Origin of the sequence: Maribacter sp. MAR_2009_72, from assembly GCF_007827235.1 — a bacterium.
Taxonomy (GTDB): domain Bacteria; phylum Bacteroidota; class Bacteroidia; order Flavobacteriales; family Flavobacteriaceae; genus Maribacter; species Maribacter sedimenticola.
This window is the reverse complement of the sequence record NZ_VISB01000001.1, coordinates 3,287,274-3,344,944: the sequence shown is the minus strand read 5'-3', so window position 1 is coordinate 3,344,944 and position 57,671 is coordinate 3,287,274. Positions and strand designations below refer to the sequence as shown.

General features: G+C 39.5%; 39 protein-coding genes and 1 tRNA gene (2 of these 40 cut by a window edge). 22 read left to right on the top strand and 18 right to left on the bottom strand.

The genetic code is table 11. The features are described 5' to 3' along the window. From JM81_RS14020 to JM81_RS14005, 4 genes are all read left to right on the top strand, one after another. A protein-coding gene (locus tag JM81_RS14020; RefSeq protein WP_144804361.1) for an FdhF/YdeP family oxidoreductase crosses the window boundary here: on the top strand, positions 1 to 1,365 show its 3' portion. It extends 933 nt beyond the left edge of the window; 1,365 of the gene's 2,298 nt are visible here — the last part of the coding sequence; the start codon falls outside the window, past its left edge; its stop codon occupies positions 1,363 to 1,365. A 239-nt stretch (positions 1,366 to 1,604) separates the two neighbouring features. After that, positions 1,605 to 2,468 carry a UDP-2,3-diacylglucosamine diphosphatase gene (locus JM81_RS14015; RefSeq protein WP_144804359.1) on the top strand — a complete coding sequence of 288 codons (864 nt, stop codon included), beginning with the start codon at positions 1,605 to 1,607 and terminating at the stop codon, positions 2,466 to 2,468. Continuing rightward, a complete protein-coding gene (locus JM81_RS14010; protein WP_144804357.1) occupies positions 2,465 to 3,463 on the top strand; it encodes a glycosyltransferase family protein in 999 nt (332 codons plus the stop codon). The genes JM81_RS14015 and JM81_RS14010 overlap by 4 nt, the downstream gene beginning before the upstream one ends. A gap of 23 nt (positions 3,464 to 3,486) precedes the next feature. Then, a complete protein-coding gene (locus JM81_RS14005) occupies positions 3,487 to 4,833 on the top strand; it encodes a GH1 family beta-glucosidase (RefSeq protein ID WP_144804355.1) in 1,347 nt (448 codons plus the stop codon). Between the two features lie 139 nt (positions 4,834 to 4,972). Here the strand turns inward: JM81_RS14005 and JM81_RS14000 are convergent, their stop codons facing one another. From JM81_RS14000 to JM81_RS13955, 10 genes are all read right to left on the bottom strand, one after another. After that, positions 4,973 to 6,151, bottom strand: coding sequence for an acyl-CoA dehydrogenase family protein (locus tag JM81_RS14000; protein WP_089259107.1), 1,179 nt, complete (start codon positions 6,149 to 6,151; stop codon positions 4,973 to 4,975). 55 nt (positions 6,152 to 6,206) lie between these two features. Then, on the bottom strand, positions 6,207 to 6,920 hold the full coding sequence (locus JM81_RS13995; protein ID WP_144804353.1) for a tRNA1(Val) (adenine(37)-N6)-methyltransferase: 714 nt from the start codon (positions 6,918 to 6,920) through the stop codon (positions 6,207 to 6,209). Beyond that, positions 6,917 to 8,347 carry a sulfatase gene (locus tag JM81_RS13990; RefSeq protein ID WP_144804350.1) on the bottom strand — a complete coding sequence of 477 codons (1,431 nt, stop codon included), beginning with the start codon at positions 8,345 to 8,347 and terminating at the stop codon, positions 6,917 to 6,919. Before JM81_RS13990 ends, JM81_RS13995 begins: the two co-directional genes overlap by 4 nt. A 74-nt stretch (positions 8,348 to 8,421) precedes the next feature. Then, positions 8,422 to 10,479, bottom strand: coding sequence for an FN3 associated domain-containing protein (locus JM81_RS13985; protein WP_144804348.1), 2,058 nt, complete (start codon positions 10,477 to 10,479; stop codon positions 8,422 to 8,424). 1 nt (position 10,480) lies between these two features. Beyond that, positions 10,481 to 11,281, bottom strand: a complete 801-nt coding sequence (locus tag JM81_RS13980) for a chitobiase/beta-hexosaminidase C-terminal domain-containing protein (RefSeq protein ID WP_144804346.1) — start codon at positions 11,279 to 11,281, stop codon at positions 10,481 to 10,483. 1 nt (position 11,282) lies between these two features. Then, a complete protein-coding gene (locus JM81_RS13975; protein ID WP_144804344.1) occupies positions 11,283 to 12,317 on the bottom strand; it encodes a 6-bladed beta-propeller in 1,035 nt (344 codons plus the stop codon). Beyond that, positions 12,317 to 13,810: a DUF1501 domain-containing protein gene (locus tag JM81_RS13970; protein ID WP_144804342.1), complete on the bottom strand. Its 1,494-nt coding sequence runs from the start codon at positions 13,808 to 13,810 to the stop codon at positions 12,317 to 12,319. The genes JM81_RS13975 and JM81_RS13970 overlap by 1 nt, the downstream gene beginning before the upstream one ends. A 2-nt stretch (positions 13,811 to 13,812) precedes the next feature. Next, on the bottom strand, positions 13,813 to 16,164 hold the full coding sequence (locus JM81_RS13965) for a PSD1 and planctomycete cytochrome C domain-containing protein (RefSeq protein ID WP_261375064.1): 2,352 nt from the start codon (positions 16,162 to 16,164) through the stop codon (positions 13,813 to 13,815). Between the two features lie 191 nt (positions 16,165 to 16,355). Further along, on the bottom strand, positions 16,356 to 16,883 hold the full coding sequence (gene rimM / locus JM81_RS13960; protein ID WP_144804340.1) for a ribosome maturation factor RimM: 528 nt from the start codon (positions 16,881 to 16,883) through the stop codon (positions 16,356 to 16,358). A gap of 13 nt (positions 16,884 to 16,896) precedes the next feature. Continuing rightward, on the bottom strand, positions 16,897 to 17,472 hold the full coding sequence (locus JM81_RS13955; RefSeq protein ID WP_089259091.1) for a 30S ribosomal protein S16: 576 nt from the start codon (positions 17,470 to 17,472) through the stop codon (positions 16,897 to 16,899). Positions 17,473 to 17,540: 68 nt separating this feature from the next. Between JM81_RS13955 and JM81_RS18630 the strand changes: the two genes are divergently transcribed. The 6 genes from JM81_RS18630 to JM81_RS13930 all read left to right on the top strand — a co-directional run bounded on the left by JM81_RS18630 (position 17,541) and on the right by JM81_RS13930 (position 24,917). Beyond that, complete coding sequence (locus JM81_RS18630) at positions 17,541 to 17,672, top strand: hypothetical protein (protein ID WP_261375063.1); 132 nt, start codon at positions 17,541 to 17,543, stop codon at positions 17,670 to 17,672. 139 nt (positions 17,673 to 17,811) lie between these two features. Next, on the top strand, positions 17,812 to 22,248 hold the full coding sequence (dnaE, locus tag JM81_RS13950) for a DNA polymerase III subunit alpha (protein WP_144804338.1): 4,437 nt from the start codon (positions 17,812 to 17,814) through the stop codon (positions 22,246 to 22,248). 179 nt (positions 22,249 to 22,427) lie between these two features. After that, a complete protein-coding gene (gene trxA / locus JM81_RS13945) occupies positions 22,428 to 22,745 on the top strand; it encodes a thioredoxin (RefSeq protein WP_089259085.1) in 318 nt (105 codons plus the stop codon). 123 nt (positions 22,746 to 22,868) lie between these two features. Beyond that, positions 22,869 to 23,798, top strand: a complete 930-nt coding sequence (locus JM81_RS13940) for a DUF58 domain-containing protein (protein ID WP_144804336.1) — start codon at positions 22,869 to 22,871, stop codon at positions 23,796 to 23,798. A 72-nt stretch (positions 23,799 to 23,870) separates the two neighbouring features. Beyond that, positions 23,871 to 23,944 (top strand) — tRNA-Asp (locus JM81_RS13935). A gap of 157 nt (positions 23,945 to 24,101) precedes the next feature. Then, the gene (locus JM81_RS13930) at positions 24,102 to 24,917 is read left to right on the top strand and encodes an endonuclease/exonuclease/phosphatase family protein (RefSeq protein WP_144804334.1); all 816 of its coding nucleotides are present in this window, start codon (positions 24,102 to 24,104) and stop codon (positions 24,915 to 24,917) included. Between the two features lie 28 nt (positions 24,918 to 24,945). Here the strand turns inward: JM81_RS13930 and JM81_RS13925 are convergent, their stop codons facing one another. The 3 genes from JM81_RS13925 to JM81_RS18465 all read right to left on the bottom strand — a co-directional run bounded on the left by JM81_RS13925 (position 24,946) and on the right by JM81_RS18465 (position 27,798). Beyond that, positions 24,946 to 25,614, bottom strand: a complete 669-nt coding sequence (locus JM81_RS13925) for a DNA-binding response regulator (protein WP_245838752.1) — start codon at positions 25,612 to 25,614, stop codon at positions 24,946 to 24,948. Between the two features lie 10 nt (positions 25,615 to 25,624). After that, positions 25,625 to 27,553, bottom strand: a complete 1,929-nt coding sequence (locus tag JM81_RS13920; protein ID WP_144804332.1) for an ATP-binding protein — start codon at positions 27,551 to 27,553, stop codon at positions 25,625 to 25,627. A 68-nt stretch (positions 27,554 to 27,621) separates the two neighbouring features. Next, positions 27,622 to 27,798 carry a hypothetical protein gene (locus JM81_RS18465; RefSeq protein ID WP_186435579.1) on the bottom strand — a complete coding sequence of 59 codons (177 nt, stop codon included), beginning with the start codon at positions 27,796 to 27,798 and terminating at the stop codon, positions 27,622 to 27,624. A 376-nt stretch (positions 27,799 to 28,174) separates the two neighbouring features. On the opposite strand from JM81_RS18465, the gene JM81_RS13915 reads away from it, so the two are divergent. Then, positions 28,175 to 28,903, top strand: coding sequence for a hypothetical protein (locus JM81_RS13915; RefSeq protein ID WP_144804331.1), 729 nt, complete (start codon positions 28,175 to 28,177; stop codon positions 28,901 to 28,903). A 59-nt stretch (positions 28,904 to 28,962) separates the two neighbouring features. On the opposite strand, the gene JM81_RS13910 is transcribed toward JM81_RS13915, so the two are convergent. Beyond that, the gene (locus JM81_RS13910; RefSeq protein ID WP_144804329.1) at positions 28,963 to 29,832 is read right to left on the bottom strand and encodes a DUF808 domain-containing protein; all 870 of its coding nucleotides are present in this window, start codon (positions 29,830 to 29,832) and stop codon (positions 28,963 to 28,965) included. 115 nt (positions 29,833 to 29,947) lie between these two features. On the opposite strand from JM81_RS13910, the gene JM81_RS13905 reads away from it, so the two are divergent. Continuing rightward, complete coding sequence (locus JM81_RS13905; protein ID WP_144804327.1) at positions 29,948 to 30,928, top strand: Gfo/Idh/MocA family protein; 981 nt, start codon at positions 29,948 to 29,950, stop codon at positions 30,926 to 30,928. Positions 30,929 to 30,969: 41 nt separating this feature from the next. Here the strand turns inward: JM81_RS13905 and JM81_RS13900 are convergent, their stop codons facing one another. The 4 genes from JM81_RS13900 to JM81_RS13885 form a co-directional block, all read right to left on the bottom strand. Then, positions 30,970 to 34,605: an alpha-L-rhamnosidase gene (locus tag JM81_RS13900; protein ID WP_144804325.1), complete on the bottom strand. Its 3,636-nt coding sequence runs from the start codon at positions 34,603 to 34,605 to the stop codon at positions 30,970 to 30,972. A 73-nt stretch (positions 34,606 to 34,678) separates the two neighbouring features. After that, positions 34,679 to 36,460, bottom strand: coding sequence for a prolyl oligopeptidase family serine peptidase (locus tag JM81_RS13895; protein ID WP_144804323.1), 1,782 nt, complete (start codon positions 36,458 to 36,460; stop codon positions 34,679 to 34,681). A 24-nt stretch (positions 36,461 to 36,484) separates the two neighbouring features. Next, entirely contained in the window at positions 36,485 to 37,609 is a 1,125-nt protein-coding gene (locus JM81_RS13890) for a glycoside hydrolase family 88 protein (RefSeq protein ID WP_144804321.1), read from the bottom strand. 10 nt (positions 37,610 to 37,619) lie between these two features. Continuing rightward, entirely contained in the window at positions 37,620 to 40,448 is a 2,829-nt protein-coding gene (locus JM81_RS13885) for a glycosyl hydrolase (RefSeq protein WP_261375062.1), read from the bottom strand. 107 nt (positions 40,449 to 40,555) lie between these two features. Here JM81_RS13885 and JM81_RS13880 point away from each other — a divergent pair, with 107 nt between their 5' ends. The 10 genes from JM81_RS13880 to JM81_RS13840 form a co-directional block, all read left to right on the top strand. Further along, positions 40,556 to 42,430 carry a TIM-barrel domain-containing protein gene (locus JM81_RS13880; RefSeq protein ID WP_222430308.1) on the top strand — a complete coding sequence of 625 codons (1,875 nt, stop codon included), beginning with the start codon at positions 40,556 to 40,558 and terminating at the stop codon, positions 42,428 to 42,430. Then, the gene (locus JM81_RS18530) at positions 42,427 to 42,978 is read left to right on the top strand and encodes a DUF5110 domain-containing protein (protein WP_222430307.1); all 552 of its coding nucleotides are present in this window, start codon (positions 42,427 to 42,429) and stop codon (positions 42,976 to 42,978) included. Before JM81_RS13880 ends, JM81_RS18530 begins: the two co-directional genes overlap by 4 nt. 256 nt (positions 42,979 to 43,234) lie before the next feature. Continuing rightward, positions 43,235 to 46,366, top strand: coding sequence for a SusC/RagA family TonB-linked outer membrane protein (locus tag JM81_RS13875; RefSeq protein ID WP_144804319.1), 3,132 nt, complete (start codon positions 43,235 to 43,237; stop codon positions 46,364 to 46,366). Positions 46,367 to 46,398: 32 nt separating this feature from the next. Next, positions 46,399 to 48,342, top strand: coding sequence for a RagB/SusD family nutrient uptake outer membrane protein (locus tag JM81_RS13870; RefSeq protein WP_144804317.1), 1,944 nt, complete (start codon positions 46,399 to 46,401; stop codon positions 48,340 to 48,342). A gap of 243 nt (positions 48,343 to 48,585) precedes the next feature. Then, positions 48,586 to 51,570, top strand: coding sequence for a SusC/RagA family TonB-linked outer membrane protein (locus tag JM81_RS13865; protein ID WP_144804315.1), 2,985 nt, complete (start codon positions 48,586 to 48,588; stop codon positions 51,568 to 51,570). A 32-nt stretch (positions 51,571 to 51,602) separates the two neighbouring features. After that, positions 51,603 to 53,180 carry a RagB/SusD family nutrient uptake outer membrane protein gene (locus tag JM81_RS13860; RefSeq protein ID WP_222430306.1) on the top strand — a complete coding sequence of 526 codons (1,578 nt, stop codon included), beginning with the start codon at positions 51,603 to 51,605 and terminating at the stop codon, positions 53,178 to 53,180. Between the two features lie 94 nt (positions 53,181 to 53,274). Then, a complete protein-coding gene (locus tag JM81_RS13855) occupies positions 53,275 to 54,534 on the top strand; it encodes a PD40 domain-containing protein (protein ID WP_144804311.1) in 1,260 nt (419 codons plus the stop codon). A gap of 12 nt (positions 54,535 to 54,546) precedes the next feature. Next, a complete protein-coding gene (locus JM81_RS13850) occupies positions 54,547 to 55,824 on the top strand; it encodes a DUF4861 domain-containing protein (protein WP_144804309.1) in 1,278 nt (425 codons plus the stop codon). A gap of 73 nt (positions 55,825 to 55,897) precedes the next feature. Next, positions 55,898 to 57,199 (top strand): glycoside hydrolase family 105 protein, encoded by a 1,302-nt coding sequence (locus JM81_RS13845; RefSeq protein ID WP_261375061.1) that lies wholly within the window; start codon positions 55,898 to 55,900, stop codon positions 57,197 to 57,199. A gap of 3 nt (positions 57,200 to 57,202) precedes the next feature. Further along, positions 57,203 to 57,671 carry the beginning of a sulfatase-like hydrolase/transferase gene (locus tag JM81_RS13840; protein WP_144804305.1) on the top strand. It continues 887 nt past the right edge of the window, so the window shows 469 of its 1,356 coding nt (coding positions 1–469); it begins with the start codon at positions 57,203 to 57,205; the stop codon falls past the right edge of the window.

Below are 57,671 nucleotides of genomic sequence, written 5' to 3'. Positions count from 1 at the left end.
ATTGCTTTTGACCAAATATCGGGCAATGTATTCGACCATGAATTTATAACAACCTATACCCAAGGTTATGATGCCTTACTTAAAGATTTGGCACGATACAAGGAAAAAGAGCTTCTTGACCAGACCGGTGTTTCTGAAGACAGTATAGATGAGACCGTAGCTTTATTGGCCAATAAATCCAAAATAATTGTCTGTTGGGCTATGGGTCTAACACAACATAAAAACGGTGTGGAAAATATACGAGAGTTCGTAAACTTATTGTTGCTCAAGGGCGCCATTGGCAAACCTAATACCGGTACCTGTCCAGTGCGCGGGCATAGCAATGTTCAAGGGGACCGTAGTGTGGGTATCCAACATTTTGTAGATAAAGGGCTTAACGAGCGTATTAAGAATTATTTGGGCTTTACTCCACCGGATCATGAGGGCGTAGATGTCGTTGGCTCAATGAAAGCCATGTATGATGGTAAGGCCAAAATTTTTATGTGCCTGGGCGGTAATTTTCTGATGGCTGCATCGGATACGGAATACACGGCAAAAGGTATTCAAAACTGTGACCTTACCGTACAAATTAGCACCAAATTGAACAGGACCCATTTGGTAACGGGCAAAACCGCCTTGATCCTCCCCACCATTGGCCGGTCAGAAAAAGATATGAAAGATGGTAAACCTCGCCATTTTACTGTGGAAAACAGCATGGGAAGGGTTAAGCAGAGTAAGGGAATTTTAAAACCGGCCTCTGATAAAGTGATGAGCGAACCAGAGATTATAGCCAATATAGGTAGGGCGTATTTTGGGGATAATCACCCTATGGACTGGAAAGCCTTGGGTGCGGATTATGAATTGATACGTTCGCAGATCGATCAGGTTGCAAAGGGGTTTGAAAATACCGAGGAGCGCTCCCAGGGTGCAGGTTATTACTTACCCAATAATGTCCGAAATCTGGATTTTAGCATGTTGCCCAACGGCAAGGCACAAATAACGATCAACAGCTTACCGGAACATACTTTGCAGAAAGATGAATACATGCTTATGACCATACGTTCACATGACCAGTTCAATACCACCATTTATGGATTGAACGATCGTTACCGTGGTGTATACAATGCACGTAGGGTCATTTTCATGAATCCGGAAGACATGAAGGCGGTTGGCCTTAAAAAATTGGACGTAGTGGATATTACAAGTACCTATGACCAAACCGTGCGAACGGCACACAAGTTTAAAATTATACCTTATACTATTCCTTCTGGCAATTTAGCTTCCTATTTTCCGGAGACCAACGTTTTGGTTCCATTTAATCATTTTGCATTAAGAAGCAAAACACCTATTAGCAAATCCATAAAAGTACGGTTGGTAAAGAAATAGTTAATCAATCCATCTTAACCAAGACTTTGTTTAACACTGCGGTAACTAAAATATAAGTTACGGGTAACGGCTGTATTGAATCAAATATTGAAACTTTACATTTATAAATTTCAGTATATGAAATCTATTAAACTAGTATTGTTTTCCATTGCCTTGCTAATTATGCACCTAGTGTTAAAAGGCTCTTCATTACACATAAAAAACAGGTTTTTCAGGAAAAGGGAAGCTGCATTACATCTATGAAAAAAAGACCTGTAGATATAGTGGTCCTATCGGATATTCATTTAGGAACCTATGGATGTCACGCCAAGGAACTATTAAAATATTTAAAATCCATTAAGCCCAAAGAAGTTATACTCAATGGCGATATCATAGATATCTGGCAATTTAGCAAACGCTATTGGCCAAAATCACATATGAAGGTCATTAAGGTAATTATGGAATGGATTGCCAAAGGAATACCTGTTCATTATGTAACCGGCAACCATGATGAACTATTACGCAAATTTGCCGGTAGTCATTTAGGTTCCTTAAGCATTAGCAATAAACTAGTACTACCCTTACACGGTAAAAAGGCCTGGATCTTCCATGGAGATGTCTTTGACGTAACCATGCAACATAGCAAGTGGTTGGCAAAATTGGGCGCTAAAGGGTATGATTTTCTAATTCTGTTGAACAGGGCCATAAATTTTATTGGAAAAAAAATAGGTAAAGGCCCTATTTCCATGTCTAAAAAAATTAAGAACGGGGTAAAGTCTGCCGTAAAATTCATTAATGATTTTGAACGTATTGCAGCAGATATTGCCATTGAAAATGGATATGATTTTGTGGTTTGCGGACATATACATCAACCGGAAATAAAAAATATTAAAACGGAAAAGGGTGAGGTTACTTATTTAAATTCTGGCGATTGGATAGAGAATTTAACCGCCCTTGAATATCACAAAGGAGTTTGGAGCCTATATTCCTATCTGGAGGATATAACTATGGACAATCAAAAAGATGAACCATTAGATGAAAACCATCTTTTGGAAAAAGGGGAGCTTTTTGAGCAATTACTAACAGAATTTAAGATAAATGGGTTGGCACAGTCCATAAAATGAAAGTATTATACGCAATACAAGGAACAGGAAACGGACATTTAAGCAGGGCCCGAGATGTCATACCCGCACTATTAAAACATGGGCTTACTCTAGATATATTGGTAAGTGGCATTCAAGCAGATGTTCCCTTACCTTATCCTATTTCTTATCAATTAAAGGGGCTAAGCTTTATTTTTGGCAAAAAAGGTGGTGTAGATATGTGGAAAACCTATTACAGGGCCAATTCACTACGATTACAAAAAGAAATAAAAAGTATACCGGTTGAAGACTATGATTTGGTCATAAACGATTTTGAACCGGTAACGGCATGGGCGTGCAAGATAAAACAATTACCGTGTTACAGCTTTAGCCATCAAGCAGCAGTACTATGTGCCAAGGCCCCAAAACCAAAGAAAAAAGACCCATTTGGAAAATGGATTCTACAAAATTACGCCCCTACAACCCGCCAATACGGGTTACATTTTCAATCATACGAACCAAATATATACACCCCAATTATAAGACAAGATGTGAGACAGGCCACTATAAGCAAAAAAGAACACTATACCGTATATCTACCATCTTATAGCGATGAAAAGCTACTGCAGTTCCTATCAAAATTCAAAGGTGTAAAATGGCAGGTTTTTTCCAAGCATAACAAAAAAGAACATATCAACGACCATATACATATTAGACCCATTACCAACACTGATTTTGTAGCGAGCATGGCCTCCAGTAAAGGAATTGTATGTGGTGCCGGTTTTGAGACTCCAGCAGAAAGTTTGTTCATGCAAAAAAAACTATTGGTCATACCAATGAAAGGACAATATGAACAACAATGTAATGCCGCCGCCCTTGCAAAAATGGGAGTATCCGTCATAAAATCCTTAAAGAACAAGCATCTAATTAAGTTGCAAAATTGGTTGGATACCGATGATATCGTTTCCGTTGACTATCCTGATATTACCGACCAGATGATTACGCAAATATTGGAAGCATCCTACAGATCATATTAAATTCAGGTACAAGTTTATAGCACATGGCAAAGTCAACATTGAGCGCTTCCCATTTTGGTAAAGACTTTGTTTGGGGGGTGTCCACTGCCGCATTTCAAATAGAGGGAGAAAGTTTGGGCCATGGAAAAGGACCCTCTATTTGGGACATCTTTACCAAAAAAGAAAATACTATACGTAATGGTGACCAAGCAGATATTGCCTGTGATTATTATCACCGGTATGAGGAAGATATCCTTTTGATGAAATCTATGAACATCAAAAATTTTAGGTTCTCAATTTCATGGACACGTATCTTACCTAATGGAATTGGCACGGTAAACGAACAAGGAATTGCATTCTATAAAAAGGTGATAGCATGTTGTTTAGAACATAGTATAGAACCTTGGGTAACCCTATATCATTGGGATTTGCCCCAAGCACTTGAGGATAAGGGCGGATGGGCCAATAGGAAAATAATAGATTGGTTTACGGAATTTACGACAGTATGTGCAATGGCCTTTGGCGATCAGGTAAAACATTGGATGGTCTTGAACGAACCAATGGTCTTTACCGGTGCGGGATATTTTTTAGGCGTACATGCTCCTGGAAAAAAAGGATTGAAAAATTTTCTTCCTGCAGTGCACCATGTCGTACTCTGCCAAGCAATGGGTGCTAAAATTTTAAAAAGGTTAGTGCCCAACGCCCTAATAGGCACCACTTTTTCCTGCTCACAAATATCAGCTTACAGAAATACTAAAAGAGACCGGCATGCCGCAGTCAAGGCCGATGCATTATTGAACCGATTATTCATAGAACCCGCATTGGGATTGGGCTATCCAATAAGTGATGCCCCGGTATTAAAACGTTTACGACCCTTCATACAACCTAACGACATGAACGATTGCAAGTTCAATTTTGACTTTATAGGATTACAGAACTATACCCGGGAAAAGGTAAAACATAGTTTTTTTGTTCCCTATCTACATGCCAAAATCGTAAAGGCCAGCAAACGGAACGTAAAAACTACATTAATGGATTGGGAGGTGTACCCGCCAAGTATTTTCCATATCATAGAAAAATTCAGTGCGTATTCCCAAATAAAAAAAATCTTTATTACAGAAAATGGCGCAGCGTTTAAGGATGTTGTAAAGAACGGAAATGTGGACGACCAACAACGACTGCAATTTTTACAGGACCATATCCTGCAAGTGCATAAAGCCCAACAAAGCGGGTTGAACGTGCATGGTTATTTTATTTGGACCTTGACCGATAATTTTGAATGGGCAGAAGGGTATCATGCAAGATTTGGCTTGGTTCATATTGATTTTAAAAGTTTAAGAAGAACCATTAAAACATCCGGCAAGTGGTTTGCTCAATTTTTAGAAAAATAACATACTTGTAATCAAAAGGGCCAATGTTTCCATTGGCCCTGAACTATTTCATCAACATGAACACATCTTAACTTGTGTTCATGCAAGGTATAAATGCCATTAAAAAATTAAGTTATGACAATGAAACCATAAAGTTATATTATTTAAAAGCGGGCATACCCGTAATATCTGCACCCGTAATCAATAAATGAATATCATGGGTACCTTCATAGGTAATGACACTTTCCAAGTTCATCATGTGGCGCATAATACTATATTCCCCTGTAATACCCATGCCTCCAAGGACCTGTCTTGCCTCACGGGCAATTTTTATTGCCATTTCCACATTGTTCCTTTTGGCCATTGAAATTTGTGCGGTAGTTGCCCTACCCTCATTTTTAAGTTGTCCTAAACGGAACGCCAATAATTGTGCTTTCGTAATTTCAGTAATCATTTCGGCCAATTTCTTTTGTTGCAATTGGGTTGCCGCTATTGGTTTTCCAAATTGAATACGCTCTTTGGCATAACGCAAAGCGGTATCATAACAATCCATTGCAGCACCAATGGCTCCCCATGCAATACCGAATCTGGCGGAATCCAAACAACCTAAAGGTGCGCCTAACCCTGTTTTATTGGGCAATAAGTTTTCTTTGGGTACTTTAACGTTATCAAATATCAGCTCTCCGGTCGCCGATGCCCTTAATGACCATTTGTTATGTGTTTCCGGGGTGGTAAAACCTTCCATGCCACGTTCCACGATCAAGCCATGGATCCTACCCTCCTCATTTTTTGCCCAGACGACAGCTATATCACAAAAAGGAGAATTGGAAATCCACAGTTTGGCACCGTTAAGAAGGTAGTGGTCACCCATATCCTTGAACTTGGTTTCCATACCACTTGGATTGGAACCATGGTTTGGCTCCGTTAACCCAAAAGACCCCATCCATTCACCGGCGGCCAATTTAGGTAGGTATTTTTTGCGTTGCGCCTCTGTTCCATACGTATAAATAGGGTACATGACCAAAGACGACTGAACGGAAGCCGTGGAGCGCACCCCACTATCTCCCCTTTCAATTTCCTGCATAATAAGTCCGTAACTGATCTGATCCAAACCGGCCCCACCATACTCTTCAGGAATATAAGGTCCAAATGCCCCAATTTCTGCCAAGCCACTAATTATCTGTTTAGGAAATTCCGCTTTTTGAGCATATTCTTCAATAATTGGAGAAACATCTCTTTTGACCCATTGGCGGGCGGCATCACGTACTAATAAATGTTCTTGGGAAAAAAGGTCGTCCAAATTGTAATAATCGGGCGCTTCAAACAAATCGGGTCTCATAACAAATCTTTTAATAAAGGTAAATCAAAAAATATAACATTACACAAGGATAAAGTTACATTTTTAAATAAAATGCTTGAGTGAGCGCTATGTAGTCTTCCGTATATCGATGCCGCTCCGTCTCAATAATGAGTTCTTGAATGGTACATTGGTGTTTCTGTTTTACAAATGCCAACAAGCTACGTTTGATCGGTGCATTGGCATTTCCTTTTACGTGTAGGCATTGTTTGGGATGTAATCCAAAAGTAGCCGCTAAACGCACAAACGCTTCTTCTTCCTTAAAGGGAATAATAGTGGTAAACGTACCATTATTGGCCAAAAGTGCCTGTACCCCTGCCAACAAAACATCAAAAGGAAGATATCCATTTTGCCTAGCTTGGTCTCTTTGAAGGTTTCCAGAGGTAACATTTTCAATATAAAAAGGAGGATTGCAGACGATAATTTCATATTCATCATCAATTTCATCCATGAACTCGTCTAATCCTGCATGGTAACAATAAAGACGATCGCCCCAAGGTGACCGTTCAAAATTATCAACACATTGTTCATACGCTTCTGGATCTATTTCTATGGCATCTATAACCTCTGCATTGCTACGTTGGGCCAACATCAATGCTATAATTCCGGTACCTGCGCCAATATCAAGAATAGATTCAGTTTGATGTTCAACTTTGGTCCAAGCCCCAAGTAAGACCCCGTCGGTTCCTATTTTCATGGCGGAACGGTCTTGATGTACCGTAAACTGTTTAAACTTAAATGGTTTGTTCATTTTACTTCTCCCGCTTTCCTTGTTTCGGTGCCTTCCATACCCAAAAGAGAATCTCCTAGCCTTGAACGCATATGATCTGCCAATTCCTTTATTTTGGTCACTACTTTGGGATATTCCGAGGCTACATTTTTTAGTTCAGACGCATCGGACTCCAGATCATACAGTTCAATTTCCTTCAAATCTACCATTTTGTACTCACCGGGCAAACCATCCTTACCCGCTTTTTGACCATTCATTGTCCTATAGGTATGCGGAAAGTATAATTTCCATTTTCCATATCTGATACCGAACAATTCATTGACCCGATAATAAAAGAAATACGCATTCTGCGGACTCTCATTGGTTATACCTGTTAGCAAAGGCCAAGCACTGCGACCATCAATAACGGTATTGGGCAAATCTGCTTGACAAATTTCCGCTAGTGTGGGCAATATATCAATGGCCATGACCGGAGCGTCAATAGTTGTACCGGCTTTAATGTGTCCAGGATATTTAATGATGAACGGTTCCCTTTGTCCACCTTCCCATGCGGTACCCTTACCTTCCCTAAAAGGAAATGCGCTTCCTGAATGATTTCCATAAGCCAACCAAGGACCGTTATCCGATGTAAAAATAATTAGGGTATTTTTAGTAAGTCCATTTTCTTCCACGGCCTTTAGAATTTCACCTACGGTCCAGTCAATTTCCATAATAACGTCACCGTACAATCCTCTTTTAGACTTCCCCTTAAACTTATCGGACACAAATAAAGGTACATGGGGCTGTGGGTGCGGCATGTAAAGGAAAAACGGATTGTCCGCATTACGGTGAATAAAATCTACACTGCGCTTCGTAATCTGGGTAGTTAGATCGGTCTGATCCGTCAATGTTTTCAATACGGTGGTATTTTCATATAACGGTAAGGGCCCAAAGTCAAAAATAGGTCCCTGTTGCGGGTGTAAAGGCCACATATCGTTAGAATAGGGTATACCAAAATATTCATCAAACCCGTGGTTATTGGGCATAAATTGTTGTTGGTCTCCCAAATGCCATTTTCCAAAAATAGCGGTTGCATATCCTTTGGCCTTGAACATTTCCGCCAAGGTAGTTTCCTGGGTGTTCAGTCCCTTTTTACTATTGGGCATAAAGGCATTGTGAATTCCTATTCTATTAGGATAACAACCCGTTAGTATTGCAGCTCTTGAAGCAGAACATACGGCCTGCGCTGCATAAAAACTGGTAAGCTTGGCACCATCCCTAGCCATTTGGTCCAAATGGGGAGTTGCAATGTCCGTAGCACCAAATATACCTACGTCGTTATAACCTTGGTCATCCGTAAAAATTAGGATGACATTGGGTACGTTACGTTGCTGTGCAACTTTTTGCCCATAAATATTCTGTGCAATGCATAGCATTAATAACACTGTATATTTTAAAATTATCTTCATTTTATAGGTTTTAAAGACTAATAATAACGACTAGTAATGGCAGACTTGTTCAAAAGCAACTATGGCAACAAGAATTAGTTCAAAACAATTTCATCTATAAAAATCCAGCTTTTGCCCCCTGGTTCCGTATGCCAACTAGGGTTTTTTAATGGGCTTTGAATTTCCAATTTAACGAATTTAGCCTCCACCGGTTCAAGTCCCAATTCAAAAAAAGTAAGTTTTACCTCTGCATTAGGGCTTTCCATACCCATATTTTTCTTTCCTACCTTTTTATAATTGACACCATCTTTAGATATGGAAATGGTGAATGCCGTTGGATAAAAAATCCAACTAGAAGGTGCGGACAATGCCCCGACCGAAACTTTTGAGATAGGTGATAATTCTTTCAATTCAATTATGGTTTTCAGGTGTTTGCCTTCAAACCCCAACCAATTACCATCTACAAAATTGATGGACCCCCGTTTTTGGTCCATTAAGGTAACACCTTTTTGTCCCGCATATTTCTCATTGGGTTGTGTGAGCAAGGAAACTTGTTCATACTCAATATTATTTTTAATGAACGTGCTTTCCGCTATTGAACTGGGTTTCCAATCTTCTTTGATTGCAATTGCCCTTATCTTGGCGGTATTGGACAACATTAAATAATCCTTGTATTTATGGGATTTTTCGGTGGGCAGGGAACCATCCAATGTATAATAAATACTGGCATCGTCAAAAAGACTTTCTATTGTAATAGCCAAACTATCCTTAAAAAAGTTTGATTCACCCTTAATAACCGGTGGAACTAACACGGTTGCCCTGAACAACTCATCATTAAGCAATTGAACATTTGTTTTGGGCTGTTTTGCCTGAAATTGGGCAATTCCCTCATTGGATACATTGGTTTTCCATAAATACACGTTTTTTAGGCTCTTAATATCCGTAAGATGTTGAAATACTTTATCGGTAACACCGGTACCATAGAGATTTAAGGATTCTAGTAATTCAAATTCCTTAAGGTCATCCCCAATGGCATCGGTAATATGGGTGCCCTGCAACTTCAACTTTATTAAATTCTTGAACGGCTTAATCTGGGCCATTAACCCATCATTAAAATTGGTAAAACCTAGGTCTAATTCAATAACGTTGGCCGCATATTGCTTTAAGGATTTTAAATGGTTTTTGGTAATTGTATCCAAACCGGACATTGACACTTGCAATAACGAATTGTGCGCTGAAAGAGTCTGAACGGAAATACCCATTCCCCTAATTTCCGTCAACCATTCCTTTGGTACTTTTTCTGCCTTACTAGAAAGTATGGCAACTGCGGATGTATCCTGTTCCAATGTGTTAAGAATGGACGCAATTCTTTCTTTGGCAGGTAATTGTTTCACCTGGCAATCAAAGCAATTACCATGTGCTATCCACCAAGCCAATATATCCTTTTCATTATCGGTCAACTGAACCTTGCCCTTGGGCGGCATATGTTCCTCGTTTTCCAGAGGCAAATGTATACGTTCAAAAAAAAGAGACGTGCCATTATTTGTATTCGTATCGAACAAAATACCATTATCTCCCCCTTTCAATAAATCTGCGGGTGAATCCATGATCAATCCTCCTTTTGCTTTTTTGGGGTTATGGCAACTTACACATTTACCGTCAAGAATTGGCTGTACAATATGTGCATAGACCTGGGCTTCTTGTATATTGGTAATTACAATTTCCTTATCCTCTTCTATAAATAAATAATCTTCCCCATGGGTCATATTACCGCCAAAATGCCCTGTTACTCCAATACATATCAACACGACAAAAAATAGGGGCAAATACAATTTTTGGAGCTTTAGATTAGTACTTCTTTTAACCAAGTACAACAGTATGGTTGCAACGGTAAATGAAACGGCCATCCACCTATGAAGAAAAAGTGCTTGCTCTTCATAACCTCCTTCCTCTCCCAACAACCATCCTGTTGCCAAGGATAGAAGTGCGGAAACCACGGCAACAAATAAGGTAAACTCAATACTTTCCCTAAAGGGTTTTTTAGGTTTGAACCTACTGTATATTTCCAATAAAAAGGCCAGTAAAATGATACCGATGGGTAAATGCACCAAAAGTGGATGAAGATGGCCAATTTGTATTTCCAAGAGCATCATGTTATTGAATTATAATTTCGTCCATAAAGAACCACGGCGTGGTACCCTTTCCTTGATGCCACTCCGGTATTTGGGGCAACCCATAAATTACCAAATTTAATTCGCGGTATGTTTCCTTTTTAACAGGAACATCTAAAAATGTAGTCCCTTCATTGCCCGGCAAATTACTTTTAGGAAAAAACATATTGCCTACAAGTTTATTTTTATGGTATACGGCCAGCCTGGCCGGAGCAAATATCCAACTAGCCTGGTCGGTTAGGGTACTTAGTACCAATACGGAAACCTCAATATTATCCTTAAATTTCATTGAAACCTTAATGCTATCTGTCTGAAAACCCATCCATTGCGAATCATTGGAGAAATGTCCGGAACCCTTTTTAAAATCTTTCAACCCCTTAACACCAGACCCAGGATATTTTTCATTAGGCTTAGGATCTAGATCAATTTGTTCAATTTTATTGTTCCTGTTTACCTTGACCACTTGCGAATGCACCTGATCGCTTTCCTGATAATCCTTATGGTAAACTTTGGCATTAATAGTGGTATTGTTCTTGATTTGCAAAGGTTCATCGTAAACTTTGGAATTCCTTTTCACCGGGTTACCGTCCAAGGAATATTTGATGATAGCGCCTGGAAAATCAAAATTTAAGCTGACCGTGGTAACCGAATCAAAAAGTACGTGGGTTGTTTGAATCTGTGGTGATGAAAGCACAAACTGATCAGTAGGGGCATGCGCATTATCCGGCGAAACACATGCATTATTAATTACTGCAAATAGTAATACCAATAGGGTTACGCGCATGCTATATTCTATTTAATTTAATGGGATAGGTTTTTCCTGAATTCCACTGTGCCACATAGATATTTTCATCGTCATCCACACATACATCATGGGGGTGGGTAAAGACCTTCACTGCTTGATACATAGGTCTTAACTGGCCATTTTCATAAACCGGAGCACATCCTCCCGGTGCAGAGATCAATTGATTGTCCCGGTTAAGAATTGAGATAAATCCTGTGCCATTAGAACCATCCCCAGACCATATTGTTGCCAAATAAATAGTATCCCCTTTTATAACCGGTCTGCAGATATATGCCCCTGGCAAAGGTATACTGGCTATAAACTCACCATCCATGGTAAACCGTTTTAACTTATTTTGCTTTCTGGCCGTAATCAAAAGTTCAGGTTCCTTTCCCTCTCTGGTATCGATACATATACCATGTGCATTTTGAAAAAGATGGTCCTCATCCCCCTTACCACCAAACGTTTGCAGCAATTCTCCCTTGGCATTGTACCGCATAATAAACTGTGCACCATATCCATCTGCAATATAGACATCCCCATTATCAGCAATAGCCGTTTCCGTGGGTATGTATTGATCCTTGGATTCATATTTTCCGGATTCTTTAGGATAGGTAAAAACCTGTACCACTTTACCATCAATGGTCGTTTTTACCACTTCGTGTCGCGTATTGTCCGCTATATAAAGAAAATCTTCCCCATTCTCTACATGCAGTGTCAAACCATGCGCACCGGGGTAATCCGTCCCCCACGTTTCCAACAATTTACCATTACGGTCATAAACAATAATGTTGTTTTTTATGTGATTGGTCAAAAGTAAAATGTGCCCCTTAGAATCTTGAACCATTTCATGGCAATCGTTCACAGGATAGTAACTGGGGTTTAGTGCGCCCCAATTAAGATCTATTTTATATTGATGCGTGCCATGACCGATTATGGCATCCTTATACGCCCACATATTAGCGGAAACATTACCGCAACCCAACAAACCTGCCGATGCTATAGCTGTATTTTTCACAAACGTTCTTCTTTTCATCAGGTTAAAATATCTTTTACCACAGTACCTTCCACATCTGTAAGTCTAAAACGACGTCCTTGGTATTTATAGGTGAATTTTTCATGATCAATACCCAGCTGATGCAACATGGTTGCCTGAAAATCATGGACATGCACGGGGTTTTTAATAATGTTATACCCAAACTCATCGGTTTCACCATAGACCATACCCGGTTTTATACCGCCACCGGCCATCCACATAGTAAAACATCTAGGATGATGATCCCGTCCATATGTGGTATCGGTCAAAAGACCTTGGGAATAATTGGTACGGCCAAATTCTCCTCCCCAAATTACCAAAGTATCTTCCAATAACCCACGTTGTTTAAGATCGGCAACCAATGCCGCAGATGCTTGATCAACGTCCTTGGCCTGTTTCTGTATGGCCCCGGGCAAATTATCATGTTGATCCCACCCCATATGGTATAATTGAATGAACCGTACATCTTTTTCCGCCAGTCTCCTTGCAAGTAGGCAATTTGCAGCATAGGTACCGGGAATTTTGGCATCCGACCCATACATTTTATAAATATAGTCCGGTTCCTTCCCTGTATCCATAACATCCGGTACCGAAGTCTGCATGCGATAAGCCATTTCATACTGAGCAATTCTACTTTGAATTTCCGGATCGTTAGATTCTTGATAATGTTGATCATTAAGTTCTGCCAATTGATCCAACATGGCCCTTTTGACCTCTGCTGTAGTGCCTTTGGGGTCGTTCAGGTACAGAACTGGGTCTTTTGCCGCCCTAAACTGTACACCTTGGTGCAAGGAGTGTAAAAATCCGTTACCCCATAAGCGGGTATATAAAGGCTGCCCATTAGGTCTCCCCGACCCCCTTGACAACAATACCGTAAACGCAGGAAGGTTTTCGTTCTCACTGCCAAGACCATAACTTAACCATGAACCCATACTTGGTCTGCCCGGCTGCTGGGAACCCGTTTGAAAAAAGGTAACCGCGGGGTCATGATTGATCGCCTCTGTATACATGGACTTGATAATACAGATATCATCGACCATTTTTGCCGTGTAGGGAAGAAGATCGCTTACCCACGTTCCGTTCTTACCATGCCTTTGAAAACCAAAATTTGAACCCACCAACGGAAAACTATCCTGACCGGAGGTCATGCCCGTTAAACGCTGACCATTTCTAATGGATTCCGGTAGATCTTCTCCCCTGCGTTTATTTAATAGCGGTTTGTAATCAAATAATTCCAATTGGGAAGGACCGCCGCTTTGAAACAGATAGATGACCCGTTTAATCTTTGCCGGATGATGCAGGGAATCCAAAATACCTTGTACACCCCCGGGACCGTTATCTGCGGTATACAAACCGTTTGACCCTTTTTTGAAAAGGTCGGTACCCAATATGGATGCCAGTCCAAGCCCTCCTACACCCATTGCAGCTTTTCCCAAAAATGAACGTCTATTTAAGATCAACGACCGTTCCTCAAGAATTTTCTTTTCGCTCATGCTTAACCTCTATTTATGGTTTCGTCCAAATTAAGAATAGTATGTGCCGTTAATGACATCGCTACCAGTGCATCTGCGTGCAGATCTTTTGGGTACTTACTTTTACCGATACCCAGATATTCCTGAGCATTGATTTCACCTTGCTCCACTTTTTGTAGCATCTGTTTGTAATATTCAAATAACGATGTCAATTCCGTTGCAGTAGGTATTCTGGATGTTGCCTTAAAGAACAAGGTCTTGATCTGTTCTTGTTCGTTATTGGGTTGAGCAATCATTTCTGTCACGGCAGCTGCCCTAGCCGCCTCTACCAATTGAGGATCGTTCAAAAGTACCAATGCCTGAAGTGGCGTATTGGTCTCCTGTCTTTTTACCGAGCAGTAATCCCTAGTGCTGCTATCAAAGGTCATCATGCTTGGTGGTGGTACCGTTCGTTTCCAAAAGGTATATAAACTTTTTCTATAGATATCCGTACCATCGCTAACCGTATAGGAAGCCGTGCTGCCTCCACCGCCACCGGTTGTCTCTTCCCAAATACCTTCTGGCTGATAAGGTTTTACACTGGGTCCACCCACTTCCTTACTCAAAAGACCGCTAAAGGCCAATGCTTGGTCACGGATAGCTTCAGAAGAAAGCCTTAATCTAGAGGCACGAGCAAGAAATTTGTTTTCAGGGTCGCTTTCCAGTTTTTCCTTGTTGACCTTGGTATCCTGCCGGTAAGTTGCGGACATTGCCATGTATTTCAACATTTTTTGGGTATCCCACCCTTCCGTTCGATATTTAATGGCCAAGAAATCCAATAATTCGGGATGGGTAGGCAAGGCACCCTGGTTACCAAAATCAAACGATGTGGATACAATTCCATTACCGAACATACGCTGCCATAATCTATTTACGGAAACCCTTGCCGTTAAGGGATGTTCCTTGTTGAACAACCATTGGGCCAGCCCCAGCCTGTTCTTTGGAAATTCATCAAAAGGAAGAATGGAGGAAGGAGTGTCAGGATAAACTTGTGTCGTATGTTGATCATAGATACCCCTGTCCAGTATATAGGAAGATCTAGGTTCATCCATTTCTTTCATGACCATAACCGGTACCTCTTTCATATCACTCTTTTCTAAATTGATAAATCCCAATACATCGTTGACCTCTTTTGGGGTGATGGTAATATAGGGTGTGGGGAGTTCATTGGCATTGGCCAACAGCCCTTGTTCAGGTATGGTATTGAAAAAACTATAAAACTGAAAATGTTCTTTTTGGCTTATAGGGTCATATTTATGGTCATGACATCGGGCACATTCAAGGGTAAGACCTAAGAACGCCGTACCCAGGGTAGTTGTCCTATCCTCTACATATTCTACCCTATATTCTTCAGGAATTACCCCGCCTTCCGCGGTTATCTTATGATTCCTATTAAATCCCGTTGCCAAAATTTGCTCCAAATTTGCATTGGGCAATAAATCCCCTGCCAACTGGTAGGTAACAAATTGATCATAAGGCATATTTTCTTTAAAAGCATGGATGACCCAGTCTCTCCAAGGCCACATGGTTCTTTCAAAATCATCTTGGTAACCATGTGTATCTGCATAACGGGCAATATCCATCCATTCAGCAGCCATGGTCTCCGCATAATCTACCGTATTCAATAAAGAATCTACAATTTGTTCATAATGACTTTCACTGGGGTCACTTACAAATGCCTTGATCTGAGCTAAGGTAGGTGGTAGCCCGGTAAGGTCAAACGTTACCCTACGCAATAATTTCTCATTACTGGCCCGTGGGTTGGGACTTAAACGGTGTTCATTTAATTTTTTTAGGATAAAGGCATCAATTTCATTTTCACCCCAATCATTTGATGTTTCTTTTTTGGGTATTTCCGGGGTAACAGGTGGCATGAACGCCCAATGTGTTTTGTATTCGGCTCCTTGTTCTATCCATTTTTTAAGAATTTTCTTTTCATATTCCTCCAGAACCAAATTGGATTCCGGGGGTGGCATGATCAAATTCTTGTCATCCGTAAAAATCCTGTGCACCAATTCACTTTTTGCGGCATCTTTGGAAACAATGGCAAAACGGTCGTTAAGTTTGCCTAAAGCTTTATAGGCCTCTTCTGCAGAATGCAAGGACAGATTACCTTCTACGGCATTTTTGTCCGGCCCATGGCATTTAAAACAACGATCGGAAAGGATAGGTTTAACATGAAAGGTGAAGTCAACATTATCTGGGATTTGCTTTTGACTACCACTTGCTTCCATGGCAATTTTAGGCCCACTATTGGTATTGCAACCCAAGATGAGCAGAGCACTTGCTAACATCAATAAAACAATACTAACAGGTTTCCTAAATTTTATACGCATTGGTGACCAATTTACAAAGCACCTTTGAACTTACTAAACTTAGGCAGTATTCACAATTAAAATTCGACCAATAACAATGGCTAGCGGTTAAATAATATTAAAATATAGCAAGTATAACCTCTAAAAATTATGATTTTCCTAAAGAACTGTATAAAACTCAATAAAAACCTAAGTGGGGTTAAAATTATACTTTAGGATAGGTATAGCTCTACCAAACCTTCCGGTGTAGTTACTTCTATGGTTTTATGCTCACGGTCTACGTTGGTAATAATATCATCGTTAACAGGAATCAATAATTGCTTATCATCCTTTAGCACTTCAAACAATGCCTGTGCCGTAGTATCGTTCACACTTTGGATAATGCCTATATCCCCATGAACCTTATCCATTACGGTAAACCCTATGACCTCATGGTAGTAAAATTTATTGCCGGTAAGCTTTGGCAATTGGGTCAACGGTAGATAAAGGCCGCATTTCATGATACGGTCCGCATCTGATTCTGATTTTACTTCTTCAAAATCAATACGGAGCAAGTTTGATTTATGAAGCCGACATCTTTTAATAAAAAATGGAACCAGATTGTTTCCTAAAGAAACGAATACTGATTCCATATTTTCGTAAATCTCGGGATCGTCAGTGTCCAGTTTTACCAGCACCTCCCCTTTGAAACTATATTTTGAAACGATATTACCTAGGTAGAAACAATCTTCCTTGCGCATCGTTTCTTAAAATTTATGCTTTATCCTCTTCCTCTGCAGGAGCTTCTGGAGTTTCAACAGCTTGCTCTGGCTCGCCGGCAGCTTCTACAGCTTCTACTTCTTCCTCTGCATTCTCACCTTCTGGTGTTTCTGGCAAAGCGGCAGCGGCAGCTTCTGCAGCACGCTTCTCGTTTACTTCTTTCTCAGCAGCCAATGCCTTAGCACGTTCTTCTTGCTTAGCTTTGTCCAAACCACCAACTTTATCGGCAATTGCTTGCTCCTTTTCAGTAACCCAAGCATTGAATTTTTCTTCTGCCTGCTCTTCGGTCAATGCCCCTTTACGAACACCGCCCAACAAATGGTTCTTTAAAAGTACACCTTTATAAGAAAGGATAGCCCTAGCCGTATCTGTAGGTTGTGCACCGTTTTGCAACCACTTAACAGAATTATCAACATTAAGCTCAATAGTTGCAGGATTAGTGTTAGGATTGTAGATTCCTAATTTTTCCAAAAATTTACCATCTCTTTTTGCTCTTGCATCTGCAGCAACTACCCAATAGAATGGTTTACCTTTTTTACCGTGTCTCTGTAATCTAATTTTTACTGGCATATCACATTAATTTGTAGGGTGCCCGACCCTTGATTATTAATTCTACTTTTTTAACTTGTTCGCCCTCAATGAGCAATGCCCATCTAAAAGCGGGTGCAAATATAATTGAATTTACGGAATTGGCAACAGTATATGCAGCTAATTTAATCATCTTGACACAAAACTTTTTAAATAATGCAGTACATAACCATCAATCTTAAAAAGCGTTGCCCTCCACATAAAATTGCAACCGTTAATAACTACTAGTAACTCAGCTTTTACCAACACCTCTTTTTTAGTAATTTTATAGGCTCTTTTTAGGTCTGCTGACCGACCTATTGAACATACAGAAAATTAGCTATGTACCTCATTTTTGACACTGAAACCACCGGTCTTCCCAAAAACTGGAATGCCCCTATTACCGATACTGACAATTGGCCGCGTTGTATACAGATAGCTTGGCAGTTGCATGACGACATGGGCAATTGCATTGAACATCAAGATTATTTGGTACGCCCGGACGGTTTCAATATTCCCTATGATGCGGAGCAAATACACGGTATTTCTACCGAGCTGGCGGAACAGCAAGGTGTCTCCTTGGCAGAAGTGTTGGAGAAGTTCAATATTGCCATGTCCAAAACAAAGTTTATCGTTGGACAAAATGTTGGCTTTGATGTAAATATTATGGGAGCGGAGTTTCACCGTATGGGGGTTGAAAACCCATTACAGGAGCTTCCGGTTTTGGACACCTGTACGGAGCACACTGCACAGCTTTGTCAGATTCCCGGCGGTCGTGGTGGTAAATTCAAATTACCAACGCTTACGGAACTGCACCAGTATTTGTTTGGCGAACCATTTGGCGAAGCGCATAATGCTACCGCCGATGTTGAAGCGACTACACGTTGCTTTTTGGAACTTATCCGAAAGCATCAATATACTGCCGAGCAACTAGATGTTCAGCCAGACTATTTCAAGAATTTCAACGAGGCCAATCCACAAGAAATACAACTTATAGGCCTTAAACACATCAATCTAAAAAAAGCATCAAAAAAAATAGCCGATGCACTTTGGGAAAAGGATACAGGTGGGGTTTCCCAAGAAGAAATCAAGGAAAATCTGGCAACATTAGAGTCGGCCAATTTTGCACACTTGCATAACCACACCCAATTTTCAATATTACAATCTACCACCAGTATTCCAGATTTGATCGCAAATACGGCAAAAGCAAAAATGCCTGCAGTGGCCATGACCGATCATGCCAATATGATGGGGGCGTTCCATTTTGTGAACGGTGTGATCAACCATAATAAAGGGGTGGTAACGAGAAACGAGGCTAATTTAAAAAGGTATGAAGCTACCCTAAACGGAACACTGGAAGAAGGTCAGGAACCCTTGAACGAATTACCGGAACCGGAACTGGAAATTACCCCGATCATAGGTTGTGAGTTTCAGGTGTGCGAAGACCATACCAACAAATCGCAAAAAGACAATGGCTACCAGATCGTCATGCTTGCCAAGAGCAAGAAGGGATATCTTAATTTGGCAAAAATGTCTTCCATTGCCTTTGTGGACGGTAAATATTACGTGCCACGAATCGACAAAAAAATAGTAGAACAATATAAGGAAGATGTAATTGTATTGACCGGCAACCTATACGGTGAGGTTCCCAGTAAAATTTTGAACGTTGGTGAAAACCAAGCGGAAGAAGCTTTACTTTGGTGGAAAGAAACATTTGGCGATGACCTTTATATAGAGATCATGCGCCACGGTCAGGAAGATGAAGATCGGGTTAATCAAGTGTTGATCCAATTTTCCAAGAAGCACAATGTAAAATTGGTTGCTACGAACAACACCTACTATGCCGCAAAGGAAAATGCGCATGCACATGATATTCTATTATGTGTAAAGGATGGTGAAAAACAGGCTACCCCAATAGGCCGCGGACGTGGCTACAGGTATGGCTTGCCCAATCAAGAATATTATTTCAAGTCTTCGGATGAAATGAAAGAGCTGTTCAAGGATATTCCTGAGGCTATCATCAATATCCAAGAAATTGTGGACAAGGTAGAGACCTTTACCCTGGCGCGGGATGTATTGTTGCCAGCTTTTGATATCCCAGAGGAATTTCAGTTCGAGGAGGATAAACTGGATGGCGGTAAACGTGGCGAAAACAAATACCTGCGCCACATTACTTATGAAGGGGCCAAAAAAAGGTATGGCGAAATTACTCCAGAGATTGACGAAAGACTTGATTTTGAGCTTAAGGTAATTGAAAAAACGGGGTACCCGGGTTACTTTTTGATCGTTGAGGATTTCATTAGGGCCGCACGTAGTATGGACGTATCTGTTGGTCCGGGTCGTGGATCGGCAGCAGGTTCCGCCGTTGCATATTGTTTATGGATTACGAATTTAGACCCCATTAAGTACGACCTACTTTTTGAGCGTTTCCTGAATCCGGATCGTGTAAGTATGCCCGATATTGATATAGACTTTGATGATGAGGGCCGTAGCCGCGTTATGGACTATGTTATTGAAAAATATGGCTCCAACCAGGTGGCACAGATTATCACCTACGGTACCATGGCCGCCAAATCCTCTATCAGGGATACGGCCAGGGCATTGGATTTACCTTTGGGCGATGCGGACCGTATGGCAAAGTTGATTCCCAACATGTCCAAATTAAAAAAGATCATTGGGGTCGATGAAAAAGTGTTACGGAGCAAGTTCAACAGTGAAGAACTTGAAAAGATAAACGAACTTCTTAACATTTCCGAAGGGGACGGATTAGAATCCGAAACCCTAAACCAGGCCTATATTCTAGAAGGTTCCGTACGTAATACCGGTATTCATGCATGCGGGGTGATTATTACGCCAGATGACATTACCAAGTTCGTACCTGTGGCACTTGCCAAGGATTCTGATATGTACTGTACCCAGTTCGATAACTCCGTTGTTGAGAGCGCAGGATTATTAAAGATGGATTTCTTGGGATTAAAGACCTTGACCTTGATCAAGGATACCGTTAAAATCGTAAAGGCGAAACATGGTATTGAGCTAGACCCGGAGAATTTTCCGTTGGACGACGAAAAAACGTACGAGCTCTTTCAACGAGGGGAAACGGTTGGGGTTTTCCAATATGAATCCCCCGGAATGCAAAAGCACATGCGTTCGTTAAAACCTACGGTCTTTGCCGATCTAATTGCCATGAACGCCCTGTACCGCCCAGGTCCAATGGAATATATACCCAGTTTCATTGCTCGTAAACACGGTACCGAAGAAATTGTGTACGATTTGGACGCCTGTGAGGAATATCTTGCGGAGACCTATGGAATTACGGTCTACCAAGAGCAAGTGATGCTCCTTTCGCAAAAATTGGCCGATTTTACCAAAGGTGAGGCCGATGTTCTGCGTAAGGCTATGGGTAAAAAGCAAAAGCACGTACTAGATAAGATGAAGCCCAAGTTCATTGAACAGGCTTCCGCTAAAGGACATGCCGTGGACAAACTGGAGAAAATTTGGAAAGACTGGGAAGCATTTGCCGCCTATGCCTTCAACAAATCGCACTCCACCTGTTATGCATGGATCGCCTACCAGACTGCCTATTGCAAGGCCCACTACCCTGCCGAATATATGGCCGCGGTATTGAGCAACAACATGAACGACATTAAGCAGGTAACGTTCTTTATGGAAGAATGTAAACGTATGGGCTTGGACGTACTTGGGCCGGATGTCAATGAATCCTATTACAAATTTGCGGTGAACGACGCCGGTGCAGTTCGTTTTGGTATGGGTGCCGTAAAAGGAGTTGGGCGTGGTGCGGTAGAGACCATTGTCAAGAACCGTGAAAAGGATGGGCCGTACAAGTCCGTATTTGACCTTACCAAGCGTATAGACCTCCGCGCCGCAAACAAAAAAGCATTTGAAAATTTAGCGGTCGCAGGTGGGTTCGATTCTTTTGGAACCACCCATAGGGCGCAATATTTTCATGATGATGGTGACGGTATTACCTTCTTGGAAAAGGTCATTAAATACGGTGCAAAATTTCAGGAAAACGAAAATTCCGCACAAGTAAGTTTATTTGGCGATGCTAGTGAAGTACAAATACCAGAACCTACCGTGCCACCATGCGAGGAATGGGGCACTATGGAAAAATTACGGAGGGAAAAAGAGGTAGTGGGTATTTATATATCCGGTCACCCGCTAGATGATTTCAAGACTGAAATAAAAGCATTCTGCAATGCCAATATTGCATGTGCCAGTGACCTGCCCTCCTATGTGAACAGGGAACTTACTTTTGCAGGGGTAATTACGGATGTACAGCACAGGGTATCCAAAAACGGTAAAGGATGGGCGGCGTTTACAATGGAAGATTATATGGATTCTTTTGAATTCAGGATTTTTGGCGAAGAGTACCTTAAATTCAGGCATTTTCTAATGATCAATTCTTTTGCCTACGTCAAATTGTTTGTGAGAGAAGGGTGGACCAACAAGGAAACCGGTAAAAAAGGCGATCCCAGAATGCAATTCAACAGTTTTATGATGTTACAGGAGGTCATGGAGACCTATGCCCGCAAACTTACCATTAAATTGAATATTGCAGAATTACAAGAAGAAAAGGTCCTGGAGCTAAAAGATACCTTGGTCAACCATAAAGGGGAGCATCCTATTAATTTCGTCGTGTATGAAATGGAAGAAAAAATCAAGGTCAATTTAATTAGCCGAAAACAAAAAGTGCAGATTTCAAGTGAGCTTCTGCATAGCTTGGACAGTAGCGGGGTGCATTATAAATTAAATTAAAATCATAAATAAAGGGTTCAATGCTCTTTAAATGTAAAAAACAAGAAAAAATAAAGGCCAAAATAGCGTAAAAGCCAAATAAATTAGCTTGATACCTTAATAGGTAAAACGAATTGTTCATCCGTAAGGAATCAGTTAAATAATTGACTAAATTTGCATAATCAATAAAAGCATATAACATGGCATTAGAAATAACAGATGCTACTTTTGACGAGGTAGTTTTAAAAAGCGATAAACCGGTAGTAGTGGATTTTTGGGCAGCATGGTGTGGTCCTTGTAGAATGGTAGGTCCTATTATTGACGAAGTTAGTAGTGAATATGAAGGAAAAGCTGTTGTAGGTAAGGTAGATGTAGATGCCAACCAAGAGTTTGCCGCAAAGTACGGTGTACGTAACATACCAACGGTATTGGTATTTAAAGGCGGTGAGATCGTTAGTAGACAAGTAGGCGTATCTCCAAAAAAAGTATATACAGATGCAATTGATGCACTTTTGTAGTCTTTAAACCTTATAGATCAAAAAATAAAAAAGAGCCCACAATTGTAGGCTCTTTTTTATTTTATTCAATTTTCGGTATAAAGGAAAACGTGAAGTTGTACCGTCTTTAGTATCTTTATTCCTGTGAACGTACAATCAGAATTAAACAAGTCTTCCTTGTTCCCCAATCTGGAACTATTGGCCAACCAAGTGGTAGAAGGCTTTATAAGTGGTATACACAGAAGTCCGTTCCATGGGTTTTCGGCAGAGTTTGCCGAGCATAAAATCTATAATAATGGGGAGAGCACCAAACATATAGATTGGAAACTTTTTGCAAAAACAGATAAGCTTTATACCAAGCGCTATGAGGAGGAGACCAATCTTAGGTGTCATATGATACTGGACAATTCTGCCTCAATGTACTATCCTAAAGTTGATCGTTTACAGCTTGGGTCGCTTAATAAGATTGGGTTTAGTGTTGTGGCCATTGCAGCGCTTATGAACGTATTAAAAAGACAGCGAGATGCCGTAGGCCTAAGTGTTTATGCGGACACCTATAGCTACTATGCTCCGGAAAAGGGTAGTGAGCGCCATTTTCAAATGTTGCTGGCCCAACTTAACACTATAGGGAATGCCACAGCAGCCCCAAAGGAAACGAAAACCTATACTTACCTGCATCAAATAGCAGAGAATATAAAACGAAGAAGCCTCATTTTTTTATTTACGGATATGTTCCAAACGGAAAAAGATGATGATGCCCTGTTTGAAGCACTAAGGCATTTAAAGTACAACAAGCATGATGTGGTCCTTTTTCATCCTATGAATAAAAAACATGAAATATTTTTTGATTTTGAAAACACCCCAAAACGCTTTATAGATGTTGAGACCGGAGAACATTTGGACCTCTATGCGGACAATATAAAGGATGCATACCATAAAAAAATCAACAGCTATATCGCTGATATTAAGACCAAATGCGCACAATACAAAATAAAATATGTGGATGTGGATGTACAAAGTGATTTCTCTACCGTACTGAACACCTTCTTGGTAGAGCGAAATAAATTTCTATAGCATGAAAAATATTTTCATAAAATGTTTGCGCAATACAATAAACAACATATATTTGCACTCGCTAAACGCCACGGTCTGGTAGTTCAGTTGGTTAGAATACCTGCCTGTCACGCAGGGGGTCGCGGGTTCGAGTCCCGTCCAGACCGCAAGAAGCTCTCAAGAAATTGAGAGCTTTTTTCGTTCATGGGTAGTTGCTTACCATCTGCACTTTAACTAAAGGACCAAACCTTTCTTTAAATACAGAAATACGTAATTTCAATTACATCACTTTACATAGCTTTGCACTCAACCAAAACCAATGATGTGCATAAAACGTTATTTTTAACTCTATTCTTATTTTTTACATTGTTTACCTTTTCTCAGCAAAAGGAAATTCACTTAATTTCATGGAACATTCAGGATTTTGGAAAAACAAAAAATAGTGAGGAATTGGAACAAATTGCTGAACTGGTTAGAGATGCCGATATCGTAGCCTTACAAGAAGTGGTTTCTGGTTATGGCGGTGCCCAAGCGGTAGCAAAGTTGGCGGACCTGTTGAACCGTAAAGGGGCGCAGTGGGACTATGTCATTAGCAACCCCACTAAAATTCCTAAAAATACTACTGAGCGCTATGCCTTTATCTGGAAAACCAAACATATTAAAATCAAGAACCGGGGAAAACTTATCAAGGAATTGGAAACGACGGTTGACAGGGAACCTTTTTTATTGGACTTTTATGTACTTGGCCAGAAACTAACCCTTTTAAACTTTCACTCCAGGCCCCATCATAAAAACCCTGAAGCCGAGATTATGGCAATGACCCAATATTTATCCATCAATACAGCTTCTAACATGATCATTGCGGGAGATTTCAACGTAAACGAATCACACAAAATTTTCACCAATTTAAAATCCTTAGGTTTTAACCCTGCCGTAACCAATGAAAAGACAACTTTGAAAAGAGTTTGTAATGAGTTTGAATACCGCAATCATCCTATAGATAATATTTTCCATTCCACGAGTCTTGCTAAAACAGAAAGTGGGGTCATTGATTTTGTTCGTACATGTGAAAATTTGGAGCGCGCACGTAAACTTTCTGACCATCTGCCTGTGTACTTGAAGTTTGAAATTGCTCAATAAAATATTCAAATATGATTTAATCGATATGCTACAGTTTCCCTTGCTTGATTAATTTTGCGATAAGATGGTGCGTGTTCTTGGCACCAAATTCATCAAAAAGTTTACTTACTTTTTTGTCTATCGTACTTTCGCTATTGGGCGATATTTGTTGCTGTTTCAATCTGGCTGAAATTTCCCTTTTGGTATAGCCATCTGCCAAATCCTTGAGTATAATAAGGTCATACCTATCCATCTCAAAAACACTGCTGGCCGTATTGAGGTTTAGTTGAGGAGAAACATAGGTTCTATTTTGATAAACTTCCTGTATGGCATAGACCAATTCATTTAAACTATTACGCCCTTTGCAGACATAACCATTTATTTTAAGGTCTTTGAACAACCTATTTATTTCCGCTGGATTATCTATCATGGAATTCACGATTACCTTTATACTTTCGTCCACGGCGCGTACCGCCGCAATTAATTCCATGCCAGATGTTAATCTACGTTCCACATGGCTTTCCTTAAAGGTCAAGTCGGTTATCAGCAATTTAAAGGGTATACCACTATCATAAGCCAATTTAAACCTGTTAAAAGCCTTATCGCAATATAATTCCTCTTGAATGTTTTCAATTTCCAATCTAGATTGCAGTGCATTGACAATCCCTTTATTGGTATCTTGAAAATCTTCGGCAATCAGTATTTTATTGAACATCATTACATTGTTTTTAATTCGGTAATACCAGTCGCGCTTCAAAGCCACGCCCTTCTTCAGAATCAAAAATAATAGTTCCATCAATGGCATGAATACGCTTTTCCGTATTCCATAGTCCATTTTTTACATGAAAGGCCTCTTTTGGGGCTCCTACGCCATTGTCCGCATAGTCTATTTGTATTTTTTTGCCCATTTTTTCAAATGAAACGGAAACCAATGTAGCCTTGCTATGCTTGTGCATATTGATCATAAGTTCCTGTAACACTTTATACAGCGTTTTCTTGGAAAGCGTTGAAATTTTGGACCAATCTACCTCATTGCTCCCTGTAATGATCAATTTGGTATTCTTACAGTAATTGCCCATCATTCCAAATAAAACTTCCTTAAAATGAATACCGGTATCCACATCGTTTATTTCCCTAGAAATATCCCTGCTCTGGTTGTAAAGGGCATCTACAATATCCATGACTGCGTCTTGATTATCGGTATCCTGTAATAACAGCATGGCATGATTAAGCTTTCCACCAAATTCATCATGCAGCTTTTTGGACAGCTCGGCCTCCGTTGCATAGGTAGCCTCCAATTTGGCAGTTTTGTTTTCCTGTACCAGTTTTCTGGAGCGCTGCCCATAATAATAGATACCAAAAAGGGCCAATAGTAAAATAATACCGCCAATGGAGAGTACTACTATTTTTTGTTTTTCCTGTTGTGCGGCAAGCAGACGTTGTTCTGCATTCTCCTTTTCCAATCTTAGATTGCTTGCCTGGGTAACCCTATCATCATACTTAAATTTTGCAAATTGGGTTTTAACCTTAAGTTCCTGCTCATATAAACTGTCCTGTAAAAACACATACCGGTTACGTACCTCCAAATTGTTTGGGGCCAAATCCATTATATTGGCCAATGCTTCTTTTTCCGCCCTTGGCGTCTTTAGTTTTTTGGATAATTGTATTACGGAATCAAACAAGGCCCTTGCCCTATTTTCATCAATGGCACTATAAAATTCTCCCAAATGGGTAAAGCTGGCCATTTTGCCCCTATCATCTTTAATTTGGGACCTAATACGCAATGGTTCTAAAAAATGTTGCTCGTTTACCTTACTTCCCATACGCCACTTTGCATATACCAAATTATCCAGTACCCGTGCGTACACTTCTTTATGCTGTGCAAGGATACTATCTTTGACCAAGGTGTTCAACAATGAAACCGCCTTTTCGTTCTGGTCAGCATCTGTGTATACTACGGCCTTGTTGTTTGTAAAAATTAGCTGGTCTATTTTCACGTTACTTACTGTAATGGCCTTTTCATAATAATCAATAGCATCGTTATAATTGAGCAATTTTCTGTGGTTGGTGGCCAGTAGGTTATAACAGCTGGCAAGTGTATTGCTATCCATTGTAGGGTTTATGTATTCAATGGCTTCCGTCAAGGTTTCCTTACTGCCAAAAAAATCATTTTTATTTTTTTGAATGATTCCCATATGCAATAGGTTCTTAGCCACCCAAGCACTATCATTTACCTTTTGATAGTAACTTTTAGAACGGTTATAATTGACAAAGGCACTATCTGTAAGATGGGCAATTTGGTCATAATAATAGGCCATTACATAGTATTGGGATCCCAGGATTGCAAAATCTTCTTGCTGTAAGGCATGTGCTACCAGAAGTTGGTGGTAATACTTAAGGCTATCTATTTCCTGTGACAATAGGTGCAGCCTATTCTTTTGATATAGAATTTTGGAGTAGGATTCAGCCTTATCAATATCAACCAAAGAAAACGCCTTATTGATCTGTTGCATTTGTTCGATCAACGAAAGTTCCTTGTTCAGGGAAGCCTTGTAGAACCTATTTACCTCACTTTGCCGATTATTGGAAAAACCTTCTTCTACAGTAGGTGAACAGGACCACATACCTAGTAGTATCAAAAGTAAAATTCTTTTCAAATGCAGTGTATTTTAACTAAAAATTGGGCCATACCAATGTACGGCCCAATTTAATGAATTAATAACGATTACTCATCATTTGCACCTGGTGGTGGCGGTGGTGGCGGTGGCGGTGGATCACCATCATCCCCTTCCGTAGATTGGGTATTGTACAAACCGTCTATTTCCGCAACCGAATCTGTAGTACACGAGTAAAGCAAAAAACTACATACTATGGCCATTAAGGCTATGCTAATTTTTTTCATGATTTTTTACATTAAAATTTGACATAGGAATGGCCGTTTGGGGTTATCCCAAATTCATTGATACCAATCCTAAGGGTATAGGAGTACTCCGTGTTTTTTGTGGAAAGTGGAAATCAAATACGATAAGAACCGGCTACTTTCCAATTTGACCGAATTATGACCGTATTACGGATTTCCGTAAGAATGACGTTCTAGAAATGCTATGTTAGCAATGCATAGCGGCTATCATTCTTGGGAACAAAGTAAGGGGATGAAGAACTTACGGCTACAGACAAGGCACCGACTTGTTTTCGACATATTATCGACACCATTAAAACCAAGGGTTTACAAGGTGTCTTTTTAAAAATTTCTATTTAAATTCTTTATGATTGGAGCAATGAATGAAAAAATTATTGGGGAAATTGTATACGAGGTGTTCAAAAAAGCCAAAAATGAGCATCCAAAACATTCAAAATTTGCTTTATCGAACCATATAAGCAATGAGACCGACTTAAGTTCCAGAACACTGGAAAGAGCATATGATAGGTACTTGAACAAAAAGACAAAGTATGGAAAACCAAATGCAGATAGCATTGATCTCTTTTGCAAATACCTAGGGTATGAAAATTTTAAGGACTATGTGCAAATTGCACCTCCACCGGCAAAGGAGCTTCCGGTTACCGTACGCAATAAAAGGCGATTGATCATTACCATAAGTATTGCATTTGGCATGGTTCTTTTAATGTTTGGATATCAAAATTGGATAGTGAACCAACGAAATATAAAGTCTGTAAGTCCCTCATGCATGACATGGGCAGACTCGGTCTACATAGCCGTAACCTGTGATCATGGTCAATTATCTAACTATGGTACACCTATTATCCCATTAGATAAGGTAAAGCTGACCAGCTTTAAAAAAGTAAAGGTTTCCCAATCTTACAATTTCTTTAATGAAAACGATATGCCCTTAATATGGTACTCTAAAAACAAAGATCAAGAAATAGAATATTTTACCTCACCAGGCCTGCACCCCATAACGGGAGAAACGTTGCGTAAAATTACCCCCTATATCATACAGACCTATGTACCCCTTCATGTAGATAAGGCAAGCTCATTTGTTCCATAAACTTATGATGGGACAATCCCTAGTACCGCCACAAAAGAAAATCCGCTAGACATACCCAACTATTTTTTTATAAATAAAGCCTTTACCCCATTAAAAATAAGAAGTGCCAAAAACCCTACTATTAAACCAACACCGAACTCCACTATTATACCGGGTATATTGGGCAATAAGTGATGGAAGAAATCTATATTGTGTACAAAAATACCTCCAGATACCAATAATAAGGCTATCGTACCAATTACGGACAAGGCCTTAATTACTTTGGGCAATGCATTGACGAAGAAACGACCGATCTTATCTGATATACTATTATCTTCCTCGTTTATATTGATCAATCGTGTTCCAAATTCATCCATTCTTACGATTAACGCCACTATTCCATAAACACCAACGGTAGCCAATAGGGCCACAAAAGAAACTACCGCTATTTGGGTAACCAAAGGTTCTTGGATAACGGCTCCCAATGCAATAATTACAATTTCTATGGACAGAATAAAATCCGTAACTATGGCAGATTTTATTTTTGTCTTTTCCATTTCCAAAATTTCCGCCTTGGTCATGGTCTTTGTTTCCATAGAATTGGAGGCATGTTCATGGGGAACGAAAAACTCATATATTTTTTCCGCGCCTTCAAAGGCCAAATACACGCCACCTAGAATTAAAATTACGGTAACGACCCAGGGTAAAAATGCACTTAACAAAAACGCAATGGGCAGGATAATAATTTTATTTAATAGCGAGCCTTTAGTAATGGCCCAAAGTACCGGGATTTCCCTACTGGACACGAAACCGGATGCCTTTTCAGCATTTACCGCCAGGTCATCCCCTAGGATACCTGCCGTTTTTTTGGTAGCGACCTTACTCATTGTCGCAACATCGTCTAGCAGTGCCGCTACATCATCTAAAATCGCAAAAAAACCTGAAGCCATTATTCTTAAATTTTGATCAAAAATAATTTAATGGCTCCAATTTTAAGAATCCTATTGGCACAAATAGTAACTCAAGGTTATTTTGTAGTTTTAAGAAAGTTATAATAAACTCATTATGAAATTTATTAATTGGGGAATAATTGGCTGTGGAGATGTTGCCGAAATCAAAAGCGGTCCGGCCTTTCAACGCATTGAACATTCAAATTTAGTTATAGTAATGCGACGAGATGAAGCAAAAGCAAAAGACTTTGCCAAACGGCATAATGTTCCCAACTTTAGCAGTGATGCCGAGGATATCTTGAACAATGAGCAAATTGATGCCGTGTACATTGCAACACCGCCCTCCACCCACTTGGAATATGCCCTAAAAGCTTTAGATGCCGGCAAACTAGTATACCTGGAAAAACCGATGGCACTAGATGCTGTTGAGGCAAAACAAATTTGTGATGCTGTTACCAAAAGTAGCGGCAAGCTTACCGTGGCGCACTATCGTAGAAAATTACCTGCATTTTTAAAGGTAAAGGAACTTTTAGACGAACAAGTCATTGGAAACATCACCCATGTAGACATCCAAATATTACAACCAAAAGTAGCTGACCTAATTGCAGCTTCAGAAGAAAACTGGCGGTTAAATCCCCAGGTTTCCGGTGGTGGATATTTTTATGATCTGGCACCACATCAAATCGATTTAATGATTCATTATTTCGGACCTATAGCCGCGGCTACCGGCTTTTCTAAACAGTCAAAAAACACTTCTAAAGTTGAAGAAGTTGTAAACGGAATACTATCTTTTAAAAGTGGGGTTCAATTTAGAGGTGTATGGAATTTTAATGTAGCCAATAAAAGCAAAAAGGACGAATGCATCATTTATGGTACAGAAGGAACTATCAAATTTTCCTTTTTTGGAGACAGCGTATTCCTTACTACTGAAAATGGAATTGAAACCTTCGCTTTTGAAAATCCAAAACATGTGCAAGAACCCATGATTAAAGCTACTGTAGACTATTTCTTGAACAAGGCAGAGAATCCATGTCCGGTAGAAGATGGAGTTTTGGTCATGGAATTGCTTGAAAAATTAAGTGGGCGTACAGTTTAAATTTTTAAAAGAATTAAAAATTCAACCCTAATTATAATAACCTATTCGTTTACCTTAAAACTATACGTTCCAGAAACGAGCTCCAATACCACATTTTTGCCGTTCTGAGAACTAAAAGAAACTCCTTTTGCTTTTTTTATTTTCTTATCAGCTACAGTTATATTGCCCAACTCTGTAGTGTTTATTTTTAACGTTGCCGTAGTATTTGCAGGTACGGTTACCGAATACGTCCAGCCATCATCAACCCATTGCCATTCGCTTGCAATGCGACCGTACATACTATCGTAATATCCTTTTGCAAACATCATTTCCTTGGTAGGGTCCGGGGTTGGCTGCAATACAAAATGTTTAAAACCCGGGATGTTGACGTCTCGTTGAATACCAAGGGAATAATTATACATCCAAGCGGCTACTGCCCCAAAAGAATAATGGTTAAACGAGTTCATGCTATTATTGCCGCCAAAACCATCTTCTACGGTATAGGAGTTCAATCGCTCCCAAATGGTAGTAGCTCCGTTCACTACAGGATACAACCAAGATGGGTAGGTCGTTTGCTGAAGAAGTTTATACGCCGTTTCATGCTCCCCATTCTCGGACAATGCATGGTTTATAGATGCCGTACCAATAAAACCGGTCATTAATGAATATTTTGGCCTATGCACCCACAATTCGTCTTCGTTACTACGGGCAATTGAAGCTACCAAATTGGCAGTCGCCTGTTGAATATGTTCATTGGATAACACATTAAAATTTAAGGGAATTGCATACGATGCCTGGGTGTCTATAAAATCACCTTTATGCTTCATTTTATCTTTTGGCAACGGAGGTCCAAAACTAAAACTCTGATTGCCTAGATGTACTGTTTTACCTGTTTCAGTATCAAAATATGTACGGTTCAAAAATTGTTTTCTTTCATTGTATTGTTTTTGATAGGTTGCCGCATCTGCTGATTTTCCCAATAAGGCAGCTGTTTTACTTAAAATTTCAATATCACGTAAATGATAAGTTGCCCACAGCAACGTATCGTCATTCTTATATCCTTCGGGACTAAGCCAATCTCCTAACGGACCTTCATGTAATATGCCAGTTTCAGAATCTATTTTACTATTTAAAAATTCCACATAAGCTTTCATGGCGTCATAATGCCTACCCAATAGACCCAAATCCCCGTATTGCTGGTAGGTTTCCCATGCTACAATAATACCGGCACTTCCCCATAGGGTTCCACCAAATCCGCCGCCAAGGGGTGCTACATCCGTAAAGCGACCATCTTCGCGTTGCACATCGCGCATAGCCAGTAGATGTCGGTCTAAGAACGGACCAATGTTCGCCAAATAGGTAGCCGCTTCAGAAAATACACTAATATCACCGCTCCACCCCATACGCTCATTACGTGCGGGTGTATCGGTAGGTATGGACAAGAAATTACCGCGCAGGGACCATGTAATATTGTCCCATAGTTTATTGACCAGTTTATTTGACGTCTCATAGTTTGATGTAATTTCTTTAATAGAACTCACCACCAAACCGCTTACAGCCTCTAATGGCAAGGCTTTGTCTATTCCGGTAATCTCAATATATCGATAGCCGTGAAATGTAAAGCGGGGCTGAATAGTCTCTAATCCTCCTTTTCTAATATAGGTATCATGAGTTAAAGCCGCTCGAATATTCTCCATCATTACCATGCCTACAGCATCTCCATGTTCTTCCAAATCAGGATAACGCATTTCTGCATAACGCATGGTAATGGTATCGCCAGCGCTTCCACTTGGTAGTTTTATATTGGGAAAACCCACCATGTTCTGACCCATGTCATATACAAATACCCCTTGACGAACCTCATCTACAGCTATCGCTTTTAAGGTGTCAATAACACTAGGGTTTTCACCCACTTGCGCCGTTAATTTAAAACCATCAAAATTTAATTCTTTACCCGTATAGATAGTACCGGTCAATGGAACTTCTACTGCTTTTTTCCAGCCATTAGTATCATATGCAGCAGTTGACCAATTTTCAACCAAGTTTTCCTTGGTGGCATCATACACCTCGCCTTGAAAAAAGCTACCGTATTTGATTGGTCCGTTCGTAAATAGCTCCCACTCCTCATCATTGGTTGTAATGGTTTGTTCGGAGCCATCATCATATGATATTATCAATTGCGCAAGTAACGACTGCCGGTCTCCAAAAAAGTTCCAAAAATCTCCTTGATAGGTAATATTGCCACTCCACCAACCTTCACTAAGCCAACCTCCAAGCGCGTTTGTACCAGAATTAACCATATTCGTTACATCATATGTTTGGTACAAATGTGTTTTGTTATACTGCGTAAGTCCCGGATTAAAATAGTCCTCACCCACTCGTTTTCCGTTTAGGTACATTTCATAAATACCGCGTGCGGTAACATATAATCTTGCCTTTGCAATTTTCTTAGCAGCGGTATTGAACTCCGTTCGCAACATGGGGGCCGCATTTTGGCTTGGGTCCGTAATAACCTTATATCCGGTGGTGCCTCCATCAATTTCAATGGCATTTTCATTAATACGTATAGCATCGTTCTGTTGAATTGCTTCTGAAAAAATACCGTTGTACGTAGAATTTGAATCTATATTTTCCGCAAATATTATATTGGAAGGCGCACGTAAATTCCTGACCACAATATTTGAAAACGATGCTTTTTGGGATGGATTAACGGAAAACCCTATATCTGCCAACATGGGGAAAGTGATATAATCATTGCCTGTTCCTATCGGATTTAAATTAAAGCCCTTTGGTGCAAACGGGGATGCTGAAATAACATCATCGGTAGAAATTAAATCTTCATCATCCTCTCCATTTAGATACACTTTGAACAAACCAAAATTACAATGCGTATAAAATGTATGTGCATCATATTTGTTCTTTACATTGATTTTATCTAACGGTATTTCATACGACCTAAAAGGAGTATGTTCATCATCTTCATTGCTATATCCTTTGCGATATACTATAAGTTTTGCTTTTCCTTTTTCAGAACCGTCTACCGCACTAATATCCAGTTCAAAATTTACATAACTCTCGTTTTTCGTAGCTGCAATACCTTGTATATTTTTATTCTTATCCAACAAACGGGCATCATTGGCTCCAAAAATAAAGGATGCTTTATCGCTCTTTGATTTCTTATCCAATTGTACAGTATATTCAAACTTATAGACCGATAAATAGTGGGAATAGAACACCATATCGTTGTCTCCGCCACCGATCCACTGTGCACCGTTCCACTGTTCGGATTTTGGGTTATCGTCCATCAAACCGGTTTCAAACCATGACGTAGCGGTGCTTTGTTTCCCTTGCTCGTCCCAAACATGTACCACAAAAGTATAGCGTGTTCGTGGTGACAAAGCTTCTCCTTCATAAGCAATAGCCAAAGAAATATCGCTGGTTACCTTTCCGGAATCCCAAGTAGTGTCACCAGATTCATCAGAAACTATAATTTGATATGCCGATTGCGACTGACCTTTTTTACTAAGGTCGGTTTTCATTTTCCAACCAAATCGTGGTGTAGCAATATCTATCCCTAAAGGAGTTGTTACATATTCTACCGTTACATCTGTAATGGGTGTTTGTGTGAAGCCCAAAGCACACGAGAATACCGTTGCCCAAATGATAAAACTTACCCTTACGACTCTTTTGATTCCCATGATTAATTATTTATTGTTTTGGTAACCCGTAGTCTCTGCAAAGTCCTGCAGAATGTCCAAATGTTATTACAGACTACTTTAAATTCTTCAACATTGACCTTGGTACTTTTATTACCGTACCGTGACGCAACCCTTCAGGAAAAGAAACCTGATCAGAAATATCTTCCCAGTTCTTTAAATCACTAGAAGCAACTGCACCATAGGCATGATTCTTATACTTATCAAAATAAACCATCCATTTACCATCTATATGAATGGCCGTTGGCCCTTCTGCCCAATAATCTCCACTAATAGGGTTGCTAGCTTGCGAATAAGGTCCTTCCAGATTATCGCTAAACGCCATTTTAATATTTTTTTGCTCAGGCTCAACAGTTTCATCTTTCAAGAACATGATAAATTTATCTTCCCATTTGTAGATAGATGAATCGATTACGTTAAAGCCAGGCTCATAAAGTAGTTTAGTATCCGTAAAAGTTTTAAAATCTTTGGTAGTGGTATAATACATGCGGTGGTTATATCCGTTTTCTTTTTTGCTTTTGGTTTCTGGAAACTTACCTTCTATAGTACTTGCCCAATAAATCATATATACGCCTGTAGCATCATCATACGTAATCTCTGGCGCCCAAGTATTTCGGGTACCTGCCATTTTTCCCATTACAGGAATAAACTGCTGAGTTGACCAATTCACTAAATCATCTGAAGAGGCATAACCAATGCCTTTATCCGTCCAACTAACGGTCCAAACCATATGATATTTACCATCGCCACCTTTAATAATACAAGGGTCGCGCATTAGCTTATCCTTACCTACTTCTGGGGTTAAATAAGATGCTCCGTTGCGAAGACTTTCCCATTTATACCCATCTTCACTATAGGCAAAATGTAAGCCATCTTCTCCATTACCTACAAAATATGAAAAGAGGTATACCTCCTCTTTCTTTACCAAATCATGCGCTAAAAACCACTGTTTTAAATCGTTTGACCAGTTTGCATTGGTGCCCGAAACTCCTAGTCCAAAACCATGTCCGCCATTTTCGTAAATATGTAACTCTGCCGGTACAGAGTACTGCTTAAGCGTGTTATAATATTCCAAACTATTTTCAACAGGTACTACGGTATCATCGGTAGCATGCACTAAAAAAGTTGGTGGTGTGGTATTGTGAATTTGAAGTGCATTTGAATATTGATTGATACGTTCTTTGGATGGATTCTCACCCAATAAGTTTCGCTTAGAACCCGCATGTGTAACACCATCTTTCATTGAAATTACCGGGTAAACCAATACCGAAAAATCTGGTCTTGCACTGATTGATGCATCGTGCTCATAAACCTTATCATTAAAATGGGTGGATAGTGTACTTGCCAAATGTCCGCCAGCAGAAAAACCTAAAATTCCAATTTTACTGGCATCAATATTATAGCGTTTTGCGTTTTTACGGACCATGCGCATTGCTTCTTGTGCATCTTGTAGCGGACCTACAGTTTTATCGGTCATGGTTTCATCCGTAGGCATTCTATATTTAAGTACAAAGGCAGAAATACCGAGCGTATTCAACCATTTTGCAACTTTATATCCTTCTTTGTTAATGGCCAAATGCGTGTATCCACCACCCGGACAAATTATTACCGCGGTACCATTGGCAATAGCAGCATCGGCCAAAAACGGTGTAAGGGTCGGTTGTGATACTTTAGATACGCCCCGCACAACTTCTAAAGCATCATAGGTTACTGATTCTTCATAGGTATCATTTTGAATACTGCCAGGAACCCCGTCTGGCCATAAGGCAATTTCCTTTTGCTGTGAAAAGCCTAAAGTGGTAAAGCAAACTACTAGTAAAAAACATTTAAAATTCATGTTCGGTCGGTTTTGAATCTGAATTTACTTCATTTTGTAGACTTCACTGCCTGCTAGCAGAAAACATCCTAATCCGTAATCTTCAAAATCAGGTATTTTGGTATAGGATAGTAGTTGTCCGTCTTTTGGTTCTTTACCTGTAGATTGCACGAAACCTAAAAATCCGTTGTCATGAAGACCATCCTTTACCATGGCATTCCATCCCTTTTCAATTATGGGTCGATATTTTTCATTACTTAAAATGCCATTATTTACACCGTAGGCCATTGCATATACAAATAATGCTGTACCGGATAATTCCTTACCACCATAATGTTTTGGGTCGTGTAGACTAACGTTCCAAAAACCATCTTTACGTTGAATGGGAACCAGTGCTTCTGACATGGCTACAAGGTCATCTACATATTGCTGACGGTGCGGAGCATCTTCTGGAATAATCGTTAACACTTTGGCCAATGCCCCAATTACCCAACCGTTACCACGGCTCCAATAGCAATCTTCCCCATTAGGTTCCGTATATGGTGGGTCAAAATCAGCATCGCGCCACCAGAGTCCGTCTTTAGGATTATATAACCCATTATCACCATGACTATTTCTGGTAAACATGTACATCTCATACATTTTTTCAAAGTATCGGTCATCGTTCTCCAACACGCCTAGTTTTGCAAAAACGGGCATCCCCATTTGTATGGCATCTATCCATGACCAATCATCTACTTGAGGCGTGTTCAGCAACATATTTATCGTTGCCTTTGTATTCTTTAATTTCTTTGGATCAGGCTCCAAATTGTAAAGGTCTATATAGGTTTGAGCAGCGCAGTAATCATCAGCGTTTCTGTTTGCGGTACCATATCTAAAACTCCACTTATGAAACTCTGCCCAGTCATAGGCATAGTTGTAATACTCCTCTTTAGGATAAATTTCATGCAAGGCCATTAACCCCTCGTAATACACCCCACGGGTCCAAATATTACTGGGCCGTTCCTTATTGGTGATTATGGTTTTGCCCACATCTTGCCATTTCTCCATAAAATAATTATTGGCAAGTTGCATGTTCTTTAAGACGGAATCCCTGTTTATTTCTTGGGCGTTCAGCATACCCTGAAAAAGGCATACTCCCAAAATAAGTATCAATTTATTGCACTTCATATATTTTGTGTTAGTTTTTGGTTAATGGTATTAAGGAAACCTCTCCTAGTAATCCTGATGGTGTAGGGCTCCAAATTGTGGCATCAAATTTTTGATAATCCTTATTCACCATATTAATTTCCTTGAAAATCTTCCATTCTTCTCCCCGTAATTCTTTAGCTCTGATTCTGTTTGCGGGCAAGTTGGTAACTTCTACTCGTAATGTGTTTTTGCCCGATTTTAAATTCGTTAACTCTAACTCAAAAGGATTTGCCCAAAGCGTACCTACATACACGCCGTTTAGCCAAATTTTAGCACTTTCTCGAACTTCGTTAAAGCGTAGCTTCCAATTTTCTATAGTAGCATCAGGGTTTTCAAATGTAGTTTCATATCGTGCCGTTCCTGAAAAATAAGAAGCATCCTCCCCTAATTCCGTCCATGAGTTCAACTCATTTAAAGTTGCTGATTCTGGTAATGACGGACCGCCTTTTATAAAATCAATCTTCCATTCATCATTTAATACATACGATGTTTCTGATTCTTTTAAATATTCCCAAGATTCCTTGTTCGATGATTTAGCGGTTTTTAAAAAGAGTGAACCGCCAGAAGGAATATGTAACTTCACTAAGGTTGTACCATTCTGAATTTCGCTTTTTCCCACGCCTTCTTTTTGAGACAATGGGTCATAAAGAATTACTTTTTCAGCTTCTGTTTGTATAGGAAATGTTCCGCTTATAGCATTTGCCGTATGGTTTACCAAATAGTAGATTTTTTCCCCATTGAGGTCTCTGCGGATAAATTTTAGTCCGGTTTCAACAATCGTTTCTGGATACAGACCGTTATCTCGTAAGGTCTTACCAATTGAATTTTCAGGATGCAACAATGATGTGTTCTCAGTCTTTAACTGTGACAAGGTGTAATTCTTTTCCTGGTAATCAGCAAAGCCAGGCACGGACTCCGGAAGACCTTGAAAGATTATTTGAGCTCCCTGTTTTTTCAGTTTTACTAGCTTCTTGAATGTAGCCATTGGCATTTTATCGGCATCTGGCACCACCAAACTTTTATAGGCCACACCTTGGGTTTGCAATGAACCATTTTCATAGGATAGGTCTTCAATAAATCGGTCGGATATAAAGTCGGTCGCATACCCTTGTTGTGCCAATTCGGTTGCAAGACCGTAAAACTTGGTACCGTGCAGCCATTCATCCAACGAGTGAATTTTAAACTGAAAAAAGCGTTGACCCTTTAAATAATCATCCCATACATCATGAATAGGCCAATAGAGTAATATTTCATTGTCCGGCTTACCTGATTGTAACAATTTCTGGCAATTTTCAATATAGGAGAAAAATGCTGGGGCATCTTCCCAAATGGTATTGTTTTCATTAAAATTTACCGACGCATAAAACTTCCAACCTGGCCAAACCGCCCTTTTGGGCGAGTAGGTAGAACCATGTAAAAATATGTGGTTAACACCGTTCAGCAACAAATCTTCAGCTTCTGGTTTGGTTTGTGATAACGAGGTTTTAAAATGGTCGCGTAACCATGTAAATGTTTCTGAAGACACCAAAGGTTTGCCTGCAATGTGGGCGGCAGAAGAAGAAAATTTCAGCATTACCGGATCGGCATCACCTTCCCTAATATCTTCCTTTTCCCTTCTAAACCCAGAAATATCATAGGGCATAGAACCAAATGTTTCACATTCAGGAATGTCAGCTGCGGCATAAAAATCGATTAGATTACCTGGCGAACCATGCGCTTGTAATCTAGATTTATACCCATGTTGGTTTGCCCATTCCGTCCAAGGTTCATCAAATTCGGTCAATAACAAATCTGACAAGGTTTCACGGTAATCACTCTTTATTCTATTCGCCATTTCAGTATCAGAGGTAGCGAATAATTCTTGCAAATGCGATTTTAAATCATATCCTCTAAGCAGCTCAAATTGTTCGAAAAAATCAGGGGTGAAATCTGTTCCGTAAACCTCATAACTATCATTAAAAATAGCCCGCAACCCTTTGCCATTATTTTTAAGCGCCGCATTAAATCGGGTTACATATTGTTCAAATGCCTTGTTGGAATAATGGTCTACCGTATATCCTTCCCCACCTGGCGCAGCACGTTTTACCTTTTGCCCTGTTTTACCAGTAAAGACGGTATACAATGTGTAATCGGTTTTTTTGGCTTTCCATTTTAAACTATTGTTTTGTAGGTTGGATGTTAAATCAACAACACTACCATCTTTGCCAAAAGCCATAACGGCGGCTATTTTGGCACCAAGGGTATCCTTCACATTTTGCGGAGTAAGATTTCCCGTAAAACGTTGCCCTTTCTTTAGTTGAACACTATCTAAAACTAATCTTGTTGCAGCATGCTTCAAATCTATTTGCGGTCCGCCATATGGCCAACCCGTTCCCAGATTCATATCTACCTGCATGCCTAAACTATCGGCTGTTTTAATGGTAAAATCCAACAGCGCTAACCACTGTTCAGATAAAAAGGGAACGTTATTGGCATCTTCCCCTTCTACCCCATAAATTGGCGTAATTTCTACACCACCCAAACCTACTTTAGAAAACGAGATTAAAGAGGCCTTAATGTTTTGTTCATCAATTGCACTTCCCATCCACCACCAGCGGGTCCAAGGTTTTGTAGTATTTGCAGGTATTTTACTCTCAATGTTTTCAGTAAACACACGACTTTCCTGTGCTCTACTAGGGCCATTTCTATGCTGATTTTGTGCATGTAAAACGGCAGTTGCACATAACAACAAACAGCAACAATTACTAACACTTTTCTTAAATCTTATAAACGAAAATTCCATAGCCCCTAAAATAACATCATTCACAAACATGACCATCCTGTGCTATGCTGAAAATACAAAATCAAATTACTGACAGCATAGTACAGGATACAATCAATATTTTCTACCTGTAACTTACCCCCATCACACTGTAACTTTTGAATATGAAATTTTTACGTTTATCTCTAATTTTTTGCATTTTCACCTTTGGTTTTAGCGCCTCTGCACAAACTTTTTTAGGCAACTTTGAAGAAATACAATCTGAAACCGGTAATGAAATAACACTAAGTACAAGTAATGGTCTAGTAAAAATTGAATTTATTTCAACCGATGCGGCGCGCATTAGAACTTCTTGGAACGGGGAATTTGCAGAGAACGAACCTTGGATGGTCATTCGCTATGATTGGCCTCAAGTAAATTACAACAAGAAAGAAAACGATCAAGAACTCGAATTTTCAACGGATAAAATTCAATTAAAAATTGGCAAGAAACCTTTTGCGATATCCATACTAGAACGGAACGGAAAAGTGCTTTTAGAGGAACATAAAGACACAAATAACAGTAGCTCATATACATCTAGTGAACACACCGGAACAACTTTTAAACTACAACCAGACGAACACTTTTTTGGTTTTGGGGAACGCATGGATTTTCTTGACCGACGCGGTAAAAAACTACGTTTGAATGTAGGTAGAGGTCAAGGGCTACCGCACATCATTGGGGCATATAATCCGCTTGAAGCAAACTACTCACCTGTACCTTTTTTCATGAGTACTGCAGGCTATGGGTTATTCTTACATAATGCCCACCCAACCAATTGGGATATGGGGCATAGCTCAAATGATACCTTTTCTTTCAATGCCGAAGGAGGTGAATTGGATTACTATGTAATGTATGGACCTGATTTTTCAACCTTGCTTGACACCTATACCAACATTACCGGAAAATCTCCTCTGTTACCAAAATTCGCCCTAGGTCTACATGTTGGCACCTATAGCGGAGGCACATGGGGACATGAAGCGGAAACTTCAACACAATATGTAATTGACCTTGCCAAAAAATTCAGGACATTAGGTATTCCTTTAGATGTGCTGCACTTAGATTCCACTTGGAGGTTCTTTGGCGAAAATGGTGGCAAGGGCGCTACTACTTTTGAATGGCGGGAAACCTTTAAAAATCCTAAGGCCATGTTCGATAGTTTATATGCGCTGAACTTAAATGCGGTGGGACTTCATTTACGCCCACGTTTTGACAATGGAAAAACGTATAGATTGCTGGATAAGGCACGAAAAGGTGGATATGTATATCCCGAAGAAAATGGAGAAGGTGAGTTTGTCAATTTCTTTGATCAAAAATCAGTGGATTGGTGGTGGAACGAAGGGGTGAAAAATGTGGCCGACCAAGGTGCCATGTTCTTAAAAACAGATGAAGGCAGTGCTTTTGGACATAAAGCGAATGAAAGTGATAAGGTTGGTCCGCAAGGAGAAGAGATAAAGTCGTTACATAACCTTTTTCCGTTAGCCTACGCTAAAGCACCTTTTGAGAAGTTTCAAGCGTATAATAAAATTCGTGGAATGAACCACACCCGAGAAGGGTATGCCGGTATACAACGCTATCCCTTTATTTTTGCCGGAGATTGGCCAAGCGAATGGCAATATTTTGAACCTGTAATCAAGGCCGGATTAAACATCGGGTTATCCGGCGTGGGTAATTGGGCACATTGTATGGGAGGATTTGAACATGTTGCCGACCCCGAATTATACATTCGCTGGACCCAATTTGGATTATTGAGTCCGATCGCGCATTTATTTGGCATGGAACATCCAAATTATAAAGAGCCTTGGAATTACGGCGAAGAAGCTACAAGAATATTCAAATTCTATGATGAATTTCGATACCAGTTAATTCCGTACTTATACAGCACGGCATACCAAAACCACAATACAGGAAAACCATTGATGCGAGCCTTGGTATTGGACAATCAAGATGACGCCAATACGTATGAATTACAGACCAGTATCTATTGGGTGAAAGTATGATGGTATGCCCTGTAGTTGATAAAGGCGCAAAAACCAGAGTTGTTTATCTACCAGAAGGCGAATGGACAAATTATTGGACCAAAGAAGTGTTTCAAGGAAAACAACATATTAGTGTTCTTTGCCCATTGGACCAAATTCCGATTTTTATAAAAGGAGGGGCAATAATACCTATGCAAGAATCTCAAAACTATGTAGGTGAGAAAGAAATTACCAACTATGACTTACATATATACCCTAATGGAAAAAGTGCTTTTACATTATATGCAGATGATGGTAAATCATTAAATTATACAAGTGGCGAATTTGCGACTACAATTATAGAGACTGAAGAATCTGAAGAATACGTACATCTTAAAATTCAACAACCAAAAGGTTCCTATGTTTCTAGTATTGCCACCTATACTTTAGTAATACATCTATCCAAAAAACCATCAAGTATTGCCATTAACAATAATAGCATGAATATTTCTCAATTGAATTATACTAATGGTGTATTACAAATAGAAGTTTCCGCCCATGAACTTCAAGATGTTAAAATTGTAAAATAGTACCCTCTTATTGAGCAGTAGTTTTTACAGTTTCCATTAATTCAAATACCTCAATTTATAAGCATAGGCATAGGATTATAAGGTTGCTTTTAACAGAATATTTTACAGCTATTTTACGAATATGATAATACATATTTGTATAAATTTTCATTTTAACAATTTTCTCAGGTAAGTACAGGATAGTACATATTTCTTTAATATATAATTTCATGATTCCATATTGTACAATCGATTACACAAAATAACTTAACAACCTATGAAAAACTTAAATCGACTTAATTTCAAAAAAACATTGTTCTTATGTTTTTTCTTGATCTCGCTGGGTATTAGTGCCCAGGAAAAAACCATATCGGGCGTAATTACCGATAATTCCGGTATTCCTCTACCGGGTGTAAATATTGTTATAAAAGGTACTAATACAGGTACCAGTGCAAATTTTGACGGAGAATATTCCATTGACGCATCGGCAGGCCAAACATTGGTGTTCAGCTCTATTGGGTATGAGCCCTTGGAACTTTTAATAGGTGCAAATTCCACCTATGACATTTCTATGGAAGAAAATAGTGCCCTTTTGGATGAAGTTGTCGTCGTAGGATATGGTACCACTAAAAAATCAGATGTTACGGGATCAATAGTTAGTGTATCCTCTGAAGATATCAATTCAAGGCCCGTAAACAATGCCATAGAGGCTATGCAAGGAAAGGCCGCAGGTGTTGATATTTCATCCAATGAACGACCAGGAAGTATAGGAAGTATTACCATTAGGGGACAACGATCGCTTTCTGCGTCTAACGCCCCTCTTTATGTATTGGACGGTATTCCGCTTATATCCGGTGGAATAGATAATATAAATCCTACGGATATTGAATCTATCGATATTTTAAAAGATGCATCCGCAACGGCCATTTATGGTTCACGTGGTGCAAACGGTGTTGTAATCGTAACTACCAAAAGAGGAAAATCAGGGCGGTTTACCTTAAGCTATAATACGGCAATAACGACCCAGACCCTGAACGAAGCAGCACCACAGTTTAATGCAGGTGAATTTGTGGAATATAGAAGATGGGCCAAATATTATGAAAATCCTGACACTTTCCCTAGAGGCGACCAACCCACTATTGCAAATGACGAGGCCATTTTTTCTGGTGATGATACGGCATTCAACAACATTCTTAGAGGTTGGGAAGGTGGCACCTGGGACGGTACCAAATTAATCACGACAGATTTTACCGATTTTGTAACCCAAACCGGGTTTACAAATCAACATACCCTAAGTGCCAGTGGTGGTTCTGAAAAAATGAAGGCGTACGGTTCGTTTGGGTATATCAATAATACCGGTAGTGTAGTGGGCCAAAGTTACGAGCGTTATAATGCCAGCGCTAGCGTTGAGTTGACACCTACGGAGTGGTTTACATTTGGAGGAAATATTAATACCTCCTACAGTACTCAGGAATATGGACAATCCACTTCTGGTAACGTAGGTGTTTCGGCCCAAAGTGGACTTTACCAAAGTGCAAGGTCTATTTTTCAATATACACTACCTTATGATAGTGAAGGCAATAGAATTGAATTCCCAGGCGGGGACATTGCGGTAAAGACCATTATTAACGAGGTGGATTATTCACAGGACCAACGGGTAACCCTAAGGGCTTTTGCAAGCTTTTACGCCCAATTGGATTTTGGGGCATTTGGTTCTGCCTGGGAAGGACTAAAGTTCAGGACAAACTTTGGTCCGGATATAGAAACGTATAGAAATGGCAGCTATTTAGATGGTCAATCGGTCATAAGAACAGGTTCCAGTTATGCTGCTTTACGTAAGAGACAACGATTATCCTATACCTTGGACAACCTTTTGCTCTATAACAGGACATTTGGAAAACATGACCTTGGTGCAACACTTTTACAAAGTCAGACCCAATTCATTGAAGAGTCCAATTTTATGGCAGCGGACAATATCCCTTTTGCGAGTCAAAAATGGAACGCTCTTAGTGCCGATAACGTTGCACTCTCAAGTTATGATTCTGATTTATCCGAAAGGCAATTGCTGTCATATATGGCCCGTTTAAACTATGGTTTCGATAATAAATATTTACTGACCGTATCTGGAAGGTATGACGGTGCTTCTCAGTTGGCCGAAGGAAACAAAGGTGCTTTCTTCCCAAGTGCTGCCTTAGGTTGGAGTATAGATCAGGAAAATTTTCTTGCCGACTCTAACTGGATCGATCAGCTAAAACTTAGGGCAGGTGTAGGTGTTACGGGTAATGCCGCTATTGATGCTTACTCAACCCAAGGTGGTCTATATCCATTATTTTACCCTATAGGATCTACAGGAGTTTCAGGAGTACAATTGGTAACTTCTGATAATGATGAAAAAACATTGGCTAATCAAGATTTAGGTTGGGAAAAAACCACACAATACAATTATGGGTTGGATTTTTCCTTTTTTACAGGCAGAGTATCCGGAAGCATGGATTACTACACTTCCAATACTACGGACCTATTGCTTAGAAAATCAATTCCATCAATTACTGGGTATATCAATACATTTGCCAATGTTGGGGAAACAAAAAGCAACGGTATAGATTTGACCCTGAACACGGTAAACGTTAGAACAGAGGATTTTCAATGGTCTACGGATATCAGTGCATCTTGGCAGGAAAATGAAATTGTTGAGCTGGCCAATGGCAAGGAAGATGACATCAACAACAATTGGTTCATTGGGGAATCATTGGGCGTAATCTATGGTTATGCATCCAATGGTATTTGGCAGGAATCAGATGCTTCGGAAATTGCATTGTTCAATGCTAACGGACATACCTTTTCACCTGGTAATGCCCGTCCGGTAGATCAAAATGGCGATTATGTAATTGATGCGAACAATGATAGGGTAATCATAGGCAATACTATTCCAAAATATATTTTAGGCCTTACAAATACCTTTAAATATAAGGACCTAGAGCTTTCGTTCTTCCTATTTGGACGTTTTGGTTATACCTATAACACTGGCGGTGAAGGTTTGGTAGGTAGATATAATTCTAGAAAAGTAGATTATTATACGCCTAACAATACAGATTCTGAATATCAGAAACCCATCTATTCGGCAGGTTTCGGGGACACTTATTTTGGCACGTTAGGTTATAGAAGCGGTTCTTTTATTAAGGTAAGAAACGTATCCTTAGGATATAATTTACCACAAAAAATTACGAGTGATATTGGACTATCCAAACTACGTTTTTATGTACAGGCCCAAAATCCCGGTTTTATTTTCTCAAAAGTTGATTGGATCGATCTAGATGTTACAAGACCGGCCAATAACTCTCAAGGATACTCCCTTGGTAACTCTGCATCCAATAGAGGTTTCACCGTAGGAATGAACGTAGAATTTTAAAAAATCAGCTTGACTAATAAAATAAACAACACATGAAAAATTATAAAAAACACATTGTTAACATATGTACCGCATTACTGCTAGTAGGGTACCTTAGTTCTTGTAGTGACGATTTTTTGGAAGAAGAACTGACCACACAGCGAAGCAGCGAATTTTTTGAAACGGAAGAAGGTATTCTTTCCTTGGCAATAGGGTCAACCTATAAGGTTTTGGCATCGACATTTCCTTCAGAACAGCAATTTGCCACCACCAATTATGGAACAGACGAGTTTCATGTTGGCGGGGATGACACCAATAGTCCGTGGAACAATTATGACAGCAGGTTCAACTCTGTAGTCATCACCACACGTACACAAGCTGAGGAGCCATGGGATAACTTTTATGCTGGTATAGCCATGACCAACCAATTGATCGAGTCTATAAACGCCATAGACTCAGATAACCCAGCAGTCAAGAAAACGGCATTGGGCGAGGCACATTTTCTAAGGGCCTATAATTATTTAAAATTAGTAAGACAGTATGGCGGGGTACCATTAAAGCTAACCGTAAGTAACACAGTGGAACTTGAATTTACAAGGGCATCTGCAGAAGAAGTATTAGCACAGGTAATAGAGGATTTCACCAAGGCGTATGAACTACTGGACAATGCCGTCGTTTTTCCGGCACAGATCAGTAAGGATGCCGCAGCACATTATTTGGCAAAGGCTTATTTAACCAGAGCAAGCGAAATCAACGATTCTTGGAACGGAGAAACAAAAACGGCAGATCTACAGGCTGTTGTAAGATTGTCCGATGAAGTAATCGCCAACCATCCGTTAGCTGCCAATTATCAAGAATTATGGGACTATACGGAACCGGACGGTCCCAATGAGTTTTTACCTGAACTAATACTTTCCGCACAGTTTAGTAGGGATAGGTCATTGGCAACTTCTAATTTTAGCACCGTTCCGTTTACCGCAAGGTATGATGATCTACCCATGATGAAAAGAGATTTAACAGGTATGAGGCCCTATAGTCGACTGGCCGCTACCTATTTTACGTATGATGTTTTTGACCATGTCAACGATTCGCGGTTCTGGAAAACCTTTAGAACCAAACACAGGGTAAACAGAGGTGGTGTTTTTGATGGCGTGGAGTATACCGAAGGAGAGGACTTGGGAATTATGTATATTATAAATACACCAGATGATGACCGTTTTGACCTTACGATAAACAACAATAATCCAGACATACTATACAATGGCAAGACCATACCCCATGTATATGTTGCCTATGCGGAAGATGGTGTTGGTTTATTGCCAAACCCAAGATTTCCTTCTTTATCCAAGCATTTTGATTCATCAAGAAGTTCCATAAATGATAACAGGGGCTTACGTGATGAGATTTTAGCCAGATCGGCAGAAACCTATCTAATGGCTGCAGAGGCAAAAATAAGAATGGGCGCTTATGGTGAAGGTCTGGATTATATCAATGCCGTAAGAAATAGGGGCGCTTATAAAAATGGTGAGGACAGAGCATTTTATACCGATGGTGCCGAGGCTTACCCAACATCCGAATTCAGCCAACCGGTAGAGGATAATTCATACATAAAGGAAAATTCATACTATGAATCCAACAATATACCTGTAACTACGGATGCCACTGACCTTACCATTACGGATATCAATAATTTACCAGCGGAAGATGAAGCAATTTTCAACAAATTAGGTATTAGTGGTGAATATGACCGTATGTTGAACCTAGTATTAAATGAACGTACAAGGGAACTTTGTGGGGAATGGCACCGATGGGAAGATTTGAGCAGAACATTGACCTTGGTTGAAAGAACTATTGCGTTTAACCCTGAAGCTGCACCAAATATTAAGGACCATCATGTATTAAGACCTATACCCCAAACATTCTTGGACGGTATATATACTGACGGCAGACCCTTGACAGCAGATGAAAAACAAGCCATGCAAAATCCGGGTTATTAGAAAAAATTTGAGTTGTTTGAGTTAGTTTTAGTAAGGAAGCACTGTTCATAGGACAGTGCTTTTTTTGTGGTTTTTTTAAATATTTCCTAATAATTACTGGCAAGATGTATGATTTTCAGAATATAATTTAAATAAAATGGGCAAACTGGTAAATTCTCAGGCAAGTACAGGATGCCAACCCTAATTGTAATCAATAATTTAGAACACCAGAAATGCAATCGATTACAAAATCAACCTTTAATTATGAAACAAAAAGAGAACACTCAACTTTTTAAAAAACTATTACTATTTGCCTTTATGGCATTGACGGTGGCGGTTTCTGCACAAGAACAACTATTGAGCGGCACAGTTACCGATACCAACGGCCAAACAGTCCCAGGTGTAAATGTGGTGGAAAAAGGAACCTCAAATGGTACCAGTACAGATTTTGATGGGAAATATTCAATAACCACAACTACGGAGAATGCGGTTTTGGTATTTTCCTATATAGGATTTCAAACATTAGAAGAGCCTGTAAATGGGAGAAGTTCTATTGATATAACAATTTCTGAAGACACCCAACAATTAGATGAAATCGTAGTCATAGGATACGGTAGCCAAAAAAGAAAGGATGTTACCGGTGCCGTAGCTTCGTTAAAAGCAGAAAGCTTTGTTCAGGCCCTGCCAGTTGCACCAGAACAATTATTACAAGGAAAGATTGCAGGTGTGAACATTGTACAGAGCAGTGGACAGCCAGGCGCTTCGTCTACGGTAAGAATACGTGGTACAAGTTCAATATCCGCAGGTAATGAACCTTTATATGTTATTGATGGGGTACCGCTACAATTTGGAAGCGCCAATAATAGCGTTAGGACAGTAACCTCAGGATCTTCCCCGCTATCCGAAGAAGCTATAAATCCATTAAGCTTGATCAACCCGGCGGACATTGCCAGTATAGATGTATTAAAGGATGCCTCTGCAACAGCCATTTATGGATCGCGTGGTGCCAATGGTGTTATCGTTATTACTACTAAAAACAAGGGGCAATATGGAGAATTTTTACAGTACGATTCTTATACGGGAATAGCCTACGTACCTGAATTATTGCCATTTTTAAATGCAGATGAGTATAGAGCATACGCAAATAGTAATGACCTACCCTTTTCAGATGAAGGCGTAAATACAAATTGGCAAAAAGAAGTATTTAGATCTGCAGTTACACAAAATCACAATTTATCCTTTGCCGGTGGGTCAAGGACTACCAATTTTACAGCTTCATTAGGATACAATAATCAAGAAGGAACACTACTTTCTTCCGGCCTTAAAAAATACACGGCACGTATTAACGGTAACCATACTACGCTAGATGACAGACTTAACATTGGGGTAAATTTAACCTATGCCAAATTAGACGAAACCAGGGCCGCAGTAAATTCCAATATAGCAGATGAAGGTGGCAACTTACTTAAAGATGCACTACGTTGGGCACCAACACTACCTGTTTACAATGACGATGGTAGTTTTTACCAAATAGGTGCGCTACGTATAAATCCGGTTTCTTGGACACAAGTAAGTGATGAAAGCGATAGTTCATTACTCTTAGGTAACATGAATGCGGCATTCACAATTCTTGAAGGACTTAAAATTTCAACCAATTTAGGATACTCAAATGAAGATGTTAATAGGTTTACGAATATTCCATCTACACATCCCGCAGGTGAAGGCCAAGGAGGTACGGCATCGATAAGCAAATACACCAATCGAAATATTTTGGCCGAGACCAATCTTACGTTTGACAAGCAAATATCAGACGACAGTTATTTAAGTTTGTTGGCAGGGTATTCCTTTCAAAGATTCGAAACCCAAAATACATTTACATCCGCCAATAATTTTGTGTCCGATGCTACTGAATGGAACTTGATACAGTCTGGAACTATTCAATCTAACACATCGTTCAAAGATGCCAACCGTTTATCATCTTATTACGGTAGGCTTAATTATAAATTAAAGGATAGGTATCTATTAACCTTTACGTTAAGGCGTGATGGGTCTAGTAGATTTGGTGATAATAACAAATGGGGAACATTTCCTTCAGGTGCTCTTGCTTGGAATGTTACTGATGAGGATTTCATGCAAAACTCCAAGTTCAGCAATTTAAAACTTAGGGTAGGTTATGGTATAACGGGTAACCAAGAAATACCGAATAACCTTTATAGGGAACAATTATCAATAGCAGGGTCTGCCATATATGTTTTTGGCGGTCAGGCCATACCTAGTGTTTTGCCCACTAATTTTCAAAACCAGGATTTAAAATGGGAACAGACCAGCCAAATGAATTTTGGGGCGGACTTTGGTTTTTTTGACCAACGTCTGTATGGTTCTGTTGATTATTACATCAAAAATACCGATGATTTACTATTGCAATTTTCAACTGCCGCACCTTCCGTTGTCAATACACAATGGGCCAACGTAGGTGAAGTTGAGAATAAAGGGTTGGAAATTAATGTTACCGGAGATATCATAACCAACGATAACTTTAGCTGGACATCCAATGTCAATTTTTCAACCAACAAGAATGAGGTTCTAAGTTTGTCCAATGATAATTTTCAAAGAGATGAAATAAGAACTTCAAGTGGATCCGGGGTGGTTGGTAACAATGCACTTACACAAATAATTAAACCCGGCCTACCGTTAAATACATTTTATGGAAGGCAATTTACAGGGTATGATGCAGATGGTCTAGAAACCTATTTAGATGTAGATGGGGAAGATGGCGCAGACGAAGTCGTAATTGGGGATGCAAACCCAGATTGGACCTATGGATTCAATAATACGTTCAAATATAAAAACATTGATGTCTCCATTAATTTTAGGGGTGTTGTTGGTAATGATATTTATAACAATACGGCAGCTGAATTCTCTTATGTAAGTCAAACCCCAGGTGTAAACGTTCTTCGCTCAGCATTGGACACAGGTTCTAGCAGGGCACAGACCGCCCAATATTCATCTCAATGGATAGAAGATGGTAGTTATTTACGCTTAGATAATTTAACGGTAGGTTACAATTTCAATACAGATAAAGTTGGCTTCATTAAAAAAGCAAAAATCTATTTATCCGGACGTAATTTATTTGTCATCACCGGTTATACAGGTTTTGACCCAGAAGTAAGAACAAGATCTATTGGTATAGATTATTTGGTATACCCAAGACCAAGAATATTTCAGATTGGAACGAGTATAACTTTTTAAGGATGGTCTATAAAAACATTAATAAAAAAATCATGAAAAAATCAACAAACTTTTATCGATTCATACAACTGACAGTTATGGGTATGCTCATCATAGGAACATCAGGTTGTAGTCTAGAAGAAGATGTATATTCCATTTATACGCCAGAAACATTTTATTCGAACGAATCTCAAGTTCTTTCATCGCTTTCGGGTGTATATAGAAACTTTGCCGCCACAACAGGTATGGGCGTAGAATATAGATGTCTGGAATTACCTGCTGATCAAGTAGTCGTACATGAAAAAATACAAGGCTGGTGGGGCGGTGCTAATTTTAGCGAATTAATGGAACATAAATGGCAAGAAGATCACGCTTATGTAGCGGGTACTTGGGATTCCTATTTTAAGACCGTAGGCCAAACAAACGCCTTAATAGCATCCTTGGAAGGTTCTGCTTTGTCTCCTGAAGAAATTGCGGGTCCCATTGCTGAACTTAGAGCTTTAAGGGCCTATGCTTATTTCCTCTTGATGGATTTATTTGGTAATGTTCCCATCTTTACCTTACCAAAAGTTGATGCATTGAACTTGCCCGAGCAAAACACAAGGGCAGAAGTTTTTGATTTTGTAACCTCAGAGTTTATTGCGGCCGCTGAGGACCTACCTGCCAAAGCAGAAGCAGGTGATGCTTATTTTGGACGATTTACCAAAGAAGCTGCCCAAGCTATGCTGGCGACAATTTATTTAAATGCAGAGGTATATACGGGAACTGCCCAAAATGATAAAGCTATCGAATATGCAGATTTGGTAATCAACTCAAACGCTTACAGATTGTTACCAGAATATTTTGACAATTTTAAGTTTGATAATAGTAATAACGATGAATTTATTTTCGGTGCCGTATATTCTCCGGACATTGCCGGTGGAATTGGTCATCCTTTGGTACAAAAAGTATTACCTGGTATTCAAGGTGGGCTGTTCGGCTTACCGTATACACCGCAAAATGGGTTTGGCACTAGACCATCGGTACTCGCTCTTTATGAAGACGGAGATGTTAGAAAAGACATGTTTATAGGTTATGGTGATTTGGTAGACCCTACCACAGGAGAGGTAGTAATGGTTGAGCGTGTGATTCCTGATAACAATTCTACATTATACGTTCCGGGTAAATCTTCTGAGGGACCTGTTCCTTACAACATTATACCTGCAACCGGAATTCGATTACAGCCTATGAATGCGGGTATTAAATGGGTAAAATGGGGCTTAGACCCAAATACAAATGGCGGTAATGCAGGTAATGACATTGCTTTTATACGATATGCGGATATACTATTAATAAAAGCTGAAGCATTGGCAAGAAAAAGTGAATTTTCTGCAGCCTTACCACTAGTTAATGAAATAAGAGAGCGTAGCGATGCTGAGCCTTTAGATGCGGTTACGTTAGATGACATTTTAGATGAAAGAGGAAGAGAATTAGCTTTTGAAATGTCTAGAAGAAGAGATTTAATCAGATTTGGAAAATTTGGTGATGCTTGGGAATTTAAAGAAGTATCAGAACCTTTTAGAACTATTTATCCAATTCCGAAAACTGCATTAGAATCCAATAACAAACTTGGGCAAAACCCAGGGTACTAAAATATAATTACAGCTTTTGTTGTAGTTTGTTCAGAAGACCCTGTTTTACAGTTGCAGGGTCTTTTTTTCAATTTAAAATTTTATCTTGAATAGTATGAAAAAGACCGTTGACCAAATTCTGATTCTTATTTTGAGCCTTATATTTTTTCAAAATGTCCAAGCACAGAATATTAATGGTAAAGATTATACCCACCTTGCCAATGTATACAACACATTTGATATAGCAGGTGATGATATTTTTGGACAGCGTTTCCTTTCTGAAAACTATACCTTTAAAGATAAAGTTACAGGGGTTACCGTAAATGCACTTACTACTTCAAGACATGGTAATTCAAAAATGTACCAAACACATCCGCAATGGACTGCAGATGGAAAATATATTGTTTTTACTTCTAATAGAACTTCAAAAAAAGATAACTACGACAGTCAATATTATGCTATCTCTACCAATGATTTTACCATTACACAGATTACCACGGGTAAAAACAGTAGGGACTTTCATCTAGGATGGCACAAAAATGTTGCCTATCAATTTAAAGGAAACAATCTAATTGAAATAGATGTTGAACAACTATTAAAAGATAGTGAAACTGGTAATATCAAGAGTTCAGAGGATTATGAAACACTTTTGGCGACCGTACCAAAAAATATTAAACCTTCTGGCCTAGGTCTTGACGCCAGTGAAAAAGCAGCTTACTTTTCCTCCAAAATCAATGAATCGTTATACGCCATATATAAAGTAGATTTCATAACTGGAAAAACGGTAAAGTTAAAAGAGGTTCCTTTTTGGGTGGGGCACTTACAAGCCAATCCCTTTGTTAAGGGCGAACTCATGTATTGTTGGGAAACCAGAGGTGATTCTCCCCAACGAATGTGGTATCTTTCTATAGATAAAAATGGTAAGGTAACGAACAGACCGCTTTATGAGGAACGTGAAAATGACTGGGTCACCCACGAGGTTTTTATGGGTCCGGATAAAGTACTTTTTCATTTAATGGGACATTTAGACCGGTTACAAGAAAACCAAACGGGCATCTATTCATTGAACTTAAGAACAAACGAATTGAAATTTCATGGGCAAACCGGTGTTGGCGGTTATTGGCATTGTAATGCCACACCAGATGGAAAATGGATTGCTGGTGATACGTTTGATGGTAAATTATATCGAATTAATGCAGATAACCCAAAAGATACGACCTTGTTGACCACGGGTCATCGATTATTAAGTAAAAGTCCATTTTCTAGTGAGGCTCATATGCATCAATCTATAAGTCCTGATGGAAAATGGATTCTTTTCAATTCAAGTCTATTGACCAAAAACGATATTATGATCGTGCCCGTACATCCTAAGTAAAACCATTAATTGATGAAAAAAACAATTTACAGTCTAGTCTTGTCCAGTTTTCTATTTGGCTCTTCTTGTACAAGTCCCCAAGTAAAAAACCAAGAAATACAACTTACCAACAACTCTAAAATTAAATTGGTAGATAAACCTATCTCCATTAAAAGAACACAGTTAACGGTAATTGATAGTACGGCAATACATCCTATTGTCATTTCCGGAACAGACACCATTGCTTCACAAGTCAATGCTTCGGATAACGATACAGCATGGGACGAGTTATTTTTTGTAATGGACTTTGCCCCAGAAGAAACAAAGACCATTACAATTGCATGGTCCAAACAATTGCCAAAATATCCCCAACGCACAAGTGCGAGGTTTGGCAAGCGTGCATCCAAAGATGCTCCTGTAAAACCTAAAACGCATGAAACCATGTTGGCCAATGAATTACCATTGAGCATTGGTTACCAACAGTATCAAACGGACGGACCATCATGGGAAAATGACAAAGTAGGCTTTAGGCATTATTTGGATGGAAGAAACGCGAAAGACCTTTTTGGTAAAAAGACCACTGCAATTTCACCTGAAAATGTTGGCATCTCTGCAGACGGTGCAGTAGAAGATAATTACCATACCATGGAAGACTGGGGCAGGGATATTTTGGCCGTAGGCAATTCATTGGGCCTAGGCGGATTTGGTCTTATAAAGGACAGCACCTTAATGAGATTAGGGGTTACCGTAAACGACACGGTGAACAATGTTGAAGAAACCAAATTCAAAATTCTACATGAAGGTCCGGTAAATACCACATTACAGTATAAGTATACAAATTGGAATACTGCCAACGGCATTTATGATGTTAAGGAAACCACTTCTATTTGGCTAGGTATGTACGGCTATCAAAACACGGTAACGATAAACGGTCTTACAGGTGATGAAAATTTAGTGGTTGGACTGGTAAATATTCATAACGATATGCCTTTAGAGGTGCTAAAGAATAATAACAAATATGTCATCTTATTGACCCATGATAAACAATCTTACGATAAGGAATGGTGGCTAGGTATGGCCATAATACTTCCTAAAGAAAAGTATTTGGGCTATATGGAGGCTCCAAAAACCGGTAATTTATCGAACTCTTATCTGGCCATATTGGATATTAAGGACAATGAACCGGTAAAATACTTTGCTATAGCCGGTTGGGAGCTAAGTGATGAAAAATTTGTAGATAGAAATGAGTTCATCAACTATGTTCTAGATATGACAGACCAACTTTCTGTCAACATTAAAATCACACTTTAACCAAAACAACTTGATCAACATGAAAAATACTCGTTCACCCTTTAAAATTACCCTCATATTTAGTTTCCTTTGCTTGAACATAATTCTAGCACAAGAACCAGCCAATGATGTAACGACACCGTTGCATCTTCTACAACCAGATTATCCTACACCATATGGCGTAAAATCCATTGATGAAATTGTGGTAACACTAGATCGTGTATATAACTATCTTGAAACTGAGACTGCTGCTAAATTAATTGATGCAACGACCAAAAAGGAAATAACCGATTTTAAAAAACTAAACCAGAATAGCATTTTTGAACCAGGGGCCTTTAGGTTGACCAGTTATGAATGGGGCGTTACCTATGCAGGTATGACTCAAATTACGGAAGCAACGGGAGACCCTAAATATGCTGACTACACCAATAAAAGACTGAAATTAATTGCTGACATAGCTCCATTTTACTTGGAAAAATATAAGAAGGATAAAGATTATCCTTCGCCAATAGTACAATCATTGCAGCCTCATGCATTAGATGATGCGGGTGCCATTTGTGCCGCTATGATAAAGGCAAAGAGAGCAGGTCTAAATGCAGAATTACAACCATTAATAGATAATTTCATTGACTATATCAGTAATAAACAATTTCGTTTTCCAGATGGTACTTTGGCAAGGAACAGACCCCAGGCAAATACCCTATGGTTGGACGATCTGTTCATGAGCGTACCAGCTTTGGCACAGATGGGAAAATTGACAGGTGACAACAAATATTATGATGATGCCGTAAAGCAAGTTCGCCAATTTTCCAAAAGAATGTTCAATGAGGAAAAAGGATTGTATATGCATGGTTGGGTAGAGGCTATGGACTACCACCCAGAATACAGATGGGCACGAGCCAATGGTTGGGCCGTAATGACACTGATAGAATTATTGGATGTGTTACCTAAGGAACATGAAGGCTATCAAGATGTCTTAGAGCAATTACAGGCGCATATTAAAGGGTTGGTTCAGTACCAAGATGGTACCGGTTTCTGGCATCAATTAATTGACCGTAACGATAGCTATCTGGAAACCTCGGCAACGGCCATATATACATATTCAATAGCCAAGGCAATCAATAACGGCTATATAGATAAAATGGCCTTTTCACCGGTAGTAATCTTAGGATGGAATGCGGTTGCCACCAAGGTAAATGATAAAGGACAAGTAGAAGGTACTTGCGTGGGAACCGGTATGGGCTTTGACCCTGCGTTTTATTATCATAGACCGATAAATGTATTCGCAGCCCATGGTTACGGACCGGTATTACTTGCGGGTTCAGAAGTTATCAAGCTTATAAAAGCAAATACATTTGAAATTAACGATAGCTCCTTACAGCTAAAAGTAGAGTAATTTATGTGTCGATATATCCTGTTGCTAACCCTAACCCTCTTTCTAAGTTGTAATGACGAAAAAAAGGAAGTAGTTAAAGCTACTACTCCCAACATTTTGGTCATTATAGCAGATGACGCAGGTTGGAATGATGTTGGATATAATGGCTCAGAAATATTTACGCCAAATATTGATGTACTTGCAAAAGAAGGAATTCAGTTAAATCGTTTTTACGTGAATCCTACCTGTTCACCATCTAGGGCAAGTTTTTTAACGGGTCGCCCAGCCAGTCGAATAGGTATTGTAGCGCCCATCAGCAATAGAAGCGAAATAAGCCTACCGGACAGCATTGTTACCCTACCCCAACAACTAAAAAAGTATCAATACCAAACCGCATTATTCGGAAAATGGCATTTAGGATTAAAACCCTCTAGTGGACCAAAAAAATATGGTTTTGATTATTCCTACGGATTTCTACACGGGCAAATAGACC

Bases quoted from the DNA above. Each gene is read 5' to 3' on its own strand.
- JM81_RS14005 (WP_144804355.1), top strand. From the start codon at position 3,487: ATGGCAAAGTCAACATTGAGCGCTTCCCATTTTGGTAAAGACTTTGTT.
- JM81_RS13915 (WP_144804331.1), top strand. From the start codon at position 28,175: ATGAATGAAAAAATTATTGGGGAAATTGTATACGAGGTGTTCAAAAAA.
- JM81_RS13895 (WP_144804323.1), bottom strand. From the start codon at position 36,460: ATGAATTTTAAATGTTTTTTACTAGTAGTTTGCTTTACCACTTTAGGC.
- dnaE (WP_144804338.1), top strand. From the start codon at position 17,812: ATGTACCTCATTTTTGACACTGAAACCACCGGTCTTCCCAAAAACTGG.
- JM81_RS13870 (WP_144804317.1), top strand. From the start codon at position 46,399: ATGAAAAATTATAAAAAACACATTGTTAACATATGTACCGCATTACTG.
- JM81_RS14010 (WP_144804357.1), top strand. From the start codon at position 2,465: ATGAAAGTATTATACGCAATACAAGGAACAGGAAACGGACATTTAAGC.
- JM81_RS13990 (WP_144804350.1), bottom strand. From the start codon at position 8,347: ATGAAGATAATTTTAAAATATACAGTGTTATTAATGCTATGCATTGCA.
- JM81_RS18630 (WP_261375063.1), top strand. From the start codon at position 17,541: ATGAGCAATGCCCATCTAAAAGCGGGTGCAAATATAATTGAATTTACG.
- JM81_RS13875 (WP_144804319.1), top strand. From the start codon at position 43,235: ATGAAAAACTTAAATCGACTTAATTTCAAAAAAACATTGTTCTTATGT.
- JM81_RS14015 (WP_144804359.1), top strand. From the start codon at position 1,605: ATGAAAAAAAGACCTGTAGATATAGTGGTCCTATCGGATATTCATTTA.
- JM81_RS13850 (WP_144804309.1), top strand. From the start codon at position 54,547: ATGAAAAAAACAATTTACAGTCTAGTCTTGTCCAGTTTTCTATTTGGC.
- trxA (WP_089259085.1), top strand. From the start codon at position 22,428: ATGGCATTAGAAATAACAGATGCTACTTTTGACGAGGTAGTTTTAAAA.
- JM81_RS13905 (WP_144804327.1), top strand. From the start codon at position 29,948: ATGAAATTTATTAATTGGGGAATAATTGGCTGTGGAGATGTTGCCGAA.
- JM81_RS13880 (WP_222430308.1), top strand. From the start codon at position 40,556: ATGAAATTTTTACGTTTATCTCTAATTTTTTGCATTTTCACCTTTGGT.
- JM81_RS13885 (WP_261375062.1), bottom strand. From the start codon at position 40,448: ATGGTCATGTTTGTGAATGATGTTATTTTAGGGGCTATGGAATTTTCG.
- JM81_RS14000 (WP_089259107.1), bottom strand. From the start codon at position 6,151: ATGAGACCCGATTTGTTTGAAGCGCCCGATTATTACAATTTGGACGAC.
- JM81_RS13955 (WP_089259091.1), bottom strand. From the start codon at position 17,472: ATGCCAGTAAAAATTAGATTACAGAGACACGGTAAAAAAGGTAAACCA.
- JM81_RS13995 (WP_144804353.1), bottom strand. From the start codon at position 6,920: ATGAACAAACCATTTAAGTTTAAACAGTTTACGGTACATCAAGACCGT.
- JM81_RS13860 (WP_222430306.1), top strand. From the start codon at position 51,603: ATGAAAAAATCAACAAACTTTTATCGATTCATACAACTGACAGTTATG.
- JM81_RS13975 (WP_144804344.1), bottom strand. From the start codon at position 12,317: ATGAAAAGAAGAACGTTTGTGAAAAATACAGCTATAGCATCGGCAGGT.
- JM81_RS18530 (WP_222430307.1), top strand. From the start codon at position 42,427: ATGATGGTATGCCCTGTAGTTGATAAAGGCGCAAAAACCAGAGTTGTT.
- JM81_RS13970 (WP_144804342.1), bottom strand. From the start codon at position 13,810: ATGAGCGAAAAGAAAATTCTTGAGGAACGGTCGTTGATCTTAAATAGA.
- JM81_RS13910 (WP_144804329.1), bottom strand. From the start codon at position 29,832: ATGGCTTCAGGTTTTTTTGCGATTTTAGATGATGTAGCGGCACTGCTA.
- rimM (WP_144804340.1), bottom strand. From the start codon at position 16,883: ATGCGCAAGGAAGATTGTTTCTACCTAGGTAATATCGTTTCAAAATAT.
- JM81_RS13925 (WP_245838752.1), bottom strand. From the start codon at position 25,614: ATGATGTTCAATAAAATACTGATTGCCGAAGATTTTCAAGATACCAAT.
- JM81_RS13965 (WP_261375064.1), bottom strand. From the start codon at position 16,164: ATGCGTATAAAATTTAGGAAACCTGTTAGTATTGTTTTATTGATGTTA.
- JM81_RS13890 (WP_144804321.1), bottom strand. From the start codon at position 37,609: ATGAAGTGCAATAAATTGATACTTATTTTGGGAGTATGCCTTTTTCAG.
- JM81_RS13865 (WP_144804315.1), top strand. From the start codon at position 48,586: ATGAAACAAAAAGAGAACACTCAACTTTTTAAAAAACTATTACTATTT.
- JM81_RS13980 (WP_144804346.1), bottom strand. From the start codon at position 11,281: ATGCGCGTAACCCTATTGGTATTACTATTTGCAGTAATTAATAATGCA.
- JM81_RS13855 (WP_144804311.1), top strand. From the start codon at position 53,275: ATGAAAAAGACCGTTGACCAAATTCTGATTCTTATTTTGAGCCTTATA.
- JM81_RS18465 (WP_186435579.1), bottom strand. From the start codon at position 27,798: ATGAAAAAAATTAGCATAGCCTTAATGGCCATAGTATGTAGTTTTTTG.
- JM81_RS13900 (WP_144804325.1), bottom strand. From the start codon at position 34,605: ATGGGAATCAAAAGAGTCGTAAGGGTAAGTTTTATCATTTGGGCAACG.
- JM81_RS13985 (WP_144804348.1), bottom strand. From the start codon at position 10,479: ATGATGCTCTTGGAAATACAAATTGGCCATCTTCATCCACTTTTGGTG.